Source organism: Pseudoalteromonas sp. MB41 (genome assembly GCF_020966275.1).
Taxonomy (GTDB): Bacteria; Pseudomonadota; Gammaproteobacteria; order Enterobacterales; family Alteromonadaceae; genus Pseudoalteromonas; species Pseudoalteromonas lipolytica.
The window spans coordinates 57,672-115,342 of the sequence record NZ_JAJJZF010000009.1 but is presented as its reverse complement, the minus strand read 5'-3'; the positions used below and the strand labels follow the sequence as shown (position 1 = coordinate 115,342).

Sequence of the window (57,671 nt, the reverse complement as noted above, 5' to 3'; positions counted from 1 at the left end):
AGGTATTTCACTCTCATTAAGTGACGCGCTAAACAATGCCTACAGTGTAATGAGTGCAACCGCCGCAAACTTTTCGTCGATGCAACAAGATATTAGCCATAATAGAGCGTCTGAGATTGACGCTATTTGTGGGTATGTATGTGAGCAAGGCGCTAAGCTTGGAGTGAAAACCCCCTACAATCAAGCCATGCTTAGTATGATAAAAGCCAAATCAGCGGGGCTTTAACAACACCCCTCTTCTATTGTGGCAGCTGGAAGGTGTGCCAATTAACAGCAAATTGAAAAGTCAGCGTCTTTCGTTAGGCATTAAAAAAGCGCGAAATTCGCGCTTTTCTATACCCGTTTACTTATGGGCGATACACTTTTACGTTGCTAAAGCCTTCTTCGTGTAAAATAAGCGCTTGTAGCTGGCTCATTACCCCTTTAGCACAATATAAGTAGTATTCTTTATCTTTTGGTAAATCACCAAACTTAGTCGCTAAGCGGAAAAATGGTAAATGAATTACTTCGATACCTTCAAGCTCTAGCGGGTTAGCGTCTTCTTCTTCTGGTGAACGAATATCAACAACCACTGCGTCTTTTGGAAGATCAGAGACTGACTCTGCTTCTTTCACTTCTTGTTTTGCTTCGGTATCAATGTCGCGGACATCCATAACACGTGCATTTTCAACCACCGTATTAAGTACATCAAAATCAAATTTAGCTTCTTCAGCTAAGATGGTTTTAATTTTTGCTTTAACTGTTGGTTTTTTAGATATTACACCACAGTATTCAGGCATACTCTCTGCCATTTCTGCTGTGCCAATTTTACGTGCAATATTAATAATATCTTGCTTGTCGTGTTGAATAAGTGGGCGAATGATCAGCGTTTCGGTGACACGGTCAATCACACTTAAATTTGCCAGCGTCTGACTCGAAACTTGGCCAATACTCTCACCGGTAACAAGTGCTTGTACACCTAGTTTTTCAGCCACTTGGCTGCCAGCACGCATCATCATACGTTTAAGGACAACGCCCATTTGGCTGTTTTCAATGTTTTCGAGTATTTCCGCTACGACGGGTTCAAAATCAACAGTGACAAATTTCACTTTATGGGTTGAGCTAAACTGTTTCCAAATGTAGTAACTTGCTTGCTTCACGCCAATTTCATGCGCTGCGCCGCCTAAGTTAAAGAACAAAAAGTGAGTACGAGCCCCTTTTCTGATCATTTGATAACTAGCAACACCTGAGTCAAAACCACCTGACATCAGTGATAGCACATCTTCTTGCGTTGGTAATGGGAAACCAGCCATACCAAAATGAGTCTCTGTAACAATGTAGGCTTTTTCGTCACGCACTTCTAAACGTACTGTTACCTCTGGGTGAGATAACTTAACGCGCGCGCCCTCTACATGTTGATTTAACCCACCCCCTACATAGCGTTCAACATCACTTGATGTAAAGTCGTGCTTACCAGAGCGTTTACAACGAACACAAAATGTTTTGCCTTCAATGGTGTGGCCGATTAATTCTTTGGCTTTTTGGTAAATGTCATCAAGCGATTCGAAATCAGTCTCGGTTACTTCTATAAACTGTACGATCCCAGGTATACGCTTTAAGCCATCGATGATATCAAGACGGACTTGTTCTGACTCCAAGAGACTTACAACTGAAATATTATCCCAGTTGTTTCTTACTTGCACTTTTTCGTCAACACGACGTAAAACGATCTTAATGTTATTTTCTAATAACTTGGTAAAACGCTTACGTACAGATTTACTCTTGATAGCGATTTCTGGGTGTAATTTGACGATAAATTTAAGCATAGTTCACTCTTAGACTGTGGAATTCACACGCCTTGAGACATACCAACCTCAAGGGCGCGCGATTATAACAAAAATTATAGCGTCTAGGAAATAAACTGCTTCAGACGGATTATTGTGCAGTTGGTTCAGCGTTAGCTAAAGCTAAGTACTTCGCGCGTAATTGGTTAACTTGCGCTAGGCTATGCTCAGTACAGTGGGCTTTTAATAGTAATAACACCTTTAAAATACCGTGGTAAATATCTTGTCTTGCCAATTCACCACTTAAGCGACGCGCTTTGATATAAGGTGTCCAGAAACTCACTGTCATTTTTAACATATGAGCAAGCTCTGTTACATCATCATCTTCAATGGTGATAATATCACCCGCTCTCAACGCTAATAAAACCTCTTTGACTTGTTCAAGTAATGCCGCCTGAAATTCGATGTAATCTTTTTTAAGGGCTTCGTCTCGCGACAAAATGTCACCCAAGTTGTCATAAAAAAACTGGTATCGCCACATCAATTCAAACAAAGAGTCTAAATACCCTGCTAAGTTTTCGAGTGCATCATCATCGGGGGTTAACGGCTTGAAGTGAGTGTGCAAGTGCTCACTATATAAAGCAAATATATGACGGATGATATCTTCTTTATTTTTAAAGTGATAATACAAATTACCCGGACTAATACCCATATGTGCAGCTATATGATTGGTTGTTATGGCACGCTCACCATGGAGGTTAAATAACTCAATGCTGGTGTGTATAATTTTATCCTTAGTGCTCATATGCTGATTACTCTGTTTTTTATGATTATTAAGTACTGAAAGCCAAGCAGTATAAACAAATGCGCGGCAATAAAATACTACCTTGAAAAAATCTAACCTCAATCGGTTTACCGTTCCTTTTTAGGGACAAAAACTAGTAAGATACGCGTATTTTCTAAGCTGCATACAGACTCAAACACTGTTAATATAACAAGCAAATTTATAGATAGCTGATAGTTATGAACGTTACTGCAATATATCCGGGCACATTCGACCCGCTAACAAATGGCCACACAGACCTAATTCATCGCGCTGCAAAAATGTTCGATCACGTTATTGTTGCAATTGCGCACAACCCAAGTAAGCAACCTTGCTTTACACTTGATGAGCGTGTTGAACTGGCCAATAAAATATTAGCGCACCTTGATAATGTCAGTGTTATCGGGTTTTCTGGTTTACTGGCTGATTTAGCGCGCGAGCATAAAGCAGAAGTTCTTATTCGCGGTATTCGTGCGGTGTCAGACTTTGACTATGAATTTCAATTAGCAAACATGAACCGCCGCCTAAACCCTGATTTAGAGAGCGTGTTTTTAACGCCTGCCGAAAAAAATTCTTTTATCTCTTCAACCTTAGTGAAAGAAGTAGCACGTCATCATGGCGATGTAAGTGAATTTGTTGACCCAATAGTTGGCAAAGCATTACAGGAAAAAATACACGGATGAAATTAAAGAAGCTCATTAGCTTAAGTGCATTACTAATGATCTCTGCGCCAAGTATTGCTGGGCCATGGATAGAAAGCGATGACCCACTGCTACGCGCATCAATCGAAATGCTATTTAATCAAGGCGTTATTAAGCAACCGATTAATAGCTACCCGCTTATGTGGCAAGGAATTGCACGAGACTTAGCGTCTGTAAATACCAGCCAACTTAACGCGCAAAGCTTGTTTGCTTATCAGCATGTAAAACATGCGTTAGATAATGCGAAGCAAAAAACCAGCTCGAGTGTGCGCTTAAATTACAATAGCGAGCCTGAAACACACCAAAGCTTTGGTAAACGCCACCAGCAAAAAAGCGGTATAAATAGTTACGGCTCAATCACAGGTCAGCGTGTCAGTGCAAAAGTCAGTGTTAATTACGCCGATGAGGCACTCGATACACAGCATGTTAATTACCAAGACAGCTATTTAGTTGTGCTTGTCGGTAACTGGTCTATTAGTGCTGAACAAGTCAGTCACTGGTGGGGGCCTAGTAACGAAAATGCGCTGTTACTCTCTAATAATGCCGCGCCCATGAAAGGACTGCGTTTTAGTCGAGCTAATAGCCAGTATGTTGGCCCACATTGGTTATCGTTTGTGGGGAATTGGCAGTTAACTGGGATATATGCCAAGCAAAAACCGTATCTAAACAGCAGTGAAAAAGGTGATTATTGGGCCCTCAGATTTGCCAGTACACCACTTATGGGACTAGAAGTTGCCTTTAATACTGCCGGCTCTGACTATTTAACATCAACCGAGCGTGATGTCATTGCATTAGAAAATAACGAATCGACTCACCGTTTAACAAGTTTTGATATTAAGTACTCAACAAGTGCGTTATCGCACCCTGTGGCATTCTACGCAGAGGTAATGGGTCAAAACAAAAGTGGTTTAGCACCCAGCGATCCGTTCTACACGTTAGGCGTTGAAAGTTATTTTGGTACATCGGATAGTTTATTAAAAACGTATTTAGAGTACTCAAACACAGAACAAACATGTGAACTACATAGCGAGTGTGTCTACGGCTCAGGAAGCTATACTCAACGCCAGCGACTTGTAGGAAGCTCAATACCACAACAAAGTAAATCGGCTATCCTTGGAGCCTATTACCATACTTTAGATGGCTATGGTGGACATGCAAAGCTACGATGGATTGATAGTGAACGCCTTGATAACGAAACCATTACCAGCGTAAGCCAATTGCAACTTGAACTTGGCTACCAACAAGCACTCTTCAATGGTCTTTGGAAAGTAACAGGGCTGGTCTCAAAAGATGAGATGGGCAACGACTCAAACACGAATACAGCACTTAGAACAAGCTGGGAATACCGTTTCTAGAGCGGGTGAGGTCAGGCTAATTTGGTTTGACCTCGCATGCTTCTATAAAGCTTTACTAACCCTAAAAAATCCTTATTACAAAACAGCGCTATAAGCATCATCATGTCCATGAGATTCACTGTAATAGTGTAAAAATCCCAAAACCACCACTCACCCGTATAAGTGTAGTTAATATCATAGTACATCCCTAAAAACAGCGATGTATTTACTAAAAGCCCCGTGTAAATATACAGCTTTGCAGGCACTTCAAGAAAGGTTTTTTGGTGGGCGACTAACCAGATAACGGCCAACATCAATAAATCAGAGCCAGCCCAAATGACGTATGCAAAACTCGAATCTAACATATTGTAGCCAAACGCTATATTAAGTAATGGGTCACTAGCCATGTAAGAAATAAACATAGCCAGTGCCATCCACATCACTGTTCTATCACCATTTGGCGATGAAGACTTCTTCACCATGTTATATAAAAAGGCCATTAAAAATCCCCACATGATGAAAGTAGCGAGATAAAGACCAAAGTTTTCTTGCAAGAGTTTAAGCACTGGGCAGTCTTCTAGTCGCTTTAGAACGAAAACGTTTCGCTACTGCTGCAAACTTAAAAAAATCCTTGTTAGTAAGTAATGCGACTATCATCATAAGATCAATAATATTTACGCCGAACGAATAGATACTCCAAAGAATCCAAGGAGTACGATTTTCAACAAGTACGATATCTACAAAAATAGAAAGCATCAAAAGAGAGTTTAAAAACAAGCCTACAACGACATAATAAATGGCATAGAAAGAGTCGGCTCGCCCACAGTAAATCCAAATAAATATGGTCGCGATGGTTATAACATCAAAGTAAAACCAGTTCAGATAGATATTGCTTGATAAATTTAATACTCCACTCAAGAAGTATGAAAGCATCATTATCAAGGACAAAACGACAAGACGTTTATCTGGTTTGTTAATGTGGGTTACTAAATTGAAAAGGAATGCCATTAAAAACCCCCATTCAATGAAGGCTCCTATCAGGCTTCCTACTACATCACTGATATACATAGCTTAACTTTTTAAGCTAACTTATGAGTTTTGAGAGAATTATGTATAAATGTTTTAAACTTATTCAATCCAAGAAAGTCACGATCAACAATCAAAGCAACAATCATAGATAAATCAACTATATTTACACCAAAAGAATAAATATCCCAAAAGAACCAAGGTTGAGTATTTCCGTAAATAAATAGGTCCAGATACATTAGCAAGAATAACGTTGTGTTAATACTTAAGCCAATTATGAGGTAAAGAAATGAAGGGGTAGTTTTTTTAAAAACGAAATAAGATGAAACCAAGAATACTATGGTCACAACATCATATAATGCCCAATCGAGGTAAGTAGCTGGGACTGGTGATAACCAAGTAAATAAAAAATCCCCTGCCATATAAGAGGTTGCCATTATGAATGAACTGAGCAACAAGGTCGTTTTTCTCTTCACTCCTAATGTATACACAAATACATTAAAAAAGAACGCCATTAACATGCCCCATACAACAAAGGCCGACAATGAAAAAACACCAAAAAGCTCAGTTAGAAACATCCATTACCCGTCATTTATTCTTCTTTCTTCTTATTTGGAAAAACAGCGCCGCCACCGCGTTGAAGATCAATACCACTTGATAGAGACAGCGCTTCGTTTGATAAAGTTACTGTATCAGATTGCAGGGTTTTATTACTAGTAGTTTGTTCCAAAGCGGGCTTTGTTTGTTGCATTTGGCTGTAAGCTTGCATTTGAAGTTGGCTATTGTTCGTAACTTGCATCAGTTAAATCCTTTAAAATTATTAGTTGTTTACAATAAGCTTACAACAGGTTGTAAGCTGAGTTAAGCGTTCTCATTCTTTTGACGCTTTTTGCAGTAAAATAACTGCTGTCTCTAACTTTGCAATTAGTGATCCAACTTTTTAGAAACAACGATCATTTTGATCAATTTCCGCTGACCTTTGTAAATTTTAGGCATAAAAAAACGCACAGGGGTAACCGTGCGTTTTTCCTATCCAGGGAGTTAAGCCTCGTTTTTACACGGGATCACCGCATTATCACAAGACTTCAAAATGAATTTCGTTCTTTTAACGTGAGCGACACACATTATTTTCATCGTGTATAAGACAAACAGCCTCATCACACTTTTTGCATATCGAGTAATACATTGTGGCGTTGAGTTAATAGACATCGTGCCAAATTTTTGGCTATTGTTTATAAACCATCAGCACCACACTGTAAAATGTCTGTGTACGCTCTCACTTTGGTGCGGCAAGAATTCAGCCATCCATAGCTTTAGCCGAAATAACAGAACCATTAATTCGGCATCAGCTTAATGTGCATTACACATCTTTATTAGCAGACTTCTTGGCATTATCGATGGCGCTCGTTACTTGTTCTAACGAGGTACCCCCTAAAGCCTGTCGCGCTTTAATACATGCATCTATTTCTAATACAGGATATACATCTGATTCGAAAATGCTATGCACAGATTTGAATTGCTCTAAACTTAAATCTTCTAAGTTATTCCCTTGGGTAATAGCCATTTGCACTAAGGTGCCTACGATGTGGTGACCTTCTCTGAAAGGGATGCCTTTAGCCACTAAATAGTCAGCCAATTCGGTGGCGTTAGAGTGCCCCCCTTTTGCTGCGGCTAGGGTCTTTTCAGCATTAACTTTAATCCCTTTAATGCATGCTTGTGCCATATGAATACACGCAAGCCACGTTGGCATCGCATCAAACAAGCCTTCTTTGTCTTCTTGCATATCTTTATTATATGCAAGTGGTAAGGCCTTTAAGGTCATCATCATGGCACTAAAAGCACCAAAAACTCGCCCTGTCTTACCCCGAATTAGCTCAAGTGCATCTGGGTTTTTCTTTTGTGGCATCAATGATGAACCCGACGTCACACCATCCGACAATTCAACAAACCCTGCTTCACCAGAATTATAGAAAATAAGATCTTCAGCCATACGAGATAAATGAATCATTGAGATAGAGGCACAGCTTAATAGCTCCACCACAAAGTCGCGATCAGACACTGCATCAAGACTGTTGCGCGTTGCAGCGGTAAAACCTAGCCCCTCGGCAAGCGTTTGCCTGTCAATTGGGTACGCCGTACCTGCCAGTGCACCACTGCCTAATGGACAAAAGTTCATACGCTTTTTCGCATCTGTTAAACGACTTTCATCACGCTCAAGCATTTCCACATACGCCATGCACCAATGACTAAAGAGCACGGGCTGCGCGCGTTGCAAATGTGTATAACCCGGTAAAATAGTACCCAGCTCACGTTCTGCTAAAGCAATAAATTCGGCCTTTAAATCAGCAATAGCGTCAAGTATATGATCCGCTGTATCGCGACACCATAAACGGAAATCTGTAGCAACTTGGTCGTTGCGGCTACGACCTGTGTGAAGTTTTTTTGCTAAGTCGCCAACTTTGTTAATTAATGCCGACTCAACATAAGAATGAATATCTTCATGCCCTGCCACAGCAACAGCCTGTGGATTAGCTTTAACCTCATCCAACAGAGTATTAAGTGCTGCGACAAGATCGTCGTATTCTTGTTGATTTAATACATCAACTTGTTTAAGCGCACCGGCCCACGCAACTGAGCCAATAATATCTTGCTCTGCAAGCTGATAATCAAAGGGAAGTGAATCGTTAAATTGCTTAAATGCTTCATCTGGACCCGTAGAAAAACGTCCGCCCCATAATGCCATTGAATTCTCTCCAAACGCTGATATTGCCCCGCTGAACGGGGCAAAATAAAATTATTTTTTCGTTAATGCAGAGATTCTGCTCGAAAGTGAGAATAAACGAATAAACCCTTCAGCATGTGATTGGTCGTATACATCATCTTCACCAAAGGTTGCAAAGTCTTCACTGTATAAGCTGTTAGGTGACTTCTTCTGTACAGCAGTTACTTGACCTTTGTACAGTTTAAGAACAATTTCACCTGTTGCCAGCTTTGAGAGTGATTCAGCAGCTGCAAGAATTGAATCTTTAAGCGGCGTAAACCAACGGCCGTCATACACTAAGTGTGAAAACTCACCACCCAGCACTTCTTTCCACTTGCGGCTTGATTTATCTAACACGAGCTCATCAACGGCTTGCAGTGCAGCCATGATTACTGTGCCCCCAGGTGTTTCATAACAACCACGCGATTTCATACCGACTAAACGGTTTTCAACAATATCTACACGGCCTACACCATGTGGCGCTGCGATATCATTTAGCTTAACTAAACAATCGTATGGTTTTAATGTCTCACCATTAACCGCAACCACTTCACCTTCTACTACGTTTAATGTCACATATTCAGGCTCGTTTGGTGCTTGCTCTGGAGAGTTAGTCCAGGTCCACACTTGATCGCTCGGTTGGCACCATGGATCTTCAAGCTCGCCACCTTCGTGCGAAATGTGCCATGCGTTTGCATCACGGCTGTAAATTTTTGTAGCAGATGCTGAACAAGGGATATTGCGCTCAGCCAAGTAATCTAGTAATGATTCACGGCTTGATAAATCCCATTCACGCCATGGCGCAATCACTTTAAGATCAGGCGCTAATGCTGCGAAACATGATTCAAAACGCACTTGGTCGTTACCTTTACCTGTGCAGCCATGCGACAGTGCATCAGCCCCCACTTTACGCGCAATCTCTACTTGTGCTTTTGCAATAATAGGGCGCGCCATCGACGTACCCAGTAAATAGGTACCTTCGTAGATAGAGCCTGTTTTTAATGTCGGATAAATATAATCACTGACCATTTCGTCTTTTAGGTCAACCACATAACACTCAGATGCACCTGAGGCGATTGCTTTGGCCTCAACGCCTTCAAGCTCTTCAGCACCTTGGCCTACATCAGCAACGAATGCGATAACTTCACAGCCGTAGTTCTCTTTTAACCACGGCACGATTGCCGATGTATCTAGACCACCAGAATAGGCTAATACGACTTTTTTGATTGAACTCATTGGTGTTCCTTAAACAAAATTTGGATTTAATAATGTGACAAGCAGTGCGTTTTGCGCATGCATACGATTTTCTGCTTGTTGAATAATTTTTGATGCAGGGCCATCCATTACCTCAGAGGTAATTTCAAATTCGCGATGAGCTGGCTGGCAATGCAACACTGTTTGCGCGCCCGTTTGATCAAGCAACGCTTGATTTAACTGGTACGGCATATATTTAGCCTTAACTTGCTCAAGTGGGGTTTTATCTCCCATAGATACCCACGTATCAGCATAGACTGCATTTGCGCCGACTGCCGCTTCAATTCTGTCACTGACCATCACAGATGCACCATTCATGGCTGCAATTTGCTCTGCTTGTTTGAGAATCTGTGAATCTGGAGAACTCCCCTTAGGGCAAACCGCCACAAAATCAGTCCCTAACGTTGCAGCAAGTAACATAAGTGAATGCGTCACGTTATTGCCTTCACCTAAATAAGCAAGCTTCAGTTTACTGACATCGCCGTGTACTTCTTGCAGCGTTAAGAAATCCGCTAATGCTTGGCATGGGTGGTATAAATCACACAGACTATTCACCACAGGCACTGACGAAAATTCAGCAAGCGTAGTTAATGTTTTATGTGCAAATACACGAGCCACAATACCGTCGGCCCAAGTAGAAATATTTAAAGCAAAATCTTTCACCGATTCACGTGCACCCATAGCCCCATTTTGTGAGTCTAAATACACAGCATGGCCACCTAATTTATTAATGCCTATATCGAATGATAAACGCGTGCGTAAGCTTGGTTTTTCGAATAATGTCACCACTGATTTGCCCGCTAACGCTTGGCTAAAATCAACAGGGTTTGCTTTAATTTTTTGCGCTAAGTCTAATAATTTAAGCGCGCCTTTTTGGTCTAATTCAAGACCCGATAAAAAGTGAGTTAACATGTAATACCTATGGTGTAATCTTTGTTCCAACGTGCTCGCCTTGCAATAAAGCGACTAAATTTTCTGGCTTTAACCAGCTTGAGATATACACACCACGTCGTAAATGTTGGGCAGCAAGAAGACTGGTCTTAACTTTGACCTCCATCCCGCCCTGAATAACTCCTTGAAGAATTAATGCATCTATTTGCTGCGTATTAAGTTGATGTAATGGTTGCTTATTTGCATCAAGTACCGCTTCTACATCAGTCATAAAAATAAGTTCTGCATCAAGCTCTTTCGCAATCGCTGCGGCCGCTTCATCTGCATTTACGTTGTACCAAAGTCCCTCTTCATCAAAACCAATAGAGCTGACTAATGGTAGACGGCCTTGTTCAATTAAGCTGGGTAAAATACTGTCGATACTGTCACAGCATTGCCCAACTTGCCCCAACGCTTTTAATTTTTGCTTAACCACAACACCGGCTTCATAAAGGCTCATACCCACAGGTTTATGACCCGAGGCAATGGCTTGACTCATTAGTTGTTTATTAGCACAGCCAGCTAACGCCCCAACGATGTATGGCATTTGTTCTTTTGGACTGATACGTAAACCTTGGTGCTTAGCACTGGCGAATCCCGCATCCATAAGCCATGCATCAACTAATGCACCCCCACCATGAACAATCACAAAGTTGGCTTGCTGTTGTGAGATTAAAACATCAAATAGGGCTTTTGCAGCATCGGCAGTATTTAATACCGCACCGCCAATTTTAATGACCCATGTTTTCATCATAACGCTCCTACTAATCCGGTATGATGAGGTATACCCATCGCTAAATTAATACATTGCAATGCTTGCCCAGCCGCCCCTTTTAACAGGTTATCAATGGCCGACATAACAATGAGCTGTTCGCCTTTTTGTTGCCACGCAATATCAACATACGGCTGTTTAGCAACGCCTTTAATACTGGGTATTTTGCTTCCAAGTAAACGAATCAACGGTTCATCGGCTAACACCTGATACGCTTCTGTTACTTGCTCTGGTGTTACACCGGGTTTTAATTGCACATAAATAGTTTCTAAAATTCCCCGCGGAAAATTCCCCAAATGCGGGGTAAATAACACAGGATGGCCTAAATGTTGTTCAATTTCAGGTGTGTGCCTGTGGTTAAATAACCCATAAGGCGCAAGTGATACTTCGCAAAAATGCGTATTAACACTCGCTTTTCTACCCGCCCCCGTGACGCCTGACACGGCATTAATAATAATTGTTTGCTCTGCTAATAAGCCGGCTTCTTTCAATGGTTTTAATGAGTTAAGTGCGGCTGTAGGATAACAGCCTGCAACCGCAACCAAATTTGCCTGACTGATTGCATCCGCATTCCACTCTGCTAGTCCATAGGCTGCTTGTGTTAAAAGCGTTGGATGCTGATGCGCAAAGCCATAGTAAGTGAGGTAATCCTCATTCCCAGCTAAACGAAAGCCGCCTGATAAATCGAATACTTTTTTACCCATTGCTAAAAATCGAGGAGCAAGGTCAACACTCACTTCATGATCTGTACATAAACACACGTAATCAGCATGCTGTTCGATGTCGGTATAAGCGGCTGCTGTTAATGGCTGTAATGGATGGTCTAAAAGCCCTAAATGCTCAGGATATAAGTCACTTAAACACTTATTTTTATCTAAGCTGCCCTCAGAGACATAACATGCCTTTAAAGTTAGTTGTGGGTGCTTGGCGACTAAACTCGCAAGCTCTGCGCCGCTATATCCACTTGCGCCAATAATCACTACATTCATTGCTTGGTTTTACCTATTTAACTTATCTATTTACACATTTAAAACTACTCGCTGTTTAGCGAATAAAAACACTATCTAAAGTAATGAAATAAGGTTATCGTCGTTTTGTGTTCATACGCTACTTTAAAGTATATTTATGCTCAAAAAGTGAATTGATATTCATAATAAATACTTTTATATTGTTATGCAATTAGATTGAATAATTATTTTTGGATTTTTTTATGTCGCTTCCCTCTTTTTTATCGATGTATCAACAATTGATTGCTGCGCCTTCAATTAGTGCAATTGAAGACTCTTTATGCATGAGCAATAAAGAGGTCATTACCTTACTTGCCAATTGGTGCGAAACCTTAGGCTTTAGCTGCGAAATTACAGAGCTTGAGCATGGCAAAGGTCGCTTTAATTTATTAGCGAGACGGGGTGAAGGTGAAGGGGGGCTGATGTTAGCGGGCCACACCGATACCGTGCCATTTGATGACAGCCGCTGGAATTATGATCCGTTTAAATTAAGCGAGCATGACAACAAGTTATTCGGTTTAGGCAGCATTGATATGAAAGGTTTTTTTGCTTTTGTACTGCAGGCCATTAGTGAGCTTGATGCAAGCCAGCAAACAGAGCCTTTATTAATTTTAGCCACAGCCGATGAAGAAACGACAATGGCGGGTGCTCAGCAAATATGTCGCCACCCTAATTTAAAGCCCGCGCGCTGTATTATTGGCGAGCCAACAGACATGACACCGGTGTTTACTCATAAAGGCCACATGAGTTCAGCGATTCGCGTTGTGGGTCGTTCGGGTCACAGCTCAGACCCTGAGCGAGGCTTAAATGCCATCGAAGTCATGCATAAAATGATTACAAAACTGTTAATCATTAAAGACGAATTAAAGAATAAATATTCAGTTGAGCACTTTGTAATACCGTACCCAACATTAAACCTAGGTCATATTCATGGCGGCGATAACGCAAACCGTATTTGTGGCTGCTGTGAAATGCACATTGATATGCGCCCACTACCCGGTTTAAGCGTACAAGAGCTGCAAGCCATTTTGATTAATGCAGCCAATGAAATAAATACTGAGTATCCAAACGCTGTCAGCGTTATTGACTTACACGACCCAATACCTGCATTCAGCGGCAGCACAGATAGCGCTTTAGTAAAACTGGCAGAAAAGGTGTCAGGCCAACCTGCGGTTGCAGTTAACTACTGCACCGAAGCGCCGTTTATTCAACAATTAGGCTGTGAAACGATTGTTATGGGGCCAGGGTCAATCAACCAAGCACATCAGCCTGATGAGTTTTTAGCCATGGAAAAAATCAAACCATCGCAACAGATCATCAGTGAAATGATTAAGGCTAGCTGTTTTCAAAAGGCATAATACCATTTTGCAATAATTTTTAATCATTTTGAGGGATTAAACCAGTCGCTAACTGCGTTAAAAATTGCTGATTTACGACTGCATAGATGCAGAAGGTAGAGCAATGCAGGAGCAATTGCCGAGAATACCTAAATAACGAAATTTTTGCATTGTTATCAACGAGCTTTTATTGCCTCAACCTTGCTCATTGAAATACGCAAATTGGTATAAAAAAAGGAGCTTTCAAGCTCCTTTTTACTTATTTATATCACCTAATCCATGTACTTACTTAAATACTTTTTAAATACAGGATCTGTTTTAGACAGTTCTTTTTGCTCTGCAAGAATATCTTTTAATATAGCCTTTGACGTAAGCGGATTCGCTAACACAACTCTAAACACCACGGTAGGCTGGTAATCGTATTGCGCAGGGGTTAAACGTGTACGCGATACAAAAGAACGCCCAGCTTCACGCTGACGTTTTTGCATACTGGCCGTAAAACGGTTCAGTGAAGCATAAATATCGAGTTTAGTTTCTTCGTCAGCATTTTTAAGTTTTTCTTGAATCTGTTTAGGGACATATCGATAGGTTAATAAACACAATTCAGGTTCTGAAATCAGCTCAAAGTCTTCGTCTTGCCTAATTAATTCAGCAAAGGTACGTGCTTTAACGATACTGCGGTCAATCAGCATCTCGTAACCTTTACGACCAATGACACGTAAGCATGCATGCACCAACATTGCCATGCCTGGGCGACTACCTTCAAGCGTATGACTCCCCAAATCTTTTGAGCCTTTACGTAAAATATACTCTGCATGATGCTCAATCGCATCGGTTGCTGCTGGGTCTTTAAATAACACTAAACCAGCGCCCATTGGCACATACATCTGTTTGTGGGCATCGATTGTAATTGAATCGGCTCGCTCAACACCACTCAATAAATGGCGATAGTTTTGCGATAATAAGGTTGCTCCTCCCCATGCTGCATCAACATGGAAATGACAGCCCAATTCTTCACTTAAATCAGCCATATCATTAAGGGGGTCAATACTGCCTGTTTCCGTAGTACCCGCAACACCTACCAGCGCCATTACCTTAATGCCTGCCGCTTCCAGTTCTTGCGCTTTTTCACGCATGGCTTGAATGTCTACTTTATTGTTCTTATCGGTTTTTATTGCAATGATATTGTCGCGACCAATTCCCAATAAATCGACTGTTTTACCAAGAGAGTAATGACCTCGTTCAGAAACCAGTACAGCAAGCCCTTTATAGCCATAATGCAACATACCCGCAATTAAGCCTTGAGCTGCAATTCCTTTGTAATCGCCATCCGCTCTTAATAAACGGTTTCGTGCAATCCACAGTGCGGTAATGTTGGCAACTGTCCCCCCTGAGCAAAATGCACCGAGTGACGTTTTTGCACTATGCATCCACTTACTGTAAAACGCATCATCTTGTCCATATACAAGGTGATGCATCATACCAAGCACTTGTCGTTCAAGTGGGGTGAACGCTTTTGAGGTTTCAATTTTTACTAAGTTTTGATTCAGACCTACCATCAACTTTGATAACGGCAGTACAAAGTGCGGTAAAGCAGAAGTCATGTGGCCAATAAAGCTAGGCGCGGCTGTATGAACTGAATGCGCAACAAGTTGCTCCATAATATCTTGAGCATAGTCAGATACAAATGTGGGCTCTTCTGGAATCATTGCCGATTGAAAGTCTTTCTCTATCTCATGAAGAGGCTTCTCAATCGCAGCAATATTCTCGTTTAAGAATCCTGCAAGGTTGCTTGAAATCTCTGATTCAATTTTACTCAGTGTCGAGTCTGGTGCTTCTGGCACCGTAAAAATACGAATCAAACTTTCTTTAGAGGCGACGGCACAACGCTTTTGATCCATCCTAATACCCATTATAAGCAGCTTAAAAATGAACCCAATGCAGGAACATTGAGGTTTACATTTTGCGGCACTGTTTCTATGAAATTGGCTAACTTTACTGGAATATCATGAAAATGTCTCGCTTAAAGCCAAAAAGCCATGCTTTCGGTGACAAAAAAATGATCGATGGGTGAATTTTGTCGTAATTTTCTGCTATCAGCTGCGTATTTTTTAAGTATAATCAAGTCATAACTGCAAAGGGAACACCTATGCCGAATGGAATGCAAAGAACACGCTGGCTTATTTATGGTTTTGCCGCATTTTTTATTAGCTTATTTGGCTATATTTATTACACCTATGAATCAACACGTAGTGAGATAATGGCGAATGTTGATGCCAAATTACTCAATGCGGCAATCAGTGTTAAGCATATTTTAGGGGATGATTATCATACCCGTGTGAATGCAGGCCAAACTATTTCACCTGAGCTGTATAAAGATAAGAGCAGGGCTTTATCTGACTACGCTAAGCAAATGCAGGTAGCGTATGTATATGCGATGGTGCTGCGCGATGATACGGTATTCTTTAGTGCCTCTAGCTATACTCAAAAAGATCACAACAGTGGACGCGTGACACACTTTTTAGATGCGTACCCTGAAGCCACCGACATCAATAAAGAAGCTTTTTTTTCGACAGAACCCGTTTTTGAAATATCACAAGATCACTGGGGCAACTTTAAAAGTATCTTTGTGACCTTTGTTGACAAAAACGGCCACACTTATATTACAGGTGCAGACATTGCTATTGATGATCTCAATGAGCAACTGCAACACAGCATAACAAAAGCAACCATTACAAGCGGCTTCTTTTTCTTTATTGTTGCTTTAATCGCGTGGCTTTATTTTTTACAGCTTAAACGCTCACTCCTGACTGATGCTCGCACCGGCTTTGCCAATCATATTGCGCTCGAGAATTACATAGAAAGAACAACCAGACACCGCATGGAACTTGCTGTTATCAGTATCAATGAGCTTGAGGATATTAGTAGTTTTTATGGCACCGATGTCAGCGATAGAGTGATGGCTAATCTACTCACATATTTTCAATCCCGCATACCAAGCGAGAGCGCAATCTTTCGTTTAGCGACGAATAAAATCGCATTATTGAATATTCGCAACGCTGAGCAACGTATTGACGATATTATCAATACCTTTAATCACGCAATTCCTGTGCTAAGCGAGCCATTTATTTATATTACTTTGCATGCTGGAATCGCCTCGTGTAACAAACTCATGCTCATAGAAAATGCACATATAGCCTTGCAACAAGCCAAGTTAAATAATCAACGTATTGTTCGCTATGAGAATGTATTTAAACAAGTTGAAGAGCAATTTAGACACAACGTCACTCTCGCTAAAGAAGTTAGAGAAGCGTTCGATAACAATCGAATCGTGCCCTACTTTCAGCCAATTTATAACACGGAACTGAAGCAAATAAGTCACTATGAAAGCTTAGCCAGAATGGCAACTGCACAAGGTCGGATTCATTGCCCTGATTACTTTATGGCTGTATTAAAACGCTCACGCATGGACGGGTTGTTAACACGCACCATGTTTTCACGATGTATTGAACAATTCAGAAAGACAAATGTGCGCTGGAGTATCAATATCACCGCGCAAGATATTCTCGATCCAAGTTTAAGTGAATTTCTAGAGCAGCAATTAAGGCGTTACCCAAAACCACACAATATTATTTTTGAGTTTCATGAAACTGAAGCCATTGCATACTTTAGCCAAGTGAAAGCCTTTATTAGTTTATTAAAGAATAAAGGGGCGCAAGTGATGATCAATGAATTTGGTGCGGGGTACTCAAACTTGTCTCACATTTTAAAGCTTGAAGTGGATGGCTTAAAGCTCGACAAAGACCTAGTAAGCCAAATACACAATAATGCCGATAGTTTTATGTTTATAGAGCATTTAGTGAAGTATGCTCAGCAATTAAACTTAGCGGTTATTGCTGAGCAAGTAGAAAGTGAGCAAATTGCCGATGCACTTTCACGTGCGGGTATCACACTCATGCAAGGTAATTATTTTGCTCCACCCACTCCCTACATTAACACGCAAATTTAAAGGTTTATGACCAAGCGGTGGCTCTGCTGTCCACTGGCCCAATACTTTCGCTCGAACGGCGTAATAGGCACATCGTGTTCATAGCGTTCAACTTGGCATGGATGTCCAGCCAACTCAAGGGCGCGAGCGAACTCTTTAACGTAGATATCCCAGTTACTTCTGAGCTCTAATCGGCCGCCAAGTTTAACAATAAATGGAAAAATTGCGGCCCCATGCCAGCGCCTTTGTAAGTGCTTAGCTTTTGGCCAAGGGTTTGGATAAAGCAGATAATGGTGAGTTGGCTGCCAATTTGCTGCAACCGCTAAACGCCAAAAATCATTTAAATCAGCTTGTACCAAAATATACTGGCCAGTGTCTGTTTGTTTATATTCAATATCGTGCTTATCTAAACGATGTGACGACTTGTCAATTCCAATAACAAGTGCCTCTGGGTGGCGCTTAGCAAGATTAGCGGTACTCTCTCCCACCCCACAGCATGAATCAAGAATAATTGGTCCATTGAATGCGTGAACTTTTTCATTCACTTGGTCAAATGCAGCTTGCGTGTGCGCTGCAATTGGTTTTTTAAACTCTGCACTTAAGTGCTTTAAAACAATCTCGTCTAGCTTGTCATGCAAGCCGGGTTGATTCGATACAATACTTCTCGAATTTGCATCTGTCATTAGTGTCTAAGCCCCACACCGCGTTTAATTAGCGTTAAAGCTAACGTAAATAACCCCACAATAAATAATCCTAGTACACCAAACGCGACCGATAAGTCGACATCCGACACACCTAAGAAGCCATACCTAAATGCATTAACCATATATATAATTGGGTTTACTTGCGATACCCCCTGCCAAAACTCAGGTAACAGGGTAATCGAGTAAAACACCCCACCTAAGTAGGTTAATGGCGTTAAAATGAACGTAGGTATAATGCTGATGTCATCAAAGCTATTTGCGTAAATTGCATTTATTAAGCCCCCCAGAGCAAATACGGCTGAGGTTAAAATCACAGTCGCCATAATCACGAAAATATTGTGAATTTGAATATCAACAAATAGCAAAGACACGCACGTAACAATTAAGCCAACCAACATGCCTCGTGTCATACCTCCACCCATGTAGCCTAGTACAATGATGTAATTAGGCACCGGTGCCACAAGTAGCTCTTCGATACTTTTTTGGAATTTAGTGGAATAAAAGCTCGACGCCACATTAGAGTAAGAGTTAGTAATCACCGACATCATGATGAGGCCAGGTACTATAAATTCCATGTAGGAAAAACCACCCATATCACCAATGCGTGAGCCAATTAGGTTACCAAAAATAACAAAATAAAGGCTCATCGTAATTGCTGGCGGTACCAGCGTTTGCACCCAAATACGTAAAAAACGAATACACTCTTTAATCCAAATACTCTTTAGCGCTACACCATATTTAAACATTATTCGCCTCGCCCTTGTTCTAATAAACCCACAAACAACTCTTCTAATCGATTGGCCTTATTACGCATACTGAGCACTGTATTGCCTTGCTCGGTTAACGCCGTAAACACCTGATTTAGCCCCTGCGATTTAGCCACCTCAACTTCTAAGGTATGATCATCGGTTAAAGTAAACTGATAACCATCAAGGCTGATAGGGTTAACTGGCTGTTTTAAGTCAAGCACGAAGGTTTCTTTATCAAGCTTGGCAAGTAACGCTTTAATTGTGGTGTTTTCGACAATCACACCACTATCAATAATAGCGATGTTCTTACACAACAATTCCGCTTCTTCTAAATAGTGCGTGGTAAGAATAATGGTAACGCCTTGTTTATTGATTTCACGCAAGAAATCCCACATAGAGCGACGCAGTTCAATATCAACCCCCGCCGTAGGCTCATCAAGAATAAGTAACTTTGGTTCGTGCATAAGCGCACGGGCAATCATTAAACGGCGCTTCATTCCCCCCGATAACGTGCGAGCTTGTTTATCTTTTTTCTCAAATAAACCAAGTTGTTTTAGGTATTTTTCAGCACGTTCATGAGCAAGCTTTCTTGGTACGCCATAGTAGCCAGCTTGATTAACTAATATTTGGTTAAGCGTTTCAAACTGGCTAAAGTTAAACTCTTGCGGTACTAAGCCGAGCTCTGATTTTGCAGCTTCGAGATCTGTATCGATATTATGACCAAAGACTTCAACACGGCCTGCGCTTTTATTCACAAGTGATGAAATCACGCCAATTGTGGTTGATTTACCCGCCCCATTGGGACCTAACAAAGCAAAAAAGTCGCCTTGTTTTACCTGTAAATCAATCCCTTTTACGGCTTCAACGCCATTTTTATAAACCTTTTTAAGGCCTTCAATATTTAATGCGATTGTCTGTTCGCTCACTGTTTGCCCTCTCCATAACCCCAACGTTTCGTTAGAGTATGTTCAATATGTAAATGATCTAAAATACGTGCCACCATAAAATCGACCAAGTCAGAAATGTGCTCAGGTTTATGATAAAACCCGGGTGCTGCAGGCATAATGGTGACACCCAATTTTGCTAACTTGAGCATGTTTTCTAGGTGTATTTCACTAAAAGGTGTTTCGCGTGGCACCAAAATAAGCTGACCACGTTCTTTAATAACCACATCAGCAGCACGTTCCAATAAGTTATCAGATGCGCCAACGGCAATGGCCGAGACTGAGCCTGCACTGCAAGGACACACCACCATTTTTTTAGGGGCTGCCGAGCCCGATGCTACGGGGCTAAACCAATTATCTTTACCAAATACTTTTAGCTGCTCTGGGGCTGCATTGAACAGCTTACTAAGCTGCTCTGTCGCTTTGTCTTCATTACCTGAAAGCTTAATATTTGATTCGGTATCAAGTACCACACGCGCAGCGCTTGAGATCAACACGTACACTTGAAACTGTTGTTCTAATAATACTTCTAACAACCTTAAACCGTAAGGCGCGCCCGACGCGCCACTAAACGCTAGGGTTATTTTATCTTTAAATTGCATACAGTTAACTCCGTATACTGGTTAGTTTTGTTCTAATACCGTGATCAAGCGCTGATGAATACCTTCAAAACCACCATTACTCATAATCAAAATATGGTGATGGGCAGCCGCACTGTTTGCAACCAACGTAATGATTTCCTCAGTACTCGTGCTGCAGTGCATACCCGCTTTGTCAGCATAGTCTTTTAATGACCAACTCAAATTTTCTGGCTCAAACAAATACACCTCATCGGCTGCACTAAGCGAGTCAATAAGCGTTTGCTGATGCACGCCCATTTTCATGGTGTTCGAACGGGGCTCTAGTATCGCAATAATTTTCTCATTGCCGACTTTAGCGCGCAGGCCTGCTAAAGTCGTTTTTATCGCGGTTGGGTGATGGGCAAAATCGTCATACACTTTAATGCCCTTTATATCAGCTTTGAGTTCCATGCGACGCTTAGGTGAAATAAACTCAGCTAAACCTGCAATGCTCACGGGCACAGCGATACCGACATGACGCGCAGCTGCAATCGCCATAATCGCATTTTTGACATTATGTTCGCCCATAGCTTGCCACGACACAACGCCCTGTACTTCTCCCGCTAACAACACTTCAAACTCGCTGCCATCCGCTTTAAGTAAGCGATAATCCCAATCACCTGACAGCGTTTCGCTATCACTCCAAAGGCCGCGCTCAATCACATCCTGCAGTGCTTCATCTTGGCTTGGCCAGATAACTTTGCCACTACAGGGTAATGTACGCATCAAGTGATGAAATTGTTTTTTAATCGCATTTAAATCTTCAAAAATATCAGCATGATCAAATTCAAGATTATTGAGGATTAAGGTCCGTGGTAAGTAATGCACAAACTTACTGCGTTTATCAAAAAAGGCGGTGTCATATTCATCGGCTTCAATGACAAAAAACGGCGTCTCACCAACTCGTGCTGATACCCCAAAGTTTTGCACAATGCCACCAATCAAAAAGCCCGGTTTCATACCTGCATATTCTAGCAGCCATGCCAACATACTCGCGGTTGTCGTTTTACCATGCGTGCCTGCGACAGCAAGCACCCATGAGTTTTGCAATAAATTATGCTTAAGCCATTCTGGGCCTGAGGTGTAAGGTAAGCCTTTATCGAGCACATATTCCACACAGGGGTTACCACGGCTCATCGCATTGCCAATGACCACCATATCGGGCGCGGGGTCTAATTGTGTAATGTCATAACCTTGAGTTAGCGTAATGCCAAGCTCTTCCAGCTGCGTACTCATTGGGGGGTAAACATTTTGATCAGAGCCTGTCACTGTGTGACCCAACGATTTAGCGATTGCGGCAATCCCGCCCATAAAGGTGCCACAAATTCCAAGAATATGAATATGCATCTACTGTCCTGAACAAAATGAATTACGAAAAAATAAAGCGTTATAATGCCAAATATAACCTTTACTTACCATGATTAGACGGCAATAGACTTTTGCCGAATAGCAAACATAAAAAAACACCTCAAGACCGAGGTGTTTTTTAAAGTGAGTAAAACGGTTTTTTACAGCATTAAAAATGCAAATAAACCGACACCAAGTAACAAGCGATAGATAACAAATGGCATCATGCCCATGCGCTCAATTACTTTTAAGAAAAAGAAAATACAGGCATAAGCCGAAACAAACGATAGACCTGCACCGAGTAAAATAGCTTGCCAATCAATCGCTTCACCTGCAGTTGCAAGTTGATATATATAATATGAACCTGCCGCAGCAATGACCGGAATCGACATTAAAAACGAAAAACGTGCTGCGCTTTGCTTATTTAAACCCAGCAATAAACCCACGGTTATCGTTATGCCAGAGCGCGACGTGCCAGGAAAGACCATTGCCAGCACTTGCGAAAAACCCAACAGTAACGCACTAAAAAAATTTACTTGGTAGATATTTTTTACTTGTTTTGCTTTTACATCGGCATACCAAAGTAACAAGCCGAAAACGATAGTTGAAGTGGCAATCACCCACGCATTTCGTGAATAGCTCTCTACAAAGTCTTTAAATAAGTACCCAATTAATAACGCAGGAATCGTGGCAACAATGATCCACCAGCCCAAACGGCTGTCATCGGTTGCGCCTTGTGAGCCAAACGACTTAAACCAAGCCCCCAAAATATCAACCACTTCTTTACGGAAATACAGTACCACCGCACCAAGCGTACCTACGTGTACTGCAACATCAAATGCTAAACCTTGATCATGCCAGCCTAAAACTTGCGAAGGTAAAATTAAATGCGCTGAGCTCGAAATAGGTAAAAACTCAGTCAATCCTTGAATTAAGGCTAAAACAATTATCTCAATAATACTCATGGGTTAGTAAACTCCACCTTCCATAGTTTTTGTTGTGGGTTGTTATAATTTTTCCATAGCTCAGCCAGTGTTTGCTTAGCTACAGGGTGAAAAAAATCAGGGGCAATTTCTGCTAGCGGTTTTAAAACAAACGCATTTTTTGTTATTTCATCACGCGGTAATTGCGCTGGCGAATCGCAAATAATGTCATCATAAAACAATAAATCAAGGTCTAATGTTCTAGGACTAAACTTTTTATCTTCACGAGTACGACCGTTATCTAACTCTATTTGCTTCAGTAATTTACACAGCTCAGGCAGTGGCATGTCAGTATTCGCACCAAGCACTGAGTTATAAAAATTATTACCCGCAAATCCCACCGCTTCACTTTCATATACCGATGAATGAACACTATCAGGGAAATACGGCTTTAACGTCTTTAATGCTTGGCGAATATAATGCTCTTTATTTACATTCGAGCCTAAGCTGATAAAAATCTGTGCCATATTAACTTGCCTTGTGACGGGTGATTTCGACTCCCACCGTTTTAGCTTTAGGAACCGCAGCTGGTTTGCTGACACGAATTGTGACTTGGCTGGTTGTAAATTCGGTTAAAATAATCGCGGCGAGTTGTTCAACTAAGGTTTCAAGAAGTTCGACGGGTTTTGCCGTCGTGTGCGCTATAACGCGTTCACTGACTTTAGCGTAATCAAGCGCTAAGTTTATATCATCGGTTGCCGCTGCGGCTGAAATATCACACACCATTTCAATATCAAAATACAGGCTTTGTTTCGTTTCTTTTTCAAAATCATACACGCCTATAATGGTGTCTACGTGCAGTTGTGATATGTATACCTTGTCCATTGATACTCCAAGCGACATAAATATTAAAACCAATACCTATCGTATACGCGTATTAATTTCAATAATGCGCACAGAGCTGTCATAAAGTTTTAATATATAAAAATTCCCTCTACAATAACGGGTAGATGCACTGCAAAATGTAGCGTACTATCTACTCAAAAGTAGCGGCAGATGGTTTTGCCGCCAATGATAGCCCAAAAGTGCAGATTAAAAAATAAGGAAGCGCGTGTTAGAAGTTTTAATGTTAGTTTTAGCCTATTTACTGGGGTCGGTTTCCTCCGCAATCCTCGTGTCTAGGTTATTTAAACTACCAGACCCACGCAGTCACGGATCGAATAACCCCGGTGCCACCAATGTGTACCGACTTGGTGGAAAAGTCCCGGCTGTATTAGTGCTGGTGTTTGATATTTTAAAAGGCACCATCCCTGTGTGGGGCGCTTATTTCTTAAAAATCGAACCGCTGATGTTAGGTTTAATTGGCGTCGCAGCGTGTTTAGGGCATATGTACCCTGTATTTTTCAGCTTTAAAGGGGGTAAAGCCGTTGCTACGGCCTTTGGTACTTTACTACCTATTGGATTATCTTTAGGTGGATTATTAATCGCGACTTGGCTATTAATAATCGCAATAACGCGCTATTCGTCACTTGCAGCACTTATTACAGTGTCGCTTGCCCCACTTTATACATGGTGGATAAAACCACTTTATACGTTGCCAGTCACGTTTTTAACACTGTTGATTATTTTCCGTCACAGAGCAAACATAACCCGTTTATTAAGTGGTGAAGAGCCAAAAGTAGGGACTAAGAAAAAAGCCCCTGACAATAACAACGACTAAGTTACAGCGCTTCTAATGAGTCGATTGGCCAGCGCGGCTTAGTTTTCATATCAAGGCTTGCAAACTGCCCCGCTTTAAGGCGTTGCATGCCCGCGTAGGCGATCATAGCGCCGTTATCTGTACAAAATTCAGTGCGAGGATAATACACTCGACCTTTCATGCCTTGCATTACACGCTCTAATTGCGCACGTAATTGAACGTTAGCACTCACTCCACCGGCAATCACTAAGCGTTTAATACCTGTTTGTTTAAGGGCACGCTTACACTTAATAATCAACGTATCAATTACTGCAGTTTGAAATGCGTGGGCTATGTCAGCTTTAGTCTGCTCATCATCAGCACTGTCACGAATAGCAAGCGATGCAGCCGTTTTTAAACCACTGAAGCTGAAATCAAGCCCAGGTTTATCTGTCATCGGACGTGGAAACACAAACCGTTCAGGCGTGCCTTGCTCAGCTAGTTTTGCTAAACGAGGACCCCCTGGGTAATCAAGTCCTAATAACTTCGCTGTTTTATCAAATGCTTCACCTGCCGCATCATCGACAGATTCACCCAGTACTTCGTACTCACCAATCCCTGACACTTTCACCATCATTGTGTGCCCACCCGACACAAGTAGCGCAATAAACGGGAATTCAGGCTTATCTTCTTCAAGCATTGGCGCCAGTAAATGCCCTTCCATGTGGTGCACAGCGACAGCAGGAATATTCCAGCCATAAGCAAGAGAGCGACCGATAGAGGTGCCCACTAACAAAGCCCCCACTAAACCTGGCCCTGCGGTGTAAGCAATGCCGTCAATATCGTCAGGACCACAACCGGCTTGCGCAAAAGCTGCGTCGATTAATGGCAAAGTTTTACGTACATGGTCGCGTGATGCAAGCTCAGGTACCACACCACCGTAGTCTGCGTGCACTTTAACTTGGCTGTATAGTTGATGTGCTAATAAGCCTTGTTCATCATCGTAAATGGCAATACCTGTTTCATCACATGATGATTCAATACCTAAAATTCGCATCAATTACTCCGCCAAGAAAAATAAGCGCGTATTTTACAGCTAAAATACGCATTACTGAACACTAAATTGCAATACCAATGTTGGTTTGACCGTCTGAAATAGCAAGCTGCTTGAGCTCTTTTACGTTTTCTGAGGTAATTCGGCCCATTTGCTCAACAAAATCAATTAGCTCTGCAAGCACATCCATCTCGTACTGCATTAGCGGGTGTTCGCGGACTGATTTGTTATCAGCCACTTCACCTTCAACCGTTAATTGGTATTCAATAAAGCGTGCAACAGAGGCTTGTGAAATTTTGCTAATGTTTAAAAACTCTTGGTCATCTTTAGCCATCAGACCATGCAACATTCCCAATAATGCGGTTGCAGTGTCAATAGCGGGGTAAGTGCCAAACATATCAAAGTCACTGAGCTCAGGTACATTAGGCTCAATTTTTTCAATTTGTTTTTCAAGGCTTATCTTACTTTTTGGCAGTAATATTTTTTCCCAGCATACATTCAGTGCGCTGCGAAATACCGCTGCGTCACCAAAGCCAGTTGCTTCACTAAATAAGCTGTAATTAGGCAACATACGCTCAAGAAGCGCGCCGCCTAATACCGCTTTTTGCAAATAGTTTAATTCTCTAATGCGTTGAAAATTATTCGCTTTCGTCATTCTTAACAGTCCTACAAGACCAACATATTTCAAATGTTGGGCCATTCAGTTCGCTGCATGATGGGCAAACCCAGTCTGGAGCCGATTGTTTTACTTGCCGGTAGTTTACCAATATTTCTTGTGCATGGCGCTCTTTTAATGCGTAAACAAGAATATCAACCCCCGTTTGTTCAAAGGGAATCTCTCCCATTGCACCTTGCAGAAGCTCACCTTGCAGTTGGCATTGTATTCCTGCGGTATGTAAAAGCCCTTTTATAATATTAGCTTCAAGCCCATTAGCGGCTTGGTAGATACGTACCCATGAAAAAGGTTCTGACGTAGTTGGTTGATTTAAATTATTTTTATGCAAATTTACTCTCTTTTACTTTGCAGCTTTAGCAACCTAAGCTACCCTAGCAATTGACCCTGCTACAACCTATATTGAAGGTAGCCTTATGACATTAACAACGCCTGGGCTGTTATTCCCGGCCATTTCTTTACTTTTACTTGCTTACACCAATCGCTTTTTGGTACTTGCCCAACTCATTCGAGAACTGAATGCGCGCGAAGGAGAAAGTATTCGTCCTTTGGTTGTTGCACAAATCGCCAACCTCAGAAAGCGTATTAAACTGATTCGTATAATGCAAGTTTACGGCGTGGCATCATTTCTCATGTGTACCTTGTCAATGTTCGCTTTGTTTATTGAGTTTAATACAACAGGCATCATATTATTTGGACTCAGTCTTGCTTGCTTAACTTTATCGCTTCTTACCTCTTTATATGAGATTCATATTTCATGTGATGCAATAGAAATTGAATTAAGAAATATAGAAAAAAAACCCTTAGTGGATAAGGCAGAGTAAATTTCTGCCTCTATACTTATTGTTACCTGATACGACAATAAGTGGTGCTTGTGTGGATGATTTTTTATTTTCTGAAGAACGGTTAGAAGAAAATAACGTACAAACTGAAGAACCAGAATACTGGCATATTCTTGTTGTTGATGACGAAGAAGATATTCATCAAGTTACCAAGCTTGTACTAGCTGGTTTTCAATTTGAAAATAAAAGCTTACGCTTCTACGATGCCTATTCTGCAGCAGAGGCTAAAGAGCTTTTGAAAAAAGATATCCCTTTTTCAGTGGCACTTGTTGATGTCGTCATGGAAACAAACCATGCCGGACTTGAACTTATTCAGTATATTAGGGACGACATTGATAACCACCATATCCGCCTAATTCTTCGAACAGGCCAGCCAGGTGAAGCACCTGAAGAATCTATTATCCGTGATTACGATATAAACGATTACAAAAACAAAACCGAATTAACAGCCATAAAAATTAAAACACTGCTCTATTCTGCACTGAGATCTCATCGTGATATCCAAATTATTGATCGCCATAAACATGGCCTCGAACAAATCATAAATGCCTCAGCTAACTTTTTAAAATGCGACAGTGTGCAAGAATTTGCATCCACTATTTTAAGCCACGTGACAAATGTGATGGGTATAAACGACACTCAAATTTATTGTGCTGCCGCGGTTAATTTACAATCATCTCCTGCAACAGACTTTCAATTATTGGCGGCTTCAGGCGTTGGGCCTATCCCCAGTCAAAATAATATTCCTGACGAAGTTAAAAGTTTATTTATTGATGCTCATGATCGTAAGTCATCACTAAAAACAAGTACCGACTACATTGGTTACTTTCCAACCAAAGCGGGCCTTGAAACTATGCTGTATGTAAATAAAGGAAGTAAATTACATGCTACCGACCATCAACTTCTTGAGTTTTATGCAAACAATATTGCACTGGCCTATGACAATCTTAAATTGCGCGAAATGGTAAAAGAATCGCAAAAGGAATTGTCCTATATTCTTGGTGAAGCAGTAGAAAAACGCTCTAAAGAAACAGGCTCACATGTTAAACGTGTCGCGTTATACAGCGAGTTACTTGCAAAACTATCAGAACTTAATCCCTTTCAGTGTGAAATCATCAAGCTTGCCTCCCCCTTACACGACATAGGAAAAATAAGTATCCCTGACAACATCTTAAATAAGCCCGGAAAATTAGATGATACAGAATGGGAAATAATGAAGACACACGCTGAAGTAGGTTATGAAATTCTAAAAAATTCAAGTAACGAGATCATGACTTGCGGTGCAATGATCTCACTTCAGCACCATGAAAAGTGGGACGGCTCTGGGTATCCACACGGTTTAGCAGGTAAAGATATTCATATCGTTGGTCGTATAACTGCGCTTGCTGACGTGTTTGACGCTCTATGCAGTGACCGTTGTTACAAAAAAGCGTGGCCACTCGATGAAGCACTTGCACTAATAAAAAATCAACGTTCGAAACATTTTGATCCAACTTTAGTCGACTTATTACTTGAAAATTTACCACTTTTCTTGGAGATTAAAGACCGTTACCCTGACTAGTTGTAACTTACCTGTAAAACAACACTTTTAAAAATGGGTACAATAATTTACTATACTCAATGTTAGGTATTATTATTTTAACTCAATGTAAGGGCTTACTTAATAAAAAGGGACTATATAAAGTGAGATTTGAACAACTTGAACAATTCGTTGCACTCGGCGTACTCAGACACTTCCGCCAAGCTGCTGAAAAAACCCAGATAAGCACTTCAGCATTAACTCGTAGTATTCAAACACTTGAAGATGAAGTGGGCTATGAACTCGTTACTCGCTCTACTCGTTCTGTAAAGCTAACCAAAGAAGGTGAACTTTTCCTCGAGTACGCACAACAAACACTTAATAATTTAGAAGAAACAAAAAAACGTTTATTCGAGTCATTAAATGGTTGTGAAAACGAAAAGCTCGTTATCGGCTACACAACTAAAGCAAGTGCAGTTGTACCTGTGTCGTGTGGGCAATTTTTAGCACAATACCCACATGTTAAAATTGAAATGCAGTTGCAAGAACAAAGTGAGTTAATTCGCAAACTGCAACTTGGTGAAATTGATATCAGCGTTTGCTCACAAGCCATGAATAGCATTGGTAGTGATATCCATTTGCCTGATCAGCTAATTTTATTTGTATCAAAAAATCATCCAATTGCTAATAAAACAGACATTAGCAAGAAAGACTTAACAGACTACCCAATGTACAGCTGTTTTTCACAATCGAAGCCGGTTCAATCGATGCTAAACGAAGCAATTGATTCATTCAATAAATCAACCAGCGTTAAGGTCGGTAGTATTGAACAAGTTATGGAAGGCTTGAAAAAGTCAAACCATATTGCGATTGCAAGTATTGAGCATGCCAACAGCGTTTCTTCAGACCCTGAATTGCTAGTATTAAAAACCAATAAAGGAATCGCTCACGAACAGTTAGTGATCCAAACTAATCAACAAATTAATGAAAACTCGCACGTGAGTTATTTATTAGATCTTATTGAAAAAACAGCATTATCTAGCCACAACTAAATGTACATATCAAGCTGGCTTGACTACGTTAGGCCAGCTTATACATCCTCATTGTTTTACTGCATAAAAAGCGTGCATGTAATTTTTTTTCAGATACACTTACGCACCTTTTTTTGATTGTGCATATGAATGACCGCGCAGCTTATTTCCAATACTTATTTAAATGCAATTGAACATACTGGTTATGCCATTGTTGAAAACGCAATTGATGAGCAGTTGATAAATGATTTAATTGCAGATTGTTACCGAATTAATCCCCATTTTCATGTTGCAGGTATCGGTAGGTTAAACGATCAGCAAATCGATAAAACGGTACGCAAAGATAAGACCTTTTGGTTTGATAGCTCAAGCCAAGCGCAAATAACTTATCTCGCGACCATGGAAGCAATTAAGACCCAGTTAAATAGAGAGTTTTTCTTGGGCTTGTTTGATTATGAATGCCACTATGCGAAGTACCAACAAGGTGACTTTTATAAAAAGCATTACGATGCCTTTAAAGGACGCTCAAACCGTATTTTTACAACGGTTTGCTACCTAAATAGCCCCGCGTCTGGCGGCGAGTTGGTTATTTATAAACCTAAAAGTAAAGACATTGAAGTGGTCATAAAACCGAAGGCAGGCACATTAGTCATGTTTGAAAGCGAACGCTTTATGCATGAGGTATTACCCGCAGACGATGTGCGTTATTCAATTGCTGGTTGGTTCAGAAAAAATGCCTCAATAAGCGGCATTATCGACCCACCGCGATAATCAAAACGGTAATGGCAAGGATGCTACAAGGCCAATAAAAATAACCAGCCCGACGTAATGATTATTTAGAAACGCTTTAAAACAGTGCTCTCTGTCGCGATAGTGAATAAGCGTTTGCTGGTAAAGTAAAAATCCAATCGCCGCTATTAAGCCTAACCAATAAGGCATATCAAGCTGATTGCTTATGCCAATGTAACTGAGTATCGCAATGAATAGCGCATTCAGTAAGAAAATAATATGCCTGTCAAAACGTGCAAATAAGATGGCCGTTGATTTAACACCAATCTTTAAATCATCATCACGGTCAACCATGGCGTACATGGTATCGTAAGCCACAGTCCACACGAGGTTTGCAATAAATAACAGCCATGCTTCAATTGGCACTGAGCCAATTGAGGCCATGTATGCCATTGGAATAGCCCAACTAAATGCGGCTCCTAGTACCACTTGTGGTAATTGGGTATAACGCTTCATAAACGGATAGCAAAATGCCAACGCAAGAGCCCCCAAAGAGAGCAAAATCGTCGACCACCCCAGCATTAAAACTAATCCAAATGCCACGGCAATTAACAACACAAATAAGCTCAACGCCTCACCACTGGACACTCGCCCTGCGGCTAGGGGACGCGTTGCTGTGCGCTTTACTGAACCATCAATTTTACGATCAGCAAAGTCATTGATAACGCAGCCTGCACTTCGCATTACAAACACCCCTAAACTAAACACCACAAAATTTAATAAGCTTGGTGCTCCCTGATTTGCAAGCCATAACGCCCAGTACGTTGGCCAAAGCAATAGCAAAGTACCAATCGGCTTATCTGTTCGCATAAGTTGTTTGTAATAAGGAATGTGTGCGATTTTTAATGCAGCTAGTTTCATAAGTAAATATAAGCCTCTGGCAGAAAAACTTCGGCCACTAAAAAATGGGCATTTGACAATGAAAATACACTTCGTCTTCCCCACAGTGGTTTAGACTCTTTGCCAAGCGCAGCTAATAAGGTTTGAATAGTGTGCTGCTCATTAAACTCTGCCACTTCTATCTCTGTGCGAGATAAGCTTGGGTCTTGAAAAATAACATCCCCTAATGGCCGTGTTCCCATACTTAGCAACTGCTGCTTTTTTAAGGTATCATCTGCGGGTAACCAACTTTGTGCATAAACCATTGGTTTATCATCACATAATAGTAGCACTTCGCGGTTAAGCGCTTGGCTCAACGGCGTATTTAATAAAGCTTGTTGCTCCTTTGTAAGATCAAAAGGGGCTTCATTGAGCACTTTAACTGAAAAGTGTTGGCAATGACGCTTAAGCTTGGCCGTCAATGACCCAGCTTCAAGCAACCAACCTTGCTGCTGTTGCGTTAAATAAGGGTATGCCGAAGCAGGCTGCCAATGCGCAGCTAACGAAACTGGGAATGTAATCACAACGACTCAATAATTATAAAAACCGCGTAAATGATATCACTGCAACCCGTTTCGAAAAAGTCATGATTTAATCTCTACATGGGTTAAAAAACAGAGAACAACCTGTATCTTAAGTTAATTTGGGTATAGACTAAAAACCATTGAATAGGTGGGATATTCTTAAACTATGAAAAAGTCATTGTTATCAATTTACTTGATTAGCATGCTAGTTATTGGCGCTACGACAAGTTTCTCGACACGCGCAGAATCAAATGTCGGTTACTTCGGTTTTGAGCCTGACATTATCACCAATTATATTGGCCAAGGAAATAAAAAACTGGGTTATGTACGGATCACTGTTGATCTAATGCTTAATGATATTTCTGATATTGGTGTGGTTGAGCACCATACTCCACTATTACGTGATGCGATTGTCGAGATACTGTCAAAAGAACCTGAAGAAAATATCAAGTCGCTCACGGGCCGAGAAGAAATTAGAAAGCGCTGTACAGAAAAACTCAAAGCACTGTTAAAGCAAGAGACTGGACAAGAAATAGTACGTGAAGTGTTGTTTACTAAGTATTTATACCATTAAACGTGACGGCAAAGGCCGTCACATTTAATAAAACTACTTACGCGACAATAGTTTATCTGACATTGCGTAAGCCATACCCGCAATAAGCCCTGCTAAATGTGCCCAGTTCGCCATACTAACCGGCAACATATCCACAAAGCCTAAAATTAGCCACACCAACATAAAGCCAACAATACTGTTGCTAACAAGCGGGGGTTGTTGAGGTCGCATTACACTGTAAATCCAACAGAAACCGAGCAAACCATACACAACACCACTGAGCCCACCAAAGTTCGGACCAACTACTAAAAACTGTGCCCAATTACTGATAAATGCCGTCACTAAGAAAAGCCCAACTAAGGTTAATTTACCACTGCGTTTTTCTATGTCATTACCCAGTGTCATCCACCAAATCAGGTTAAAAATGAGGTGGATAGCGCTAAAATGAACAATCGCAGGGGTAAACCAGGTTAGCGGCTTAGCAGGGTTAAATTGCAACATACCATAAAGAGTTTCAAACCCACCCAGTAAAAACGCCACAAAAATAGCGATTGAAACCAAGGTCACAGTACGGTTTAACCAGCTCAATGCTTTAAAGCGTGCTTTTAGGTTAAGTGACTGGCCTTGATATAACAACGGCGACTCAGTACTGCCAACTTGCCACGATGCTTGAAGGTACTTTTCGTCATTTGGATTCGCGGTGAACGCTTGCCACAGTGGCTGAGCTTGATGAAAATGCTCAGGAGCAACACAAATAATCACTGTCTTACCATCGTGTGAGCGCAGTTCACCCTGCAAGCCTTTACTTTTAATGTAATCGATAAAGCCTTGCGCGGCGCGAGGATTATTAATGCTGCCCAATTCAATCATCGTTCAATGTGCTCCGGTTGTTGTGTCTGCCATGCTGTAAAGCCGCCATCCATACTGTAGACGTCTTCAAAGCCTTGCTCTACTAAATAGCTTGCTGCGCCTTGAGAACTTACGCCATGATAGCAAACGATAATAATAGGCTGATCAAACTCTTTGTTCATCATAAACTCACTGATATTAGCATTTGATAAATGCTCAGAACCAGGGATATGCCCAGCTTGAAATGAGTTAGGGTCGCGAATATCAGCAATCACCACATCATTTTTATCTAATAATGCAAACGTTTCACTGACTGAAATATGTTTATATGACATAACACTCTCTAAACTAAAAAGGCGGCCGAAAGCCGCCTTATCACACTCTACGGTATTAATCCCAGTTTAGGATTACTTTACCTGATTGGCCTGAAATCATTGTATCAAAGCCTTCTTGGAAATCATCCACTGAGAATTGATGCGTGATAATTGGATTAAGGTCAAGACCAGACTGAATTAGACTCGCCATTTTGTACCACGTTTCAAACATTTCTCGGCCATAAATACCTTTGATAATTAAGCCTTTGAAAATAACTTGATTCCAATCAACTGCCATATCTGATGGTGGAATTCCCAGCATGGCAACTTTACCACCATGATTCATGTTATTTAACATGCTGTTGAATGCAACCGGTACACCTGACATTTCAAGACCAATATCAAAGCCCTCGGTCATGCCGAGCTCTTTCATAATATCTTCTAGGTTTTCATTCGCAACGTTTACAGCGCGTGTCGCGCCCATTTTACGCGCTAAATCTAGGCGGTACTCGTTTACATCAGTAATCACTACATGACGCGCACCGACGTGCTTAGCAACCGCTGCTGCCATAATACCAATTGGACCCGCCCCGGTGATAAGGACATCTTCACCAACAAGATCAAACGACAACGCTGTGTGTACCGCATTCCCGAATGGGTCAAAGATTGATGCTAATTCATCAGAAATATTATCTGGAATTTTAAATGCATTGAATGCAGGGATCACGAGGTATTCGGCAAATGCACCTTCACGGTTCACACCCACACCTGTTGTGTTACGGCATAAATGCACGCGACCAGCGCGACAGTTACGACAGTGACCACAGGTAATATGGCCTTCACCAGAAACACGATCACCCACTTGGAAACCACGTACTTCCTGACCCATATCAACCACTTCACCCACGTATTCGTGGCCAACAACCATAGGTGTTGGAATAGTGTTTTGTGCCCATTCATCCCATTTATAAATATGGACATCTGTTCCACAAATTGCTGTTTTGCGGATTTTAATAAGCAGATCGTTATGGCCAACCTCAGGTTTTGGCGCATCGGTCATCCAGATCCCTGGTTCTGCTTTTAATTTAGATAATGCTTTCATGATTTACACTCAATTAAAAAAACCGAAGCAGGTGCTTCGGTTTAGAAAATAAAATTAGATAACACCCATTTCTTTACCAATACGGGTAAAGGCAGCAATTGCAGTGTCTAATTGCTCTTTTGTATGCGCCGCAGAAATTTGCGTACGAATACGTGCTTGACCTTTAGGTACAACAGGGAATGAGAAACCTGTTACATAGATACCTTCAGCAAGTAACTTGTCAGCCATCATCGAAGCGACCTTCGCATCGCCAAGCATTACTGGAATAATCGCGTGGTCTTTACCTGCGCAGGTAAACCCTGCTGCTTCCATTTGCTCACGGAAGTAATGAGCGTTATCCCATAATTTAGCGCGAAGTTCGCCACCGTTACTCAACATTTCAAGTACTTTGATTGATGCTGTAACAATTGATGGAGCTAATGAATTAGAAAAAAGATATGGACGTGAACGCTGACGTAACCACTCTACAATTTCTTTTTTGCCTGATGTATAACCACCTGATGCGCCGCCCAACGCCTTACCTAATGTGCCGGTAATGATATCGACACGGTCTAATACGCCACAGTATTCAGGTGTTCCTTTACCGTTTTCACCCACAAAGCCCACTGCGTGAGAATCATCAACCATAACTAATGCATCGTATTTATCAGCAAGGTCGCATACTGCTTTAAGATTACAAATAACGCCATCCATTGAAAACACACCGTCAGTGGCAATAAGCTTGGTTTTTGCCCCGGCTTCATCAGCTGCAATTAATTGCTTCTCTAAGTCGCTCATATCATTATTAGCGTAGCGGAAACGTTTTGCTTTACATAAACGAACCCCATCAATGATAGAAGCATGGTTTAACGCATCTGAGATGATGGCATCATCTGGGCCTAAAATTGTTTCAAATAAGCCTGCATTAGCATCAAAACACGATGAGTAAAGGATCGTGTCTTCTGTTTCTAGAAACTCAGAAATTTTGTGCTCTAATGTTTTATGAATATCTTGAGTACCACAGATAAAACGCACTGAAGCAACACCAAAACCATGATCGTCAAGGCCTTGTTGTGCGGCTTTTATTAGCTCTGGGCTATTTGCAAGACCTAAGTAGTTATTTGCACAGAAATTGATAACTTTATCACCTGATGCAACTTCAATTTGAGCTTGTTGCTGTGAAGTAATAACACGTTCGCTTTTGTATAAACCCTCAGCTTTTACTTCATCTATTTGTTGCTGAAGCTGAGTGAAAAACGCAGATGCTCTCATCTGAAATCTCCAAATAATCTTTTAAGTAATCAGAGCCGATTAGCTGTGACTGTGAAATTTGCGCCTATTGTAAAAGCTTAGGCGAACAATTGCACTGTTTGTAGTTCGTCGCACAACCTAAATTAGGCGCGGTAGATAGGAAAAAACTGGTCATACCTGCTGTAAGTGTAAAATCAAATTAGGTAATTCAGCTAACGAGTCGCATACATAGTGCGCATGCTGCTCCGTTGACTCTGCATAACTTTGTCCAGAGCGCACTAAAACACGCGTTGCCACATTGGCTCTTTCGCCAGCGAGTAAATCACCAAGCTTGTCACCAACCATGATACTTTGAGCGGGATCTATGTGGTGCTCTTCAATCGCTTGCAACAACATGCCAGGCGCTGGCTTACGGCATTCACATTCTTGTAAATAGGCAGGCAACGCTTTACTTGGATGGTGTGGACAAAAATAGACATCTAGAATGTGTACGCCGTGTTTTAAAAACTCATTTTTCATCCATTCACTTAAGTGGTGAAAATCTTGCTCTGAGTAATAGCCTCGACCAATTCCAGATTGATTCGTCACGATGATAATTTCATAACCCGCATCAGTGAACTTTTTACACGCCGTAAAGACCCCTGGCACAAACTCAAAATCATCTGGCTTGTATACGTAACCATGGTCAATATTTACAACACCATCGCGGTCTAAAAATAGCACTTTACTCATCACAATTGCTCTTTTAATAAAACAAGATCAAACATTAAAGTAACCTCTTCAACACGTATCTGCGACATTAAATCTGCACCTTTAACGCGTGTCCCCCACGGCAGCTGGTCTGCTGTTTTACCTGTTTGCTCAAGTAAGTTTTGGTGATAAACCTCAACAACATAATTTTGATATAAATAAGGCCCCGTGCGTTTTGGATTTGAGTGAGCGTATAAACCTATCACCGGTGTACCCACTGTAACGGCCATATGCGCAGGTCCTGTATCAGGCGCAAGCACTAATGAGGCACGCTTTAGCACACACAACAACTCTTTAAGCTGAGTTTTACCAACTAAGTTGAGTACAGGCACGTGACTGTGCGCAATAATTTGCTCAGCCAGTTCATTTTCAAGGGGTGTTGGCCCCCCCGTAATCACAACTGAGAATCCTTGATTATGAGCGTAATCAGCGAGCGCAGCATAACGTTCAGGAAGCCAGTTACGCTCTTTTTTACTGGCCGCAGGTGAAATAACAAAAATACGTCCTGCTAACCGCTCAGTACCGAGTAAAGTATCTGCCGTATGTTGATGAGCATCTGTTATTGGCATCTGCCAGCTAGGCTCATACTCTGGTACACCGATTGCTTTTGCAAAACCTTGGAACCCTTCAAGAACATGTGCTTCTGCTTGAGCTGCAATTCGCTTATTGATAAATAGGCTATGTAATTCTTTTGAACGTGCCCAGTCAAAGCCCACTTTAACTTTAGCAGGTATACAACGTGCAGCAAGATTAGCTCTGAGCGCTACCTGCATATGAAGTAACACATCAAACTTTCGCCCTTTAAAGGTTTCTTTAAGTTGTTTGTATGCTTGCTTACCCTGCTTTTTATCAAATACAACAAACTCAACACCCGGTAAATCAGCAAGCAGCATCGCTTCCACTTTACCAATAACCCAAGTGATTTTCGCATGAGGATGCGCTTTTTGAATTGCTTGCACCGCCGACACCGCATGACATACATCACCAATAGCCGAAAGCCTTAATATACAAATATCTGAATAGGAGGTTGATTGAGTCACGTGCACCCTTAGCAACAGCAAATAATAGGCGATCTTAAATTAACCTGATGCTATTGCAAGCACTTATGCGAAAAGCTAAAAATGCGGTACTATATAGCTATTCACTGTTTATATTTTAAGTTGTTATGTTCGACATTCAGCATCTGCAAAATTCGACCCTTTTGTGCCACCCTGCATACACTCAGATGCTTACATATGACTGGTTTGATGCTCACTTTTGGCAACAACAAAATAAAATAGTTGGCGCTAAAAAAGGCCGAGCAACGGCCTGGTTTTTTAAGCATGAACAACTGACTGGTGTATTGCGTCATTATTGGCGTGGCGGACTCATAGGCAAACTATTAACAGATCAATATGTGTATGTCGGCTTAGAGCACACGCGGGTTTACAAAGAGTTTTCGTTGATGATGCACTTAACTGAGTTAGGCTTAAATGTGCCCACACCTATCGCTGCAAAAGTCACACGAAGTGGTTTTATTTATCGAGGCGATATTATCACCGAGGCAGTAAAAGGAGCACAAAGCCTTTTAGATATTTTGGTGACTCGCCCGTTAACTCATGACGAATTAAAGAATGTGGCCACAACGCTCAGTGAATTTCATAACCGCGGTGTTTATCACGCTGATTTGAATATCAATAATATTTTATTTGACGAAGCGGGTAAGGTCTTTATTATCGATTTTGACCGTGGTGAAATAAGACAGCCCGAAATTGCGTGGCAACAAGAAAATATTAAACGCCTTGCCCGTTCATTTGCCAAAGAACAAGGCCGTAATGAGATAATGCACTGGCAACAAAGTGATTGGCAGTCACTGTATTGTGACTACCAAGCATTGCTTAAGATTTAATTTTGCTGATGACGTTAGACGTCGAGCAACCATTAAGGAACTCAAGCACTTCAACTTTACCGCCATGGCGTAATACATGGTCTGCACCCGCAATTTGATCAACCGTGTAATCACCCCCTTTCACCAGTACATCGGGGCTAATTTGCTCGATGAGCTTAGCTGGCGTGTCACTCTCTTGTGCACTACCAAATGGAATTACCCAGTCAACCGATGCAAGCGCACTGAGAACCATAGCCCGCTCTTCAAGCGGGTTTATTGGACGTTCAGGTCCTTTAAGGCGCGTGATTGATTCGTCATTATTTAAACCAACAACTAAACGATCGCCTCTGGCTTTTGCCTGCGCTAAATAGCGTACATGACCTGCGTGTAGAATATCGAAGCAGCCATTGGTAAAGACAATTTTCTCGCCATTTTGTTTTGCAAACTCGATATGCTGCAACACATCTTCAAATGGCGTTTGATAATGCTCGCCGGTTTGCTGTAAGTACTGACCCAATTTACGACTCAATTCTTCAGGAGATACCGTCGCTGCGCCTAGTTTACTTACGGCAATACCCGCTGCAAGATTAGCAATTTCAACGGCATCTTTAGGTTGCATGCCAGCGCCTAACATCACCGCTAATGTAGCAATTACAGTATCTCCGGCACCAGTAACATCACTGACTTCTAATTGCTGCGCCGCAAAGTCATGCTTCTCAGTTTGACTGATTAACGACATTCCTTGCTCTGAACGAGTCAATAACATCGCCGCAACGCCCGCATCTTCAATAAGCTGGCGCGCACTCTCGGTTAAGCTTTGCTCAGACTCAGTTTTACCACCAGCCAGCTTAAATTCATTCAAGTTTGGCGTAATATAGTCGGCACCACGATACAAATTTAGATCCGATGATTTAGGATCAACAAGAACCGTTTTACCTGCATTTTTAGCCACTTGGATCATGGCTTGAATTAAGCTTAGTGAGCCTTTGTTGTAATCAGAAAATAGTACAAAGTCATAATCATCTAACACTAACTCTAAACGATTCAAAAGCAACTGGCTGTGTTGTTCAGTAAAGGTTTCTTCTAAATCTAGGCGCACCACTTGCTGATGACGACTTATCACGCGCATTTTAGATATGGTGGGTAAATCACAGACGCTAACAAGCTGCGAATCAATTTTCTCAGAACTCAAAATAGTTTCAAGAATTTGCCCGCTCTCATCTTCACCAACAAGCCCTAATAAACCGACCTTACCATCTAAACGGGCAATATTTTTAGCCACGTTTGCAGCGCCACCCGCTTTGTCTTCAAACTTACTGACTTTAACTACGGGCACCGGGGCTTCTGGTGAAATACGACCCGAGTCACCATGCCAGTAACGGTCTAGCATCACATCACCAACAACTAAAATTCGCGCTTTAGATAAGTTTTTAAGTAACGCTAAATCCATTACTGTTGCTCCGCTACAACCATATCAATGGCTTCACATAACCAGTGACCGATAAACATATGTGCTTCTTGAATGCGTGCTGTTTCATCGTTTTTAATGATAATTGGCAGCTTCGCGATATCTTTCACTTTACCGCCGTCACGGCCAGTTAAAGCCACTGTGAAAGCGCCTATTTCATTAGCCGCAGCAAGCGCAAGATTAATATTAGGGCTAGTGCCTGAAGTCGTTAAGCCAATCACTAAATCTTCAGGTTTACACAACGCCTGAACTTGGCGTTCAAACACAGTATCAAAATGATAGTCATTACTGTGCGCCGTTAAAATTGACGTGTCAGTTGTCAATGCGATTGAAGCAAGCGGCCCACGCTCTAACTTATAACGTACAACAAACTCTGCCGCTAAATGCTGCGCATCGGCGGCACTGCCACCATTACCAAACCAAATTACTTTACCACCTGCCTGCAAAGCGCTGTGGCATGCTTCAAGTAATTGCATCACCTCAGGATGATAAGTTTCCATGGTCTCAAACAGCATTTGATGACGATTTAAACTTTCTAGGTAGCTTGCCGCTACAGAATCAAGATTAGACATATAAATTCCTTAAAAAAAACGGCTAGACCTACCAGTATACTGCAACAGATAGCCAAGTATAATTCTCACCAAACACATCTTCGCCATAAGTCAGGGTGGTTTCGAGTGTATGTTCATTCAATTGACGCGTATTGCTCAGTTGAAGTTCAATGGCACTTTCGTATTCTTTACTATAACCGCCAATATCATAATGGTAGTTACTCTCATTTTTAATGCTCGATAATTTCGCTACCCATAAAGAGCTCAAAGACTCTAAGTAGCTCAGCTCTAATACATGAGTTTGAGATGGAACACCATCTCCGAAATAGCGTTGATCCGCTGCAAAATGTCCTACGACAAAACCATCAACGGTATTTCCAGAGGTTGGATAAATATAATTTTTATACCAAAAACTGTGCATATTTGTATGTTCATAACGTAACGCAACGGTATCCGTTATTTGTGGGAAGAAAGCACCGATGCTGTAAGCAACATTGCCAAATTGGTAATTTTGGTGCTCTTTTGTGTCTTCGCCACCGTACTCAAAATACAACTCGGTTGGAAGGCCAAAATCAAAATTTATAGTACTAGTGATAGATGCAAACTGATCACCTAGCTCACTATCTGGCCCACCTGCAAGCTCGCCATTATCATTACCCGCAGGGTCAAAAAAAGCCTTAAAAACATCGCTAGCATTTACTTCTCGAGGACCACCACCAAATTGCATCATACGGTTGATGCCAATTTTCCAACCACTTAGGGGCTCTATACTGAAATGCGTACCAGCAAGCTTTGGCGTGCCGCTATGCAGCTCCCCTTGATATAAAATACCGTTTTCGACATGCTCTAATTCAGAATAATACAGCTCAAAGTCAAAATTCCACCAATTATGCGCAGGTTGCACCATACCTAATGAAATAGAAGGGGCTGTTTTTGCATTAGTAGAAATAATTTGAGCTGAATGTTTAAACGGTGAAAACCAATGTTCTTTATAACCAACATTCAGTTGTAAATCATCTCCAGCAAAACTTACAAAAGTATTGTAATTCACAAATTTATTTTGCTTGGCTCTGTAATCAACACCAACTTGTACTAAGGTATAATCGTTTGCACGCCAAATACCTTCAAAAAAGCCTTGGCCCCACTCATCTGAGCTTAAACCACGTTGATTAGCAATTTTCTTCGTAGTATCACCATCGACCTGAAATTTTAGACCCACACGCGTAATAGCATCTTCACGCTGATAGGGTTTAATCTTAGTGCGGATCGCTGCAGCCAAACTTGGCGCTTTATTTTCAAGTTCATTAAGTGCGTATTCTACCTCAGCCAAACGATATGGCTTCGTCATAGGTGTGCCTGAGGTTAATGCAAATAAAGTATCTAATTGATGATCAAGCTGTGCATCCATGCCAATCGGTATGTAAGCGGTGGGTGTTGCCAATAAAGGAGAAGAGCAACTGAGTAACACGCTTATAGCCGTGGCTTTTATCATTTTAAATTTCATAACTATAAAGACTAAATATAAAGTAACTGAAATACTACCAAATTAGCGGCGACGAAACACTTAAAACTCTGCAAGATAACCCTTTTTAACATTTTATATTTAGCTCGATTGGCTAACACGCTATCATAATGTTTTACACTGATAGGCTAACCAATGGCACGTATTTTATATTCTCTCATTTTATACATTCTTAGCCCGCTTATTATTTTCTACCTTTACGCTTTGCGTGGAAAAAAAAATAAAGGCTACCGTGCGCATTTTACACAGCGTTTTGGTGTTTCATCATTACAACAGCATGACGTGGTTATACATTGCGCGTCTGTTGGTGAGGTTTTAGCAGCAACGCCACTTATCAAGGCGCTGCAACAGCAAAATTCGCAGCTAAGTATTTTAGTAACCTGTAATACACCCACTGGTCGTGAGCAAATAAAGAACAACTTTAAAAATACGCTCAGTTGCTGTTATTTACCGATTGATTTCCCGTGTGCCACCAGCCGGTTTTTAAAGCGAATTAAGCCTCGCGTCCTGTGCATTCTGGAAACAGAGTTGTGGCCCAATTTAATGGCGCAATGTAAAAAACGCAATATTGAAGTACTTGTTTTAAATGCGCGGCTTTCAGCTAAGTCGCAGCAGGGGTATCAAAAAGTGATGCCTTTAACAAACGTGATTATGAACTCAATTAGCGCCCTTGCCAGTCATAACCAAGATGATGCTAACCGTTTTATTGAGTTAGGTTTAGCGCCGCAGAAGGTGCGTGTCTTTGGCTCAATTAAGTTTGATATAACCCCCACGCGCGCGCAATTAGATAAAGTCGCCGCTCTTAAAAGCGAATATAACAACGCGCGCTTTATTTGGGTTGCAGGTTCAACCCACCCAATTGAACATGAGCGTGTTCTAAGTGCACATCAGCAGTTGCTCAGTGTAGTACCCGATGCCCTGTTAATTATAGCTCCGCGTCATCCTGAACAATTTGATAAAGTAGCATCACTCCTTAAACATTCAGACATGACTTTTAGTCGTCGCAGCGAGAATAATTATACGAGCCAACAAGTCGTTCTTGCCGATACCTTAGGTGAACTACAATGCCTGTATGGCGTTGCTCGCATAAGCTACATTGGCGGCAGTTTAATTGAACGAGGTGGCCATAACCCACTCGAGTCTGCGGCATTTTCAGTTGGCGTACTAGCAGGTCCTCACACGTATAATTTTGACCATATTTACCCTGAGCTTATAAACGCTGAAGGTGCTAAAACAGTTAACAATGAACAGCACCTTGCCGAAACACTTATCGCTTTAAGTGCCGATAACGAGGCCCTCGTTAAGTTAGGTCAACAAGCCGCAAAATGTGTTGTTAATAATCAAGGTGCTATTCGTAAAACAGTGCAATTAATTGAGCAATTTTTAGAGAAACAACGTGAATCATAACCTGCCAAAAAGCCGTCCCGAACTACAAATGCGCGAATGGGTATCAAGTGTCATTGTAAAATACAACTTTTGCCCATTTGCCCGTAAAGAAGTAGAAAACAACTGTATTCACTATCAAGTCAGTCCGTCAGTAACACTAGATGATGCTGTCATGGATATGCTTGAGCAATGCACGGAACTTGACCACAATGAGCAGCGCGAAACAACTTTACTAATGTTTGAGCAAGGCTTTAGTGATTTTGACGAGTTTTTAGATTTGGTCGACCTAGCCAACGCACTACTAGTTGCACAAGGCTTTGAAGGGAAATATCAAATCGCTAATTTTCATCCCGATTATGTGTTTGCGGATAGTGATGAGACAGATGCTGCAAATTATACAAACCGTGCTCCGTACCCGACACTTCATTTAATTCGTGAAGCGAGTATGAGCGAAGCGCTCGCCAACTACGATGAGCCTGAATCTATTCCTGAGCATAATATTAAACTTGCAAGACGCAAGGGTATCGACTTTTGGCAGCAGCTGTTAAAAAGCTGTATTGATAAAGGCTAAAGCCAGCTTTCGCTGGCTTTTAGCACCTTTAATAGGTTATTTTTTTACCCATTGACCATTCACTTCAATATAGTGACCAGGTTTTGTTTTTTCAATAGTTTTTGCGGCCGCCAATGCCTCTACTTGCGCTAAAGATAAATTGTTCTTTTTGGCAAGTTTCAAGTATTGCTCTTTACGCTTCGCATTGATTTCATCAACAACGGCTTTCGCTTCACTGTTATTGACGACTAATCCGAGATAACCAGAGCTATCTTCACCCACAAATCCTTGGTTTTTAGCCTCATCTAGGCTAATAGCCCAAGCAGAAAATGATAAACAAACAGCACTGATTAAAGTGATCACATTCAATTTTTTAAGTTGGAATTTACGCATGTTTGCTCCTTAGAATAATTCGCTGTCGTCACTGAATAACGTGTCGAGTTCTTTATCCACTTTAACGCGGATTTCGTGATCAACTTTCACATTTAAGTTGATTGTAATCGGTTCTTTTGCTGCTACCTCAACGCGGTGTGTGCAAGCACTTAACAAACCGACGGCTGTTAGCATTACTAACCATTTAGCCATTATTGCTTCCTTTTTTTGCATACTCTTTCTCAACCTTTTGAGTAATCTCATCACTTAAACGCAGTGCTCTTAATAACGTAAACACATTTTCCTCATGATTATAGTTAAAATTAACGGCTTGCTGCTGTTTTTCATTAAAGCCTTGTAAGTTAACACCTAAGTGCAGCCACCCATCCGGTTTAAGATCAACACTGCTTTTTAATTGTTTAATATCTAAATTCTCTAACAAGCTAAGCGTGGTACTTAGTTCTTGTTGCTGTGCTTTTACCGCTTCAAAACCTGCATTGTTAGTAATCAATAATTTACCATCGCCTTGATTAACCAGCTGCCCTTGCTTAACGGCAATGCCCTGCTCATTTATAATGACAGGCAAGGTCCCTGCTAAGCGCCCAGATAAACTAATACCAGACTCCGCATCCAGCGTTACCAACTTGCTGGCGTCGATGTTTTCGAACTTAATCATTGCAGTTTGGCTTGTTGCAAGCGGGCAAAATTCATTCACAACAAATGCTCCCCCCATCACAAGACCAGTGACATTTGATGTACATGGCTTATTTGCGTCAACCTGTAATAGGCCTTGTAATTTTGTAACCACAGCACCTGCACGCAGTTCATTAAGTGTAAATTTAGTTGGGGCAATATTAAGCTGACCTGAATTAAACTCCGCCTTCACCTGAGTGTTAAAATCATTAGCGAGATAATCATTATAAAGCGCACTGAGCTTAGCAATGCGGATATCCCCGCTTGCCTGCAGTAAGTTTACGTCACCTTTTATAAAGCCCGAGATAACGCCATCGGTTAACGTCGCTAATGGCTCAAACTGCTTTAAAATAGGGTTGAGTTTTGACATAGCTTGTTCAGGTATCACCAACTCAAATGGATGAGCAACCTTAGACATATGATGTGTTATCAGCGCTTCAATACCGTCGACAAAAACATGGTGCGTTGCCTGTAATGCGCGACTTTGGGTTGCATTTGACACCACAGACAAATTCGTTAATGTCAGTTTAGGAGTCACTAGCTTAGCTAATTTACTGGTCGCGCTAATATCAGCAAATAACTCTCCCACACTTAAATCACTCTTCACTGTGAGCTCATTTGTTAGTCCCGACATCTGCATATCTGAATAGGTCGCTGACTTTATAGCACTATTGAGTTTCGCTGTTACGTTCTGTGAATCACTGAGATGCACGTTTATTTTAGTTTTTAAATCAGTCACTTTCGCATCAAAAACTTGAGCTCTTTTAACGGATATATCAGCATTGAGATTACCCGCTATAGGACGAGTAAGTATATTCTCAAGCTCTACTTCACCTTTGATACTCACGCCATCCGCTAGTACATCAATAAAATCAGGCAGTGATGCCATTGAAAGTTGAAATTCAGAGTTAACGCGCCCTACTTCAATACGAGCCTTCAACATTAGCTTATCTATCTCGTCACTGGTGAAATTTACTACAGCGTGTGAGTAAAGCGTTTTAAGGGGAGCATCTAGCGCTAATTGGGTATTTTTAAACACCAATTGGCCTTGTTCATTACTTGAAGTCAGTTCCAACTCGGGTAAAGAAAGCTGCTTTTGTTGCAGCGCAATGGGTTGTGTAAACTGCACATGCCAAGTAAGGGGGGTGTGTGCTCGTGCAAACTCTTGGTATTGCTGCTGTTCGATTTTATCTAAACAAATAGGTGAAACAACGACTTGACTCTTTAAACCACTCAAATCAGCAGTGAGCTGTTGTTGATTGAGCTGAAATTCAGCCGTTACTTGGCCACGGCTCTGTGCGCTAAAATCACAGTGTTCAATGCTTTGCTTATTTTGCTGATACTGATGTTCATGTTGATAATCGGCAGTAACTGAGCTGGCCACATTGAGTGTTATGCCATCGAACTTAATCTGTAAGTCAGTCGAAAAATGGGCATTTTTTGGCAGCGCAATAAACCTTCCGGCAAGTTCATCATTAAGCATTATATTGGTGACTATCTCACCACCAGTAACCGTGACATCCGCATTAATATCACGGCTGACTGTAAAGTGATTTAAGCGATTTTCTTGCACGGTGACTCTAACCGGCTCGGCGCTAAAACCCGACGAAATATCAAGCTGCTCAATATTTATAAGCGGTCTTTGCTTTGGAAGGTCTAAAGCAAGTTTTTTTAATTCTGTACGCTGATTGTCGCTTTTTGATAAGGGGCTATTGATCGTAAGGTTGGCACGAGAAATGATAATTTGCTGCTTATTAGCACGTATACCCGCAACTTCTAATTGCTGACCTTGATAACTCAAACACAGCTTTTCGACCTTTAAATCAAGCTTTCTTGTTAGTGACCAATCAATACAATGCAGCTCAATGCCATTAGCACTCAGCACAGGCGTTAAGTACCATGAGGTCAGTGGTAATCTAAAAATATAGGCAAGCAGAAAAACCCCGAGCACTAAACCTAACAAGCCTGTAATAGCACGTTTAAACTTCAAAAAACTCTCCTTGCCTTTGCTCTCGCTTCTCGCTTCTCGCTTCTCGCTTCTCGCTTCTCAACCCATTATAAACAAAAAGGCTGCACTTAATAGTGCAGCCTTTTTAGTTTAACCGGTTTATATGAACCTAAGTAGATTACTTAAACTCTACCCCACGTTTTTGCGTGCGTTGCGGAACATACGCATCCACGGGCTGTCTTCTGTCCACTCATCAGGGTGCCATGAGTTCGCTACTGTACGGAATACACGCTCAGGGTGAGGCATCATAACCGTTGCACGGCCATCTGTAGACGTAATACCTGTGATACCCTCTGGCGAACCGTTCGGGTTAGCTGGGTATTGCGTTGTTGGGTTACCGTAGTTATCAACAAACTTCACAGCCACAGTGCCTGACTCAAGCGCGGCTTTTACTGCATCGCTGTTAGCAAACTCAGCATGACCTTCACCGTGAGAAACAGCGATTGGCATACGAGAACCCGCCATACCATTAAAGAATACCGATGGGTTTTCTTGTACTTCTACAAGGCTAAAACGTGCTTCAAAACGCTCTGACTTATTGGTTACAAAACGTGGCCAGTGCTCTGTGCCGGGGATCAACTCTTTCAATGTTGAAAGCATTTGACAGCCATTACACACACCTAAGCTGAATGTATCTTCGCGGTGGAAGAAGCTTTGGAACTGCTCGCGAGCCATCTCGTTAAATAAGATTGACTTAGCCCAACCTTCACCCGCACCCAATACGTCACCGTAAGAGAAACCACCACATGCCACTAAGCCTTTAAACTGCTCAAGTGTTAAACGACCTTCAAGAATGTCGCTCATGTGTACGTCTACCGCTGCAAAACCTGCGCGGTTAAATGCCGCAGCCATTTCTAAGTGAGAGTTAACACCTTGCTCACGTAAGATAGCCATTTTCGGTTTTGCACCTGTTGCAATGTAAGGTGCAGCTACGTCTTCGTTTAAGTCGAAGTTTAATTTAACGTTTAGACCTGGGTCTTTGGCATCAAATTTTGCATCAAACTCTTGCTTAGCACACTCTGGGTTATCACGACGTGCTTGCATTTGGTAAGTGGTTTCTGCCCAAATTGTACGAAGCTCTGTGCGTGTGTGATTAAGCACGACTGCATCACCGCGAGTAAATACCACACGGTCATCGGCATTTAATGCACCAATTTCATGGCTAATAGCCGCTAAGCCGTGATCAGCAAGTACCGCTTTAACTGCGTCTAAATCTGCGTTAGCAACTTGAATTACTGCGCCTAGTTCTTCGTTATAAAGTGCTTCGATGTCTGACCCCGTTAAGCCTGCAAGGTCAACCGTTACGCCTGTGTGGCCAGCAAACGCCATTTCAGCGATTGTGGTAAATAAACCACCATCAGAACGGTCGTGGTAAGCAAGTAACTTGTTATCAGCAACAAGCGCTTGCATCGCTTCATAGAAACCTTTTAATAACGCAGGGTTATCAACGTCTGGGGTTACATCACCTAATTGCTTGTAAACCTGTGCTAGGCTTGATGCGCCCAGTCGGTTTTGACCCGCACCTAAATCGACTAATAATAGCGATGACTCACCTTTATCAGTGCGAAGCTGTGGCGTTACTGTTTTACGTACGTCTTCAACGCGACCGAATGCAGTGATGATCAGTGATAATGGAGCTGTTACTGATTTTTGTTCACCGTTTTCATCCCACTGTGTCTTCATCGACATAGAGTCTTTACCCACAGGGATCGTTAAACCAAGTGCCGGACACAGCTCTTCACCTACCGCTTTAACCGCTTCGTAAAGACCCGCATCTTCACCTGGGTGACCCGCTGCGGCCATCCAGTTTGCAGATAGCTTGATATTTTCAAGGCCACCGATGTTAGCACATGCAATGTTCGTTAATGACTCAGCCACCGCTAAACGTGCAGACGCACCATAGTTTAGAAGTGCAGCTGGCGTACGCTCACCCAATGACATTGCTTCACCGTGGTAAGTATCATACGTCGCAGCTGTTACCGCACAGTTTGCAACTGGCACCTGCCAAGGACCGACCATTTGGTCACGTGCAACTAAGCCCGTTACCGTACGGTCACCAATGGTGATTAAGAAAGTTTTTTCTGCAATCGTTGGTAAGCGTAATAAGCGCTGTGCTGCATCAGCTGCATCAATTGCCGTCACATCTAATGGCTGCGACTGTGCTTTTTTAGACTCAACTTCGCGGTGCATTTTTGGTGCTTTACCAAGTAATACATCAAGAGGAAGGTCTACAGGATTATTACCAAAGTGGCTGTCTTCAACCGTTAAGTGACGCTCTTCAGTGGCTTCACCAATCACTGCGAATTCTGCACGTTCACGTTTACAAATTGCCTCGAAACGTGGGAAATCTTCTGGCGCAACAGCAAGTACATAGCGTTCTTGTGATTCGTTACACCAAATTTCGTGTGGTGCCATACCCGGCTCATCATTCGGGATATCACGTAGTTGGAATTTACCACCACGGCCACCGTCGTCTACTAGCTCAGGGAATGCGTTTGATAAACCACCCGCACCCACATCGTGAATGAAAGCGATTGGGTTTGCATCACCTAATTGCCAACATTTGTCGATAACTTCCTGACAACGGCGCTCCATTTCAGGGTTTTCACGTTGAACAGAGGCAAAATCAAGATCTTCATTCGATTGGCCAGATGTCATACTTGACGCAGCACCACCACCAAGACCGATGTTCATTGCAGGACCACCTAGTGCAATAAGTTTTGCACCAACTGGGATTTCACCTTTTTGAACATGCTCAGAACGGATATTACCTAAACCACCGGCAAGCATAATAGGTTTGTGGTAACCACGTACTTCTTCACCGTTATGGCTTGATACTTTTTCTTCGTATGTACGGAAATAACCAAGTAGATTAGGACGACCAAATTCGTTGTTAAATGCCGCGCCACCTAATGGACCTTCTGTCATGATATCAAGTGCAGTAACGATACGACCTGGTTTGCCGAAATCAGTTTCCCACGGTTGCTCATAACCAGGAATACGTAAGTTAGATACCGTAAAGCCAACTAAACCCGCTTTAGGTTTAGAACCACGGCCTGTTGCACCCTCATCACGAATTTCACCACCAGAGCCTGTTGATGCACCTGAGAATGGCGCAATAGCTGTTGGGTGGTTGTGAGTTTCAACTTTCATCAAAATTTCGATGTTTTCTTGATGATACGCGTACTCACCTTCGTTATTCGGGAAGAAGCGACCCGCTACCGAGCCTTTCATTACCGCAGCGTTATCTTTATAAGCTGATAGTACGTTTTCAGGATTTTGCTCGTAGGTGTTTTTGATCATTTTGAACAATGATTTTGGCTGTTCGATGCCATCAATTGTCCAATCAGCATTAAAGATTTTATGACGACAGTGCTCAGAGTTTGCTTGTGCAAACATGAATAATTCGATGTCGTTCGGATTACGCCCTAACTTTTGGAAGTTTTCTACCAGGTAATCAATTTCGTCATCAGCAAGTGCAAAACCTTGCTCAACATTAGCTGTCGCAAGCGCTTCACGGCCACCACCTAAAATGTCAACTGATGACATAGGACGTGGTTCATCATGACGGAACAGCTTAGCAGCATCAGCCATCTCAGCGTGTGTTGCTTCTGTCATACGGTCATGCAATAACGCAGCAACGTCTGCAAGCTGCTCAGCACTTAACTGACCTTCAACATAATATGCAATACCACGTTCTACACGGTGAACTTGGCTCAAACCACAGTTGTGTGCAATGTCAGTTGCTTTAGATGCCCAAGGCGAAATAGTACCAGGACGCGGCGTTACAAGAATTAACGACCCTGCTGGTGTATGCTCGGCAATAGTTGGACCATAAGTAAGAAGCTTCTCCAGTTTAGTGTGCTCATCAGCTGAAAGCTCAGCAGTAAGATCAGCAAAATGCATGAATTCTGCATAAACATTGGTGACTGGAAGTTGCGCCTGTTGGCAACGCGCTAAAATTTTCTGAACTCTAAAATCGGAAAGTGCTGGTGCACCACGAAGGATCAACATAGGTATTTTCATCCGGGGTTAGGGATTGAACGATATTTTAGGCGCGTATTATATACCCAAACCACCTCAAAATGCGAGTTTCAGTTGGAATTAAACGCGATTTAGGCAAGGTATTGATTGCAAAGAATGGTCACCCCCTTATTAAAATCAATTACGCCGTATAAATCGCGTTTAAACCAACCCGCAGGGCGTTCCACAAAAACTGACTCTCGGCGTTGTTGCTTTTTACAAGGGAGTACCCTTGTTGCAAAGCAACGCCTTGATATTCAGCACCTGTGAAACGCTGAATTCTGTATTTTGAGGTGGTTTGGGTATACATCCCAGCCACCTCGAAATGCGAGTTTCAGTTGGAATTAAACGCGATTTAGGCAAGGTATTGATTGCAAAGAATGGTCACCCCCTTATTAAAATCAATTACGCCGTATAAATGCGAGTTTCAGTTGGAATAAAACACAATGAAAGCTGTTATAAAACTTCACGTTGATAGGCTCACCAGTCGTTATAATACAGACCCTTGTTATAGTTGATAAAATAACGATAAGGTCGTTCATAAGTTTTGTTAGTACTATTCGCCAAGTGACGCAGCAACGAAGTTTTGCTATAACGGTAAAGTAATGTATTAAGGGGCATTTATTTTTTATGCAAAAGTTACTCGCTATTTTTAGCCTAGTGCTCATGTTGTGCGCGTGTGATATGCAACAGCAACCATCGCAATTAGCGCAAATCAAAGCACAAAATAAAATTAGAATTGGCACATTAGCGGGTGCGAGTAATTATTACCAAGCCCCTCAAGGCGTACAAGGTTTCGAATATGAATTGGCGCAAGAGTTTGCTGACTACGTCGGTGTTGAGCTTGAAATGGTGCCATTTTTTAATTTATCCGACATGTTTGCTCGCCTCGAAAGTGGCGATTTAGATGTGATTGCATCGGGTCTTACCTACAATACAATTCGCGCGCAGCACTACCGATTCGGCCCGACTTACCGCACAATTAGTCAAAAGCTTGTTTATAAACAAGGGCATGTTCGTCCTCGTGAGTTTGCAGATTTAACAGGTAACCTAACCGTACTCGCCAAAAGCAGCCATTCCTTAGCGCTGCAACAGCTAAAGCAACTTCATCCCAATCTAACTTGGCACGAAACAGAAGACATGGATGAGGAAGAGCTACTACAGGCGGTGATTGATAATGAAATAGATTACACACTGGCTGATTCACACACGTTATCGTTGTTTAGACGCTATCACCCTAATTTGAGTATTGGCTTTTCAGTAACAAGAAATGACCCAATAGCTTGGCTACTCAGAAAAGATGGTGATGATTCTTTATACGCTTTGATGGTGCCTTTTTTCGGCGAGGTAAAACAAAATAATCAGTTATACGTCCTCGAAGAAAAGTATTTTGGCCATGTAAGGCAGTTCAATTATGTGAATACACTGGCATATATTGAGGCCATAAAAGAAACCTTACCCAAATACCAACCGTGGTTTGAGCAGTATGCAGGCAATATTGATTGGCGCTTGTTAGCAGCCCTCAGTTACCAAGAATCGATGTGGAACCCTAAAGCAAAATCGCCCACCGGAGTGCGTGGTATCATGATGCTTACACAAGCGACAGCAAAACAAGTGGGTGTAACAAATCGCTTAGCCCCAGAGCAAAACATCAAAGGGGGCGCCGAATATTTAGCTCAACTCATTTCATGGATCCCAGAACGCATCCCACAGCCTGATCGTACTTGGTTTGCATTAGCCTCTTACAATGTCGGGTGGGGGCATGTAAATGATGCGAGAATTATCACAGAACAAGAAGGCGCGAGCCCAGATAAATGGGCTGATGTAAAAAAACGCTTACCGCTGCTCATTAAAAAGCGTTATTATCGTCAAACTAAATACGGTTACGCGCGTGGCGATGTTGCCGTGAAGTATGTTGATAATATTCGCCGTTACTACGATGCTTTGGTTTGGTTGGATGAAAATGATGCGATTGCCAATCCAAGCACTGAAGAAAACATTGAAGAACAACCCGTCATTTCGCCTGAGTTAGATGAAAATACGGCTCAACCAGCTGACATTCAACAACAAACCAGCTCTGAACAGCAAAAGCCAGATAACAACTAGCCTAAAGCCAGAGAAACCTGTTTACTTGTCATCAAATGATCATTATCTTCTAGTATTGATGGAATGGACAATGTCATGCTTTACTCTCACTTAAGGAGCACACATGTTAAAAAGAAGACGTACCACACATAAGTTCAAACGGAATGTTATCTATTCGACAGCGACTCGCCGTCGTATTATGTTACGCAATACCCACAAAAAAGTTATTTGGCGTCGTCGTTTATTCGCGATGCAATTAATGGAAGCACAGGAAACTCCTGCAACGCCAGTTGTTTAACTAGGCGTTGCGAGCAGCGAGTTTAGCCGCTTTTTTCTCTTCTCTGCGGCGTTTAAAAAATGCCGAAATTACAGCCCCACATTGCTCAGCCATTATCTCACCGGTTACTTCAACCTGATGATTAAGACGCGGTTCTTGCAGTAAGTTCATAATAGACCCAGCCGATCCTGTTTTAGCGTCTTTTGCGCCGAATACCAGACGCTTAATTCGGCTATGAACTAATAGCCCTGCACACATAGAGCAAGGCTCTAAAGTGACATATAAAGTGCAATCAATAAGCCGATAATTATTAAGTACCTTACCTGCTTCACGAATAGCCATCATTTCGGCATGAGCAGAAGGGTCGTTATCAGTAATTGAGCGATTATACCCATACGCTATTAATTGATTGTCTTTGACTAATACCGCCCCCACAGGAATTTCATTAATGTTTCCCGCCTCATTTGCATAAGCGAGGGCTTTTTTCATCCAGTATTCGTCGCTATATTGTTCGCTCATAAATCACACAAAACTTGTAAACTGCCAGTAATTATACCTAGTTAGTCGATAAAAAGGGTGATAATTAAGACTACACTAAAAAATTAAAGTAAATTTTAATGGCTTTATCATGGCTCAATGAACCTATATTGCGCTATAATCTCGCGCTTTTTTTATTTAGCTAATAGCAATTCAACTAGGTAAATTTGTTGATTTACACTTTGCAATTGATATCAATACACGGGTAGCAAATGAAATTTCCTGGACGCCGCAGGCATAAACATTATTTTCCGGTGGAAGCCAAAGATCCACTAACAAATCAACTGAACTCAACCGAGCGGCTACAACGTAGTTATATAACGGGTATCGATCAAATAGTTGTCGATATTGAAGCGAAAGTTGATCAAGCTTTCCTCGATGAATTTCAATTGCGCCGTGGCATGTCACAGGTAATTGATAGCGACATTACCAATGCATTATATGACCGCCTAAAGCTTGACGATATGATCGATTACGAGTTCGCAGGTGGCACCATCGGTAACACGATGCATAACTACTCAACACTTGCTGATGATCGCTCTGTGTTGTTAGGTGTAATGAGTGAAAACATTAAAATTGGCAGCTATGCGTACCGTTTTTTATGTAATACATCAAGCCGGGTTGATCTAGATTATTTACAACCTGTTGATGGCCCAATTGGTCGCTGTTTTACACTGATTGATGAAACTGGTGAGCGCACCTTCGCGATAAGCGCAGGTTTAATGAATCATCTACGTCCTGAATCAATTGATAAAGAGTTAATTGAAAATTCATCAGCACTTGTGATCAGCGCATATTTAATGCGTACCCAAGGTGATGAAACCATGACAGAAGCAACTATGCAGGCAGTTAAATATGCCAATGATGCAGACGTGCCAGTGGTATTGACTCTAGGCACTAAATTCTTAATTGAGCAAGACCCTTCATGGTGGGCCGACTTTGTTAAAAAGCATGTCGATATCTTAGCAATGAATGAAGAAGAAGGCCTTGCGATTACAGGCTTCGAAGACCCACTTCTTGCGGCAGATAAAGCACTTGATTGGACCGATTTAGTGATTTGTACTGCAGGTGAAAAAGGCTTGTTTATGGCCGGTTATGTTGACGAGCAATTTAAACGCGAAACAGAGTACCCGCTGCTACCAGGCGCAATCGCTGACTTTAATCGCTATGAATTTTCGCGTGCAATGAGAAAAGACGATTGTCAAAACCCAATCCGTGCATACAGCCACACTGCCCCATTTATGGGCGGCCCTGATAGCATTAAAAACACCAATGGCGCGGGTGATTGCGCACTCGCTGCTGTGCTACATGATTTATCTGCAAATGTGTATCACAAGCTTAATGTTGCTAATTCGGCGAAACACCAGCAACCAGCGATGACTTACTCATCACTGGCGCAAATTAGCAAGTATGCCAACCGTGCGAGTTATGAAGTTCTCGTACAGCACTCTCCGCGTCTATCGCGTGGTTTACCTGAACGTGAAGATTGTTTAGAACAAGTATACTGGGATCAGTAATACTCATTAAAAAATCGAAATATCCAGTTTCTGGGATAAACGCTCAAGGGCGGCTATCCCAGCCACTGAGTTACCGTATGAGTTTAAACGTGGTGCCCACACAGCAACTGTAAACTGATTAGGTAAAACGGCTAATATTGTGCCCGATACCCCTGATTTTCCGGGCATCCCAACACGGTAACCAAAATCTCCCGCCGCATCATATAAACCACTGGTAAACAGCAACGAATTAAGCTGCTTATTTTGTCTTGTACTCAGTACTTTATTACCCCAGGTGTCTTTACCTTGGTTTGCAAGATAATTATACGCTTTAGCGAGCTCCACACAGTTAAGCTCAATGGCACAAAAATTAAAATAAGCCCACAAAACATCATCGACTTCATTATTAAAATTACCAAATGATTTCATTAAGTGTGCCATAGCGGCATTACGATGACGAAACTCATACTCTGAATTAGCAACTTTTTTATCTATCACAACCGATGGATTGCCTGACAGTTGACGAAAAGATTCAAGCATCGAGTGCATTGGCGCTGAAAGTCGGCTGTATAAGGCATCGCAAGTCACGATGGCTCCAGCATTAATAAACGGGTTTCGGGGAATACCCTGCTCAAACTCTAGCTGAGTGAGCGAGTTAAATGCAGTACCAGAAGGCTCTTTGCCCACGCGTTGCCAAAGTTCATCACCATAACGCTGCAGTGCAAGCGTTAATGTCATCACTTTAGACACAGACTGAATGGTAAAGCGAGCACGGCAATCACCAGCGCAAAAAGTGTGACCATCGACAGTATGAATAGCAATTGCAAATTGGTTTGGTTCAACATCCGCAAGTGCAGGAATGTAGTCTGCCACTTTGCCTTGACTCAATAATGGCTGAACTTCTTTGGTAATTTCATTAAGTACGTGTTGGTAATCAGTATCTGGCATACTGTATCCTTAAAACAGAAAACCCCGCATTTGCGAGGCTTTATAGTAGAGATAACTCTGAAGTCCGAGCTCTTAATTAGCTCGTGACTCCATTAGCTCATGGCTGTTTGCAGTTTTTTCATCGCTGTTTTTTCTAGCTGGCGAACACGCTCTGCTGACACGTTATACTTTTCAGCAAGCTCTTGCAGTGTTGCTTTATCATCAGCTAACCAACGAGCACTTACGATATCTTGCGAGCGTTCATCAAGCGTTTTTAATGCACTAAATAAACGTGCATGCGACTGTTCTTGCCATTGCTGCTCTTCAATATCGTCAGCAAGGTCAGCACTGCCATCAGTTAAATATTGTACTGGCGAGTAGGTGCTTGTAGGTGCATCGTCATTGTCGTCACCAGTTAAATCAAAGCCCATATCTTGGCCACTCATACGCGATTCCATCTCACGTACTTCTTTTTCACTAACCCCTAGCTCGTTAGCAACAGTGCTAACCTCGGCTTGGTTAAACCAACCTAAACGTTTTTTGTTTTTACGTAGATTGAAGAATAGTTTACGTTGCGCTTTTGTCGTTGCAACTTTCACGATACGCCAGTTTTTTAGTACGTATTCATGAATTTCCGCTTTAATCCAATGTACAGCGAATGAAACTAAGCGTACGCCGACGCTCGGGTCAAAGCGTTTTACAGCCTTCATTAGACCGATGTTACCTTCCTGAATTAAATCAGCTTGCGGTAAACCATACCCTGAATAGCTTTTTGCAATGTGAGCTACAAAACGAAGGTGCGACATAATGAGTTGCTTCGCAGCATCAAGATCACCTTCTTCCTGAAGACGTGTCGCTAACTGCTTTTCATGCTCGGCATCAAGCATTGGAATCGTACTGACAGCTTGAAGATAGCCGTCCATACTCGCGCTTTGTTGACCTGCAGTAAGTGCCATTGCGTATAAATCTTTACTCATTTTTCACCTCAGTGATAAACATTTGAAACCATCTTAGCACTCTTTAAGCGAGAGTGCTAACTTCAATTAAAAACTTTTTTAAAGCTCAAATCAAGTGGTTTTTGTATCTATTTTTAGTCTACGCTAACACGCTGAATATGCGGTGAATTCTAGCTTTAATTG

At 41.8% G+C, this 57,671-nt stretch carries 58 protein-coding genes and 1 pseudogene (1 of these 59 only partly in view); 17 read left to right on the top strand and 42 right to left on the bottom strand.

The window, feature by feature from the left end; all coding sequences use genetic code 11:
• Positions 1-226, top strand: partial view of a ketopantoate reductase family protein gene (locus LPA49_RS11155; RefSeq protein ID WP_065978023.1) — the final stretch only. Its footprint begins 677 nt before the window's first position; only the last 226 of its 903 coding nucleotides appear in the window; the start codon falls outside the window, past its left edge; the stop codon is at positions 224-226.
• A 121-nt stretch (positions 227-347) separates the two neighbouring features.
• Here LPA49_RS11155 and thiI read toward each other — a convergent pair whose 3' ends face one another.
• Positions 348-1,805: a tRNA uracil 4-sulfurtransferase ThiI gene (thiI, locus tag LPA49_RS11150; protein ID WP_036970869.1), complete on the bottom strand. Its 1,458-nt coding sequence runs from the start codon at positions 1,803-1,805 to the stop codon at positions 348-350.
• A 109-nt stretch (positions 1,806-1,914) separates the two neighbouring features.
• Entirely contained in the window at positions 1,915-2,568 is a 654-nt protein-coding gene (locus LPA49_RS11145) for a TetR/AcrR family transcriptional regulator (RefSeq protein ID WP_075594110.1), read from the bottom strand.
• 218 nt (positions 2,569-2,786) lie between these two features.
• Here LPA49_RS11145 and coaD point away from each other — a divergent pair, with 218 nt between their 5' ends.
• Both coaD and LPA49_RS11135 read left to right on the top strand, forming a co-directional pair.
• Positions 2,787-3,269, top strand: a complete 483-nt coding sequence (gene coaD, locus LPA49_RS11140; RefSeq protein ID WP_036970871.1) for a pantetheine-phosphate adenylyltransferase — start codon at positions 2,787-2,789, stop codon at positions 3,267-3,269.
• Positions 3,266-4,642: a capsule assembly Wzi family protein gene (locus LPA49_RS11135; RefSeq protein WP_230236543.1), complete on the top strand. Its 1,377-nt coding sequence runs from the start codon at positions 3,266-3,268 to the stop codon at positions 4,640-4,642. Before coaD ends, LPA49_RS11135 begins: the two co-directional genes overlap by 4 nt.
• Before the next feature lie 11 nt (positions 4,643-4,653).
• Here the strand turns inward: LPA49_RS11135 and LPA49_RS11130 are convergent, their stop codons facing one another.
• From LPA49_RS11130 to argC, 9 genes and pseudogenes are all read right to left on the bottom strand, one after another.
• Positions 4,654-5,187, bottom strand: coding sequence for a hypothetical protein (locus tag LPA49_RS11130; RefSeq protein ID WP_230236541.1), 534 nt, complete (start codon positions 5,185-5,187; stop codon positions 4,654-4,656).
• On the bottom strand, positions 5,180-5,689 hold the full coding sequence (locus tag LPA49_RS11125; RefSeq protein WP_065978021.1) for a hypothetical protein: 510 nt from the start codon (positions 5,687-5,689) through the stop codon (positions 5,180-5,182). The genes LPA49_RS11130 and LPA49_RS11125 overlap by 8 nt, the downstream gene beginning before the upstream one ends.
• 11 nt (positions 5,690-5,700) lie before the next feature.
• A complete protein-coding gene (locus LPA49_RS11120) occupies positions 5,701-6,225 on the bottom strand; it encodes a hypothetical protein (protein WP_075594089.1) in 525 nt (174 codons plus the stop codon).
• Between the two features lie 14 nt (positions 6,226-6,239).
• Positions 6,240-6,446, bottom strand: a complete 207-nt coding sequence (locus LPA49_RS11115; RefSeq protein WP_074988854.1) for a hypothetical protein — start codon at positions 6,444-6,446, stop codon at positions 6,240-6,242.
• A gap of 582 nt (positions 6,447-7,028) precedes the next feature.
• Positions 7,029-8,390, bottom strand: a pseudogene (argH, locus tag LPA49_RS11110) (argininosuccinate lyase); the annotation flags it as partial.
• Between the two features lie 51 nt (positions 8,391-8,441).
• Positions 8,442-9,644 carry an argininosuccinate synthase gene (locus tag LPA49_RS11105; RefSeq protein ID WP_036970883.1) on the bottom strand — a complete coding sequence of 401 codons (1,203 nt, stop codon included), beginning with the start codon at positions 9,642-9,644 and terminating at the stop codon, positions 8,442-8,444.
• 9 nt (positions 9,645-9,653) lie between these two features.
• A complete protein-coding gene (locus tag LPA49_RS11100) occupies positions 9,654-10,574 on the bottom strand; it encodes an ornithine carbamoyltransferase (RefSeq protein ID WP_036970885.1) in 921 nt (306 codons plus the stop codon).
• A 7-nt stretch (positions 10,575-10,581) separates the two neighbouring features.
• Positions 10,582-11,343 carry an acetylglutamate kinase gene (argB, locus tag LPA49_RS11095; protein ID WP_036970887.1) on the bottom strand — a complete coding sequence of 254 codons (762 nt, stop codon included), beginning with the start codon at positions 11,341-11,343 and terminating at the stop codon, positions 10,582-10,584.
• Complete coding sequence (gene argC, locus LPA49_RS11090; RefSeq protein WP_065978016.1) at positions 11,343-12,353, bottom strand: N-acetyl-gamma-glutamyl-phosphate reductase; 1,011 nt, start codon at positions 12,351-12,353, stop codon at positions 11,343-11,345. The genes argB and argC overlap by 1 nt, the downstream gene beginning before the upstream one ends.
• A 221-nt stretch (positions 12,354-12,574) precedes the next feature.
• Here argC and argE point away from each other — a divergent pair, with 221 nt between their 5' ends.
• Positions 12,575-13,729 (top strand): acetylornithine deacetylase, encoded by a 1,155-nt coding sequence (gene argE, locus LPA49_RS11085; protein ID WP_036970890.1) that lies wholly within the window; start codon positions 12,575-12,577, stop codon positions 13,727-13,729.
• A 251-nt stretch (positions 13,730-13,980) separates the two neighbouring features.
• Here argE and panP read toward each other — a convergent pair whose 3' ends face one another.
• Positions 13,981-15,609 (bottom strand): pyridoxal-dependent aspartate 1-decarboxylase PanP, encoded by a 1,629-nt coding sequence (gene panP / locus LPA49_RS11080; protein ID WP_036970892.1) that lies wholly within the window; start codon positions 15,607-15,609, stop codon positions 13,981-13,983.
• A gap of 248 nt (positions 15,610-15,857) precedes the next feature.
• Between panP and LPA49_RS11075 the strand changes: the two genes are divergently transcribed.
• Complete coding sequence (locus tag LPA49_RS11075) at positions 15,858-17,717, top strand: EAL domain-containing protein (protein WP_036970894.1); 1,860 nt, start codon at positions 15,858-15,860, stop codon at positions 17,715-17,717.
• Here LPA49_RS11075 and LPA49_RS11070 read toward each other — a convergent pair.
• The 8 genes from LPA49_RS11070 to folB form a co-directional block, all read right to left on the bottom strand.
• Positions 17,714-18,379: a tRNA (guanosine(46)-N(7))-methyltransferase TrmB gene (locus LPA49_RS11070; RefSeq protein ID WP_118844011.1), complete on the bottom strand. Its 666-nt coding sequence runs from the start codon at positions 18,377-18,379 to the stop codon at positions 17,714-17,716. The genes LPA49_RS11075 and LPA49_RS11070 overlap by 4 nt on opposite strands.
• The gene (locus LPA49_RS11065; protein ID WP_036970898.1) at positions 18,379-19,146 is read right to left on the bottom strand and encodes an ABC transporter permease; all 768 of its coding nucleotides are present in this window, start codon (positions 19,144-19,146) and stop codon (positions 18,379-18,381) included. Before LPA49_RS11065 ends, LPA49_RS11070 begins: the two co-directional genes overlap by 1 nt.
• A complete protein-coding gene (locus LPA49_RS11060) occupies positions 19,146-20,075 on the bottom strand; it encodes an ABC transporter ATP-binding protein (protein WP_036970900.1) in 930 nt (309 codons plus the stop codon). The genes LPA49_RS11065 and LPA49_RS11060 overlap by 1 nt, the downstream gene beginning before the upstream one ends.
• A complete protein-coding gene (locus tag LPA49_RS11055) occupies positions 20,072-20,695 on the bottom strand; it encodes a flavin prenyltransferase UbiX (RefSeq protein WP_036970902.1) in 624 nt (207 codons plus the stop codon). The genes LPA49_RS11060 and LPA49_RS11055 overlap by 4 nt, the downstream gene beginning before the upstream one ends.
• A gap of 21 nt (positions 20,696-20,716) precedes the next feature.
• The gene (mpl, locus tag LPA49_RS11050) at positions 20,717-22,060 is read right to left on the bottom strand and encodes a UDP-N-acetylmuramate:L-alanyl-gamma-D-glutamyl-meso-diaminopimelate ligase (protein ID WP_065978011.1); all 1,344 of its coding nucleotides are present in this window, start codon (positions 22,058-22,060) and stop codon (positions 20,717-20,719) included.
• Between the two features lie 161 nt (positions 22,061-22,221).
• The gene (locus tag LPA49_RS11045; protein WP_036970908.1) at positions 22,222-23,025 is read right to left on the bottom strand and encodes an undecaprenyl-diphosphate phosphatase; all 804 of its coding nucleotides are present in this window, start codon (positions 23,023-23,025) and stop codon (positions 22,222-22,224) included.
• Positions 23,022-23,510, bottom strand: a complete 489-nt coding sequence (gene folK, locus LPA49_RS11040) for a 2-amino-4-hydroxy-6-hydroxymethyldihydropteridine diphosphokinase (protein WP_036970912.1) — start codon at positions 23,508-23,510, stop codon at positions 23,022-23,024. Before folK ends, LPA49_RS11045 begins: the two co-directional genes overlap by 4 nt.
• A 1-nt stretch (position 23,511) precedes the next feature.
• Positions 23,512-23,868, bottom strand: coding sequence for a dihydroneopterin aldolase (gene folB, locus LPA49_RS11035; protein ID WP_230236539.1), 357 nt, complete (start codon positions 23,866-23,868; stop codon positions 23,512-23,514).
• 226 nt (positions 23,869-24,094) lie between these two features.
• Here folB and plsY point away from each other — a divergent pair, with 226 nt between their 5' ends.
• Entirely contained in the window at positions 24,095-24,703 is a 609-nt protein-coding gene (gene plsY / locus LPA49_RS11030) for a glycerol-3-phosphate 1-O-acyltransferase PlsY (RefSeq protein WP_036970917.1), read from the top strand.
• A 1-nt stretch (position 24,704) separates the two neighbouring features.
• Here plsY and tsaD read toward each other — a convergent pair whose 3' ends face one another.
• The 3 genes from tsaD to LPA49_RS11015 all read right to left on the bottom strand — a co-directional run bounded on the left by tsaD (position 24,705) and on the right by LPA49_RS11015 (position 26,719).
• On the bottom strand, positions 24,705-25,718 hold the full coding sequence (gene tsaD / locus LPA49_RS11025) for a tRNA (adenosine(37)-N6)-threonylcarbamoyltransferase complex transferase subunit TsaD (protein ID WP_036970921.1): 1,014 nt from the start codon (positions 25,716-25,718) through the stop codon (positions 24,705-24,707).
• A 61-nt stretch (positions 25,719-25,779) separates the two neighbouring features.
• Positions 25,780-26,370, bottom strand: a complete 591-nt coding sequence (locus LPA49_RS11020) for a YjaG family protein (RefSeq protein ID WP_036970924.1) — start codon at positions 26,368-26,370, stop codon at positions 25,780-25,782.
• Positions 26,354-26,719, bottom strand: coding sequence for a DUF2007 domain-containing protein (locus tag LPA49_RS11015; protein ID WP_065978009.1), 366 nt, complete (start codon positions 26,717-26,719; stop codon positions 26,354-26,356). Before LPA49_RS11015 ends, LPA49_RS11020 begins: the two co-directional genes overlap by 17 nt.
• An 85-nt stretch (positions 26,720-26,804) precedes the next feature.
• Between LPA49_RS11015 and LPA49_RS11010 the strand changes: the two genes are divergently transcribed.
• The 4 genes from LPA49_RS11010 (at position 26,805) to LPA49_RS10995 (ending at position 30,551) form a co-directional block, all read left to right on the top strand.
• A complete protein-coding gene (locus LPA49_RS11010) occupies positions 26,805-27,212 on the top strand; it encodes a DUF2721 domain-containing protein (RefSeq protein WP_036970930.1) in 408 nt (135 codons plus the stop codon).
• A gap of 52 nt (positions 27,213-27,264) precedes the next feature.
• On the top strand, positions 27,265-28,791 hold the full coding sequence (locus LPA49_RS11005; protein WP_036970933.1) for a DUF3369 domain-containing protein: 1,527 nt from the start codon (positions 27,265-27,267) through the stop codon (positions 28,789-28,791).
• A gap of 122 nt (positions 28,792-28,913) precedes the next feature.
• Complete coding sequence (locus tag LPA49_RS11000; RefSeq protein ID WP_065978067.1) at positions 28,914-29,801, top strand: LysR family transcriptional regulator; 888 nt, start codon at positions 28,914-28,916, stop codon at positions 29,799-29,801.
• 129 nt (positions 29,802-29,930) lie between these two features.
• Entirely contained in the window at positions 29,931-30,551 is a 621-nt protein-coding gene (locus LPA49_RS10995; RefSeq protein ID WP_036970936.1) for a 2OG-Fe(II) oxygenase, read from the top strand.
• Here LPA49_RS10995 and ubiA read toward each other — a convergent pair whose 3' ends face one another.
• Both ubiA and LPA49_RS10985 read right to left on the bottom strand, forming a co-directional pair.
• A complete protein-coding gene (gene ubiA, locus LPA49_RS10990) occupies positions 30,552-31,430 on the bottom strand; it encodes a 4-hydroxybenzoate octaprenyltransferase (RefSeq protein ID WP_036970938.1) in 879 nt (292 codons plus the stop codon).
• Entirely contained in the window at positions 31,427-31,972 is a 546-nt protein-coding gene (locus LPA49_RS10985; RefSeq protein ID WP_182396129.1) for a chorismate lyase, read from the bottom strand. Before LPA49_RS10985 ends, ubiA begins: the two co-directional genes overlap by 4 nt.
• Positions 31,973-32,138: 166 nt before the next feature.
• Between LPA49_RS10985 and LPA49_RS10980 the strand changes: the two genes are divergently transcribed.
• Positions 32,139-32,546, top strand: coding sequence for a flagellar basal body-associated protein FliL (locus LPA49_RS10980; protein ID WP_036970946.1), 408 nt, complete (start codon positions 32,139-32,141; stop codon positions 32,544-32,546).
• Positions 32,547-32,579: 33 nt separating this feature from the next.
• Here LPA49_RS10980 and glpG read toward each other — a convergent pair whose 3' ends face one another.
• From glpG to LPA49_RS10950, 6 genes are all read right to left on the bottom strand, one after another.
• Positions 32,580-33,395 carry a rhomboid family intramembrane serine protease GlpG gene (glpG, locus tag LPA49_RS10975; RefSeq protein WP_074988848.1) on the bottom strand — a complete coding sequence of 272 codons (816 nt, stop codon included), beginning with the start codon at positions 33,393-33,395 and terminating at the stop codon, positions 32,580-32,582.
• Positions 33,392-33,709: a thiosulfate sulfurtransferase GlpE gene (glpE, locus tag LPA49_RS10970; protein ID WP_065978005.1), complete on the bottom strand. Its 318-nt coding sequence runs from the start codon at positions 33,707-33,709 to the stop codon at positions 33,392-33,394. Before glpE ends, glpG begins: the two co-directional genes overlap by 4 nt.
• 55 nt (positions 33,710-33,764) lie before the next feature.
• Complete coding sequence (gene tdh / locus LPA49_RS10965; protein WP_036970956.1) at positions 33,765-34,790, bottom strand: L-threonine 3-dehydrogenase; 1,026 nt, start codon at positions 34,788-34,790, stop codon at positions 33,765-33,767.
• A gap of 54 nt (positions 34,791-34,844) precedes the next feature.
• Positions 34,845-36,041 (bottom strand): glycine C-acetyltransferase, encoded by a 1,197-nt coding sequence (locus tag LPA49_RS10960; RefSeq protein ID WP_036970959.1) that lies wholly within the window; start codon positions 36,039-36,041, stop codon positions 34,845-34,847.
• Positions 36,042-36,191: 150 nt separating this feature from the next.
• Positions 36,192-36,752 carry a D-glycero-beta-D-manno-heptose 1,7-bisphosphate 7-phosphatase gene (gene gmhB / locus LPA49_RS10955; RefSeq protein WP_036970962.1) on the bottom strand — a complete coding sequence of 187 codons (561 nt, stop codon included), beginning with the start codon at positions 36,750-36,752 and terminating at the stop codon, positions 36,192-36,194.
• A complete protein-coding gene (locus LPA49_RS10950) occupies positions 36,752-37,810 on the bottom strand; it encodes a glycosyltransferase family 9 protein (RefSeq protein ID WP_065978003.1) in 1,059 nt (352 codons plus the stop codon). The genes gmhB and LPA49_RS10950 overlap by 1 nt, the downstream gene beginning before the upstream one ends.
• Before the next feature lie 125 nt (positions 37,811-37,935).
• Here LPA49_RS10950 and LPA49_RS10945 point away from each other — a divergent pair, with 125 nt between their 5' ends.
• Complete coding sequence (locus tag LPA49_RS10945) at positions 37,936-38,658, top strand: 3-deoxy-D-manno-octulosonic acid kinase (RefSeq protein ID WP_036970968.1); 723 nt, start codon at positions 37,936-37,938, stop codon at positions 38,656-38,658.
• On the opposite strand, the gene hldE is transcribed toward LPA49_RS10945, so the two are convergent.
• From hldE to LPA49_RS10930, 3 genes are read right to left on the bottom strand one after another with little or no spacing between them, the layout of a single operon-like run.
• Positions 38,648-40,087 (bottom strand): bifunctional D-glycero-beta-D-manno-heptose-7-phosphate kinase/D-glycero-beta-D-manno-heptose 1-phosphate adenylyltransferase HldE, encoded by a 1,440-nt coding sequence (gene hldE, locus LPA49_RS10940; RefSeq protein WP_036970970.1) that lies wholly within the window; start codon positions 40,085-40,087, stop codon positions 38,648-38,650. The genes LPA49_RS10945 and hldE overlap by 11 nt on opposite strands.
• Positions 40,087-40,677 (bottom strand): SIS domain-containing protein, encoded by a 591-nt coding sequence (locus LPA49_RS10935; RefSeq protein ID WP_036970972.1) that lies wholly within the window; start codon positions 40,675-40,677, stop codon positions 40,087-40,089. Before LPA49_RS10935 ends, hldE begins: the two co-directional genes overlap by 1 nt.
• Before the next feature lie 28 nt (positions 40,678-40,705).
• Positions 40,706-42,148, bottom strand: coding sequence for a capsule assembly Wzi family protein (locus LPA49_RS10930; RefSeq protein WP_230236537.1), 1,443 nt, complete (start codon positions 42,146-42,148; stop codon positions 40,706-40,708).
• A 165-nt stretch (positions 42,149-42,313) separates the two neighbouring features.
• Here LPA49_RS10930 and waaA point away from each other — a divergent pair, with 165 nt between their 5' ends.
• Together waaA and LPA49_RS10920 are read left to right on the top strand one after the other, a co-directional pair.
• A complete protein-coding gene (gene waaA, locus LPA49_RS10925; RefSeq protein ID WP_036970976.1) occupies positions 42,314-43,585 on the top strand; it encodes a lipid IV(A) 3-deoxy-D-manno-octulosonic acid transferase in 1,272 nt (423 codons plus the stop codon).
• Between the two features lie 28 nt (positions 43,586-43,613).
• Positions 43,614-44,135: a DUF1415 domain-containing protein gene (locus LPA49_RS10920; RefSeq protein ID WP_036971769.1), complete on the top strand. Its 522-nt coding sequence runs from the start codon at positions 43,614-43,616 to the stop codon at positions 44,133-44,135.
• 36 nt (positions 44,136-44,171) lie between these two features.
• Here the strand turns inward: LPA49_RS10920 and LPA49_RS10915 are convergent, their stop codons facing one another.
• From LPA49_RS10915 to LPA49_RS10895, 5 genes are all read right to left on the bottom strand, one after another.
• A complete protein-coding gene (locus LPA49_RS10915) occupies positions 44,172-44,507 on the bottom strand; it encodes a YdbL family protein (RefSeq protein ID WP_036970980.1) in 336 nt (111 codons plus the stop codon).
• A gap of 9 nt (positions 44,508-44,516) precedes the next feature.
• A complete protein-coding gene (locus LPA49_RS10910; RefSeq protein ID WP_036970983.1) occupies positions 44,517-44,699 on the bottom strand; it encodes a YnbE family lipoprotein in 183 nt (60 codons plus the stop codon).
• Complete coding sequence (locus tag LPA49_RS10905) at positions 44,692-47,169, bottom strand: YdbH domain-containing protein (protein WP_230236534.1); 2,478 nt, start codon at positions 47,167-47,169, stop codon at positions 44,692-44,694. The genes LPA49_RS10910 and LPA49_RS10905 overlap by 8 nt, the downstream gene beginning before the upstream one ends.
• Before the next feature lie 147 nt (positions 47,170-47,316).
• On the bottom strand, positions 47,317-51,201 hold the full coding sequence (purL, locus tag LPA49_RS10900; RefSeq protein WP_074988843.1) for a phosphoribosylformylglycinamidine synthase: 3,885 nt from the start codon (positions 51,199-51,201) through the stop codon (positions 47,317-47,319).
• A gap of 151 nt (positions 51,202-51,352) precedes the next feature.
• Positions 51,353-51,520: a hypothetical protein gene (locus tag LPA49_RS10895; protein ID WP_162898011.1), complete on the bottom strand. Its 168-nt coding sequence runs from the start codon at positions 51,518-51,520 to the stop codon at positions 51,353-51,355.
• A 320-nt stretch (positions 51,521-51,840) separates the two neighbouring features.
• On the opposite strand from LPA49_RS10895, the gene mltF reads away from it, so the two are divergent.
• Both mltF and LPA49_RS10885 read left to right on the top strand, forming a co-directional pair.
• Positions 51,841-53,316, top strand: coding sequence for a membrane-bound lytic murein transglycosylase MltF (mltF, locus tag LPA49_RS10890; RefSeq protein ID WP_230236532.1), 1,476 nt, complete (start codon positions 51,841-51,843; stop codon positions 53,314-53,316).
• Between the two features lie 103 nt (positions 53,317-53,419).
• A complete protein-coding gene (locus tag LPA49_RS10885; protein ID WP_162898022.1) occupies positions 53,420-53,593 on the top strand; it encodes a hypothetical protein in 174 nt (57 codons plus the stop codon).
• Here LPA49_RS10885 and tadA read toward each other — a convergent pair whose 3' ends face one another.
• Positions 53,594-54,091, bottom strand: coding sequence for a tRNA adenosine(34) deaminase TadA (tadA, locus tag LPA49_RS10880; protein WP_230236530.1), 498 nt, complete (start codon positions 54,089-54,091; stop codon positions 53,594-53,596).
• Positions 54,092-54,321: 230 nt separating this feature from the next.
• On the opposite strand from tadA, the gene LPA49_RS10875 reads away from it, so the two are divergent.
• A complete protein-coding gene (locus LPA49_RS10875) occupies positions 54,322-55,626 on the top strand; it encodes an inosine/guanosine kinase (protein ID WP_036970992.1) in 1,305 nt (434 codons plus the stop codon).
• 6 nt (positions 55,627-55,632) lie between these two features.
• On the opposite strand, the gene glsB is transcribed toward LPA49_RS10875, so the two are convergent.
• Together glsB and rpoH are read right to left on the bottom strand one after the other, a co-directional pair.
• Positions 55,633-56,553: a glutaminase B gene (glsB, locus tag LPA49_RS10870; RefSeq protein ID WP_230236529.1), complete on the bottom strand. Its 921-nt coding sequence runs from the start codon at positions 56,551-56,553 to the stop codon at positions 55,633-55,635.
• A 92-nt stretch (positions 56,554-56,645) separates the two neighbouring features.
• A complete protein-coding gene (gene rpoH / locus LPA49_RS10865; RefSeq protein WP_036970997.1) occupies positions 56,646-57,509 on the bottom strand; it encodes an RNA polymerase sigma factor RpoH in 864 nt (287 codons plus the stop codon).
• Positions 57,510-57,671 lie beyond the last annotated feature (162 nt).

Bases quoted from the DNA above. Each gene is read 5' to 3' on its own strand.
- thiI (WP_036970869.1), bottom strand. From the start codon at position 1,805: ATGCTTAAATTTATCGTCAAATTACACCCAGAAATCGCTATCAAGAGT.
- LPA49_RS11145 (WP_075594110.1), bottom strand. From the start codon at position 2,568: ATGAGCACTAAGGATAAAATTATACACACCAGCATTGAGTTATTTAAC.
- coaD (WP_036970871.1), top strand. From the start codon at position 2,787: ATGAACGTTACTGCAATATATCCGGGCACATTCGACCCGCTAACAAAT.
- LPA49_RS11135 (WP_230236543.1), top strand. From the start codon at position 3,266: ATGAAATTAAAGAAGCTCATTAGCTTAAGTGCATTACTAATGATCTCT.
- LPA49_RS11125 (WP_065978021.1), bottom strand. From the start codon at position 5,689: ATGTATATCAGTGATGTAGTAGGAAGCCTGATAGGAGCCTTCATTGAA.
- LPA49_RS11120 (WP_075594089.1), bottom strand. From the start codon at position 6,225: ATGTTTCTAACTGAGCTTTTTGGTGTTTTTTCATTGTCGGCCTTTGTT.
- LPA49_RS11115 (WP_074988854.1), bottom strand. From the start codon at position 6,446: ATGCAAGTTACGAACAATAGCCAACTTCAAATGCAAGCTTACAGCCAA.
- LPA49_RS11105 (WP_036970883.1), bottom strand. From the start codon at position 9,644: ATGAGTTCAATCAAAAAAGTCGTATTAGCCTATTCTGGTGGTCTAGAT.
- LPA49_RS11100 (WP_036970885.1), bottom strand. From the start codon at position 10,574: ATGTTAACTCACTTTTTATCGGGTCTTGAATTAGACCAAAAAGGCGCG.
- argB (WP_036970887.1), bottom strand. From the start codon at position 11,343: ATGAAAACATGGGTCATTAAAATTGGCGGTGCGGTATTAAATACTGCC.
- argC (WP_065978016.1), bottom strand. From the start codon at position 12,353: ATGAATGTAGTGATTATTGGCGCAAGTGGATATAGCGGCGCAGAGCTT.
- argE (WP_036970890.1), top strand. From the start codon at position 12,575: ATGTCGCTTCCCTCTTTTTTATCGATGTATCAACAATTGATTGCTGCG.
- panP (WP_036970892.1), bottom strand. From the start codon at position 15,609: ATGGATCAAAAGCGTTGTGCCGTCGCCTCTAAAGAAAGTTTGATTCGT.
- LPA49_RS11075 (WP_036970894.1), top strand. From the start codon at position 15,858: ATGCCGAATGGAATGCAAAGAACACGCTGGCTTATTTATGGTTTTGCC.
- LPA49_RS11070 (WP_118844011.1), bottom strand. From the start codon at position 18,379: ATGACAGATGCAAATTCGAGAAGTATTGTATCGAATCAACCCGGCTTG.
- LPA49_RS11065 (WP_036970898.1), bottom strand. From the start codon at position 19,146: ATGTTTAAATATGGTGTAGCGCTAAAGAGTATTTGGATTAAAGAGTGT.
- LPA49_RS11055 (WP_036970902.1), bottom strand. From the start codon at position 20,695: ATGCAATTTAAAGATAAAATAACCCTAGCGTTTAGTGGCGCGTCGGGC.
- mpl (WP_065978011.1), bottom strand. From the start codon at position 22,060: ATGCATATTCATATTCTTGGAATTTGTGGCACCTTTATGGGCGGGATT.
- LPA49_RS11045 (WP_036970908.1), bottom strand. From the start codon at position 23,025: ATGAGTATTATTGAGATAATTGTTTTAGCCTTAATTCAAGGATTGACT.
- folK (WP_036970912.1), bottom strand. From the start codon at position 23,510: ATGGCACAGATTTTTATCAGCTTAGGCTCGAATGTAAATAAAGAGCAT.
- folB (WP_230236539.1), bottom strand. From the start codon at position 23,868: ATGGACAAGGTATACATATCACAACTGCACGTAGACACCATTATAGGC.
- tsaD (WP_036970921.1), bottom strand. From the start codon at position 25,718: ATGCGAATTTTAGGTATTGAATCATCATGTGATGAAACAGGTATTGCC.
- LPA49_RS11020 (WP_036970924.1), bottom strand. From the start codon at position 26,370: ATGACGAAAGCGAATAATTTTCAACGCATTAGAGAATTAAACTATTTG.
- LPA49_RS11010 (WP_036970930.1), top strand. From the start codon at position 26,805: ATGACATTAACAACGCCTGGGCTGTTATTCCCGGCCATTTCTTTACTT.
- LPA49_RS10995 (WP_036970936.1), top strand. From the start codon at position 29,931: ATGACCGCGCAGCTTATTTCCAATACTTATTTAAATGCAATTGAACAT.
- ubiA (WP_036970938.1), bottom strand. From the start codon at position 31,430: ATGAAACTAGCTGCATTAAAAATCGCACACATTCCTTATTACAAACAA.
- LPA49_RS10980 (WP_036970946.1), top strand. From the start codon at position 32,139: ATGAAAAAGTCATTGTTATCAATTTACTTGATTAGCATGCTAGTTATT.
- glpG (WP_074988848.1), bottom strand. From the start codon at position 33,395: ATGATTGAATTGGGCAGCATTAATAATCCTCGCGCCGCGCAAGGCTTT.
- glpE (WP_065978005.1), bottom strand. From the start codon at position 33,709: ATGTCATATAAACATATTTCAGTCAGTGAAACGTTTGCATTATTAGAT.
- tdh (WP_036970956.1), bottom strand. From the start codon at position 34,790: ATGAAAGCATTATCTAAATTAAAAGCAGAACCAGGGATCTGGATGACC.
- LPA49_RS10960 (WP_036970959.1), bottom strand. From the start codon at position 36,041: ATGAGAGCATCTGCGTTTTTCACTCAGCTTCAGCAACAAATAGATGAA.
- gmhB (WP_036970962.1), bottom strand. From the start codon at position 36,752: ATGAGTAAAGTGCTATTTTTAGACCGCGATGGTGTTGTAAATATTGAC.
- LPA49_RS10945 (WP_036970968.1), top strand. From the start codon at position 37,936: ATGTTCGACATTCAGCATCTGCAAAATTCGACCCTTTTGTGCCACCCT.
- hldE (WP_036970970.1), bottom strand. From the start codon at position 40,087: ATGGATTTAGCGTTACTTAAAAACTTATCTAAAGCGCGAATTTTAGTT.
- LPA49_RS10935 (WP_036970972.1), bottom strand. From the start codon at position 40,677: ATGTCTAATCTTGATTCTGTAGCGGCAAGCTACCTAGAAAGTTTAAAT.
- LPA49_RS10930 (WP_230236537.1), bottom strand. From the start codon at position 42,148: ATGATAAAAGCCACGGCTATAAGCGTGTTACTCAGTTGCTCTTCTCCT.
- waaA (WP_036970976.1), top strand. From the start codon at position 42,314: ATGGCACGTATTTTATATTCTCTCATTTTATACATTCTTAGCCCGCTT.
- LPA49_RS10920 (WP_036971769.1), top strand. From the start codon at position 43,614: ATGCGCGAATGGGTATCAAGTGTCATTGTAAAATACAACTTTTGCCCA.
- LPA49_RS10915 (WP_036970980.1), bottom strand. From the start codon at position 44,507: ATGCGTAAATTCCAACTTAAAAAATTGAATGTGATCACTTTAATCAGT.
- LPA49_RS10910 (WP_036970983.1), bottom strand. From the start codon at position 44,699: ATGGCTAAATGGTTAGTAATGCTAACAGCCGTCGGTTTGTTAAGTGCT.
- purL (WP_074988843.1), bottom strand. From the start codon at position 51,201: ATGTTGATCCTTCGTGGTGCACCAGCACTTTCCGATTTTAGAGTTCAG.
- LPA49_RS10895 (WP_162898011.1), bottom strand. From the start codon at position 51,520: ATGTATACCCAAACCACCTCAAAATACAGAATTCAGCGTTTCACAGGT.
- mltF (WP_230236532.1), top strand. From the start codon at position 51,841: ATGCAAAAGTTACTCGCTATTTTTAGCCTAGTGCTCATGTTGTGCGCG.
- LPA49_RS10885 (WP_162898022.1), top strand. From the start codon at position 53,420: ATGTTAAAAAGAAGACGTACCACACATAAGTTCAAACGGAATGTTATC.
- tadA (WP_230236530.1), bottom strand. From the start codon at position 54,091: ATGAGCGAACAATATAGCGACGAATACTGGATGAAAAAAGCCCTCGCT.
- LPA49_RS10875 (WP_036970992.1), top strand. From the start codon at position 54,322: ATGAAATTTCCTGGACGCCGCAGGCATAAACATTATTTTCCGGTGGAA.
- glsB (WP_230236529.1), bottom strand. From the start codon at position 56,553: ATGCCAGATACTGATTACCAACACGTACTTAATGAAATTACCAAAGAA.
- rpoH (WP_036970997.1), bottom strand. From the start codon at position 57,509: ATGAGTAAAGATTTATACGCAATGGCACTTACTGCAGGTCAACAAAGC.